This is a genomic window from Desulfomonile tiedjei (assembly GCA_016212925.1).
Classification (GTDB): domain Bacteria; phylum Desulfobacterota; class Desulfomonilia; order Desulfomonilales; family Desulfomonilaceae; genus JACRDF01.
The window spans coordinates 115,343-173,013 of the sequence record JACRDF010000006.1; the positions used below are offsets into that span (position 1 = coordinate 115,343).

A 57,671-nucleotide genomic window follows, 5' to 3' on the forward strand; every position below is an offset into this window, starting at 1 on the left:
TTCTTCTTGCCGTTCAGGTGGGCAAGAAGGCTCTGGTTGGCCTTTCTGTCATGACGTTAATCAGGATGTATGCAATAATACCAATTGGCCTTCATATGAGTAACATCCAGAAATTGGTTCAATGCTGGCCCTGGCCTATCTTCCCCGCTGCGAACGCCACGCAGCGAAGTGGCGGGCTACGCTTCTGAGGCCTGCCGGGGCCAGCTTCCCCCATTGTCACTTGTTAGAACGCGCATCGGAACAAGCGCGTCCACGCTGTTCATTGCGCTCCAAAGCTGCGAAGGTAACGCGACAATCTCCTGGAACCTTCGTAACACTGGCTGGCCAGAAAGACAAAGAGAACAGGTTCAATGAAAAACTTGAATCGCATGTTCTCCCACCTGTCGCAGAGTACTGACAACAGAGCTATGACAAAGGCTGGAAGAAAGAGTCCAACCCCGCCCCGGTAATCGCTCCTTTTGGCGCCCAGCATCCAGATTCCCACTGCAATAGCCAGGGCTACAGGGAGAACGGGAGCGGAAAAAACAAGATCATAAGCACGTCGCCACGGCAGCCGCTCGACTATGACGTTGCTCTCGCATGTGCTCGACGGTCTAAAGTATATCCTCAGGTTCTGGATATAGTTTCCAGCAAGCTCGCCTGGGGAAGAAGAAGCAACTCTTTCAAAATATTCACGCGTAAGCTCATTATTAATAGATAAGTAATTCTCGTTATTGTAGTTGACCGATCCCTCGATCTTCTTGATTCTGGTGAGCACCCTGGGTTTATCTAACACGGGTTCCTCGGTGGGGAATTGCTGGGCATATCCTCTATAACTTACGTTATATCCTATTGATTTTAGGAGACTAAGCCCAGTGAATGAGCTGGTGCTAGCCAAACCGAACTGATGAGTTTGTTTAGCCGTGTAAAGGCTGATCACCACCCCTGACACTATAAAGAATATCGCCAGAGAGCGAAGAGGGAGTTTGACCAGCAGCAGAGACAGAGTGAAGAGAATGAGCCAGGGCGCTTGAAAAAGGGAGCGGGTGAGAAACAGCAACAGGAAACATAGTACCAATGGGCCAGCCGAGTGTATTGTGCCTTCTTTCGCGCGCCAAAGAAAATAATAAAAGCACAGAATCAGGGTCGCTGTTAGGAAGGTAGTTTCAAGATAAGTGGCATAAAGAATGCAAGCAGGGTGGACCAGGAAGAGACAAGTTGCTGCAGCCGCAAACCATGTAGTCGATATCTCAGAAAGCCAGATGAACATGACAAAGCCCGCAATACCATACACCAGTGCCCAAAGGATGTACAAGGTGAAGTCGACATTTCGTACCAGGTCGCCGGAATCGTTTGTGTTCCAAATCCCGACCAAACCTGCTCTGATTGCGTCGAAAACCGGTGGGTCTATGTGAAGGTTCCATAGGGACCTCAGCGGTTCATCCCGCAAATCTTCAATCGAGACGGTCTGCATCATCCGCTCTGAAGACCATGCCTGAAAGTACATCCCCTTGATTGCCAACGGCCTAAACCAAGATTCGAGGCCAAGTAGAAACAGTGTTGCACAGCAACCGACTAGCACACCCACGACCAGGCGATGTTGCCGGGGCGACTCTTTTGTTGCAATAGGGAACCTCATTGAATTCCGTTCCGGCATGAACTGGAATTATGCAGCGTTCTTGCCATATTGGGGTTTTTCAGGTGGGTAAAGGGTCTTCCGAATGCTCCTCAGCCTCCACATGGGAATCGCGTTGTCTCGTACGATACTCCGGGAAGGCTCTCCTGCCACTATTACCTCAGGAAACACCTCGGTGTGGATTTCGCCTGTAAATAATCCGCACTATTTGAGGCAGACCACAGGCACGACCTACGGGGCCAACAATGAACAAAAAAACGCGAGGGATTGCGCAAAGAAGGAATCCCTCGCGTTCCCCTTTTCCGCGAATATCGCTATTCTGCAAGAAGCGTTTTGAGTTCCTTGTTGAACTCAGGCACCACCTTGAAAAGGTCCCCAACGATCCCGTAGTCCGCTTTGGTGAAAATGGGGGCTTCCGGGTCCTTATTCACGGCCACGATGACCTTGGAGGAGCCCATGCCCGCAAGATGCTGTATGGAACCGGAGATACCGCACGCGACGTACAGGTTGGGCGTAACTGTCTTGCCGGTTTGCCCCACTTGATCGGAATGAGGTCTCCATCCCGCGTCCACAGCGGCCCTTGAAGCCCCAACCGTCGCTGTTGGTCCGAAAATTCCAGCCATTTCTTCAAGCAGCGAGTAGTCCGTCCCACCCATTCCTCGGCCGCCTGAGACTATTATCTCGGCTTCCGTCAAGTCCACTTTGCCGCTGGTGTCGAGGCTGAGTTCCTTGGTCTTGTACGTCGGACGACTTGTGTCCGGGCTGAAAGCGACCTTTTCGACCGTTCCGGCCTTGGGATTCTCCGCGGTTTCAAGCACGTTGGGCCTTGCGGAAGCTAGTTGCGGCGAAACCGTCGAACTCCACTGCGCATAGCACTTGCCCGCGTACATGGGGCGTTTGCCCACTAGTGTGGTGCCATCCAGTTCAAAAGCGATACAGTCGGCAATATGCCCCACGCCGAGCTTGGCAGCGGTACGCGGGGCCAAATCCTTGCCCTGCATGGAATGACTAATAAGAAGGATTTCGGGCTTTTTTTCGCCGACCATATGGGCCAGGGCCTGGGCGTAAAACTCCGAATTGTAGGTCTCCAACTCGGGAGCTTCCAGCACATACACGGTGTCCACGCCGTAGCGTGCCAGGTCCGGGGCAAATTGCTCGCCTTGAGGACCCATCAACACTGCGGCCAGCTCACCGCCCATACTGTCCGCCAGCTTTCGTCCCTGGCTGGCCAGCTCGAAAGCCGATTTCTTGATCTTTCCTGCTTTGATCTCCCCATATATCATCACGTTTGACATGTTGTTACCCCTTCTACGATGTCACGTCTTCTCGTTCGTCAAAAATGCCGTCAGATTATCTTGGCTTCGTTGCGAAGCGCCTGTACAACCACCTTAGCCGCTTCCTCCGGTTCCAGCCCTTCGAACTTCTTCCCGGCCTGTCGTTCAGGCGGCATGGTGTAGTTCTTCGATTGCAATTTCGGGTCTGCACTCACGCCAAGGTCAGCTGCCGTTTTTTTGTCGATCGGCTTCTTTTTGGCCTTCATGATACCAGGCAGCGACGCATACCGCGGCTCATTGAGGCCTTTCTGGGATGTCACCACGCAGGGCAACGACACTTCGACGATTTCTTTTCCGCCTTCCACGTCTCTTTCCACGACCGCGCTTTTCTTGTCGTCAGACACCTCCACCTTCGTCACCAGGGTGACCTGGGGCAGCTTGAGCAATTCCGCAAGCATTGCACCGGTGGCGGCGAAGTCATCGTCAATCGCGCGGTGGCCGCAGAAAATAATGTCGTATTGCAGTTGGGCCGCTGCAGCGGCCAGAGCTTGAGCACTGACGAGAGGGTCAGCCTGGTTCAGGGCTTCGTCGCTAACATGAACACCTCGATCGGCCCCCATAGCCAGCGCAGTCCGTATCGCCTCGGTAGCGCGATCAGGGCCGATGGTCAAGATTACGACCTCTCCCTCTTTGAATTTCTCCTTGAGACGGAGCGCCTCTTCGACACTGAATTCATCGTAGGGATTGATGACGTACTTGATTCCATCAGTCACTATACCAGTCCCGTCCGCGTTGACCTTGATCTGCGTTTCCGTGTCAGGGACCTGTTTCAGGCATACCAGTGATTTCAAGGATAATCCTCCTTTCGACTATTTCTTAGCGTGTGGCCCAGCTTCTGTTAATGTTTCGCCCCTGCGCCCCTCCAGCCGTTCCTACATGCTTTCCCATTGGGGTGCAACCCGCGGACAAGACCGCTCAGAAGTGGGTAGGGAGTTCCAGGGTCAACTTGCTGCAAAACTTTTCGAGTTTAACGAGGGTTGATTCGTGAGTCAAGGAAAAAGTTAACAAAACCGCGGCGGTGATGGCCTCGGGACTCCGCCCTCGAAGAGAGGGAAGGTTCGACGACTAGCAATTTCAAAGGCGGGCATGTTTGATAACAGCCGGAGAGGCGCGTCCTTCATCCGCGCGACAAGCGTCGTCCTTCACCGGCTCTGTTTGGCTTTCCGCTCCAGATCCACGATCTCGGCGTTGAGACGATTCTTGTTGCTCTCGTCCTCTTCGACCTTTAACGCCATTCTGTACCATCTCGATGCATTGGCCGCTTCGCCCTTCTGTCTGTAGATAGATCCCAGATGCTTCATGGCCATGATATTATTAGGTTCCTGGGCCAGAATCTCCGTAAGGTCCTTGATGGCCTCACCATATCGTCCCAGTTGTTCCAGGATATAAGCTCGGTTTCCTAACGCGGTCATCATGAGCGGATTAAGTTCGATGAGTCGAGAGAGATCTTGCAGTGCATTCTCCGGTTCACCCGTATCGAAATACAGGGCCGCCCGATTAATCAACGCTTCGGTGTTCTCGGAATTTAGGCTTATGGCTTTGTTGAAGTCCTTGAAGGCCTTTGTGAAATCACCGCGCAACCTGTGGGCCATGCCGCGAGCCATGTAGGCCCCTTCGAGCTGAGGATCCAGTTTGATGGCTTTGTCGAGGTCGGCAAGAGCTTTTTCCACGCGGCCTTGAATCAGAGACACCTTCCCGCGGTTGTACAACGCTGTCACACTGTTGCTGGAAGCGCTCAAAGCCCGATTAAACAAATCCAGAGCTTCGTCAAGGTCCCCGGAGTTCGCTTTCGTGATCGCGAGGCCGATCAGGTCTGAACTATGACCGTTGTTTGCTTCCTGGGAATTGGCACCCCATGAGGGAGAGGTTGCGACGGCCGTGGCGACGGCGAGTACGAACACAGCCATTGGTAGCGTCTTAATCTTGTTCATAACCGCCTCACTGATTACGACGAACCGAGGTGTCGCTGCGATTCATGGCATGGCCGACGGGGCACACGGATTCTTTAAAGAAGAAAGCAAAGAAGTCCTTTGAATATGCGTCCTCATATCGTTCCAGAGTGTACTTGGACTGTTCAGGGGACAGTTTGAGCTTCCGGACCAGATTACCGTAGGAGTCCCTCAGGTACAGGTTTCCTACTATGTTGTGAGGGTTCGCGTCCGCGTGAATCCCGCGCTCGCATCCGGCAAGCACAAGGGCTTTGGCAAGGTCCTTGGTCCCAATGTGATGCCCGATGGCGAAGACCACATTGCCGTCCTTGCGGATCCCAAACGCGCTGCGGTGTGCGACATACCAGAAATGCTTCCCATCCTGATCCTTTCCGCCGCCTCCGAGCAGGAATCCCAAGCCTATTTCCGCGTCTTCCTTCCGGCCGTTGCGTACCACAGACTGAACTACCATCCCGTCCTTAACGATCAAATGCCGCAGCTGCCGCGCGTCACGCACCAGGCCGACGGGGATCTCCGAACTCCATTCACGAACGTCTACCGATCCATCCTTATACACTATCAGTGTGGCCATCCCGTCAACTAGGGGATAGACGACTTTGCCCCTGAACATGGCCCCCGCGCCGCTGGAATGACGCTGCATCCACATTGCATTGGTAACGGCCATTATCCTGGACCGCATGTCAGACTCAACCTCGGAGCTGGCTGCGGGAGCGCCCGGTTCCTGCGATCCCACATAGTACTGCATGAAGGCCTTGCTCATATCCACGACCATCATGTAAACCACAGCATTGGGGAAATCCACGCTCGGCCGGTAAAACGTCTTGTAAGCCATCGGCCTGCCGGCAGCGTCCCTGGGGGAACCTGAGGACTCCCACACACCTTCGCTGGGAAGGCGAGGAGACGTGTACAGCGGCTGGATATTGTCCAATTGAAGCTGGTCGAGGGGGTCTCGTGACAGGAGATTGAACTCGTTGCCCCTGGTCAGCCTGACAGTATCTTTGTACAAAGCGGAATCGCTCTCCGCAGGCGCGCGTTTGTCGGTTTTACCTGTTCCCTGCTTGCCTTTTGAGCGAGAAGCCTGGGCAAGATGTATGGCTTCAGTCGGTTTACGATCAAAGGACCTGAATGTCGAAGACGAAGCGCCGAGATTAGAGTCCGCCTGCACAGGCCCGATTTTTCCGCTGCCAGCGTAACCCTCCCCCAACCACCAGAACAGCACTGGAAGCGCTAAAATTGCAATTATTCTTCTACCCAACTCAAACCCTCTAAAAGTTTAATTTAAGCAGGAGCCCCCTGAAATTATGCCGGGGTATTCTACATCTATACTGCAAAACACGATAAATTTCAATAACAATAGTGCATTGGATGACTCCGACGCTAGAAGAACGCCCGTGGAAATTGAAATGACGCCATATTCCGCCAAGGGAAATGTGCCATGTTCAAACAATTGCAAGGCGCCCGGACTGAACTACGAAAAGGTCATCAAATCAATTAGATGCCGGATTGAGTTGCGCCGCCGAGGTGGCGTCGCAGGAAAACGGCGAGAGCACCATAGGCCTCTTCTTCCTGCGGGAACAAGTCAGGCCAAAAATAGAACCCGTGCGGCATGCCTTCGCGAACGAAGAGTTCGACCTGATTTGAAGCCGAAGTCCGGAGCTTGCGCGCGAATTCTAAGCAGCTATCCACTATCGGGTCATGCGTCCCGACAATGATCATGGCGTTGGGAAAGCCGCCCAGGTCCCCCCGCAAGGGACTCACGTGGGGATGCGTCCATTCGGAGTAGCGGCAATACGCCCCGCGCGCGAAGCCCATGAAGGGCGCATCATAAACCACTCCAGTGGGGGCCATCCTATTGAAGGACTCGTATTCTTCGAATAGAAAATCGAGCACGGGCGCGAACATTACCGATACATCGGGCGGGGCCAGATTTTGCGATCGAGCCAGCAACGGCAACACCGCCGCAAAGTTGCCCCCGGAGGAATCACCCGCGACGCCGACTCTTCCTGGGTCTCCTCCGATATCGGGACCGTGTTCGCGCATCCAGCAGTAGACCGCCAAACAGTCATCAAGTCCGGCAGGGAAGGGCCATTCCGGCGCCAGACGGTAGTTGACGCTGACGACGATGACGCCGTTTTCTGCGCAGATCCTGCGCGTTATGTAGTCGGTATCCTCCGAGCGGCCTAGCATGAAGCCGCCGCCGTGGACGTACAGCATCATCGGCCTGTTCTGCGCCGTCGCATCCGGGCGGTACACTTGGCAGCGGACCGGACCGTCAGGTGAGGGCACATACATCTCCTCGACGGTCACGTTCGGGAACATATGATCCCAGTGTGGTATGGCTTCCAGCCCGCCGGGAGGCATCTGGCCCGCGTATACGGCCCGCACCGGAAATATCATCATGTCGCGCAGGGTCACGGGGCTACGGACTTTGGCCAAGAGATCGTACATGGAGGCAGCGGGATCGGCCGAATCGATGCGTGTCACCCCAGGGCCGTCAGTCCGCTGGTCTACCGGGGTCCCATGAATCACCGAAGACGAAGGGTCTCCCATGTCTCGGTCTCCCTGTGGATATGGCGCTCCAGCGCCGGCAATTGGATTATGTTCGATGTTACGTTACGGTCGACGGCAGGCCCTAGTGCCTTCAAGGTTGGTTAAAACGAGCAAGAATAGCTTCCAGGACACTACCACCGATGGCTCGAGCCTTTTCCGAAATGGTGCTGCAATATTGTACGTTTTCCCGTGGGTCCACGTCTCCGATTTTAAGACCTTTATTGACTGGGGTGGAGGACCTTATCAAGCCCCGCAAGACGCCCCCCACGCCCGCAGTGACCCGTTTGCCAGAAACGTGGCCGATGGTCTGTCCTTTTTTGACAAAGGCCCCTATTTCCAGGTCCGACTCGAAGACCCCATCCGCGGGCGCTCGCAGAACTCTGGCCGTGGTGGCCCCCCCGATGTCACCGGGAATTCCTGTGTCCGGGTCGGCTTCGCCGTCCAATATCGGTCGCGCAAGATTGTGGCCTCGGTTGGTCTCTATTACGCAATGAACATCTCTGCCCGCGCAGAAACCGGGCCCCAAACCGATCACCAATGTGGCATCGCCGATACCGGTCCCGAGATTGCGCTTGGCCAGGATGGCGTCGACAATGATGTCAGGCTTGATAGCAGTTCTGGAGTTGTTCTTGGGATCCACCAGGACCGGGACGAGCCTCTCGTTCCACAGGCCCACTGCCTGATCGGGAGTAGAAATGGCTACGGCCTGCACACCTTCAACCGTGGTCGTGCCCTGGTAAACGGCATCGCAAAAACTGACCAAACGCCGTACCGCAAGAGGCTGCGCAACCTCGGTCATCAGGATCTTGTAGAACCCGGACCGATGGAGCCGGCACGCGGTCCCGGTGGCCATTTCACCCGCGCCCCGAATCATGATTTTTAGGTCAAAGAGGTTGTTTGGCATTCAATATTCGGCGTTCAGCCGCCGTAATCTTTTAACGCTTTGACAATGGTTTCCTTGGATACCACCCCAAAGAAACTGTCTTTTATTTCCCCGTCGCGGATTACGAATAATGCTGGTATCTTATTAACACCGAAGCGTCGGGCGATCAGGTTCTTGTCCGTGTCCAGTTTACCTATGACAGCGCGGCCGTTCAAATCGCGGGCTACTTCTTCGAGTACGGGATCGAGCATACGGCATGGAAAGCACCAGTCCGCGTAGAAATCCACCAGGATGGGCTGAGATTTGGATGCCTCCACCACATCTGCCTGAAAATTCTCGTCGGTAAAATTCTTAAGATTGCTTGATTGTGGCTGAACAGCGCCCTTCTTATACATTGACAAGCCGACAATGAGCCCACCGACGATAAAAAAGACTACTACAGTTACTATTATCGTGCCCGTTTTGTTCATTTAACCTCCGGGTGGGCAACTACTATTAAATAGTTTACTTCACTTCAGCCACGATGGGAATAGTAATCTCTCGGGTTCATCCGCCAGCTGTCCACTAACACAGTGGTGGGTCAGGCACGCGGGTGGATCTCATTCGGGAAGAGCTATGGAGACCAACTACAGCAGCTCCTTCTGTCATACGATGCCTTCTGTATTTGGTGGCAATCCGTGATACCCTTCGAGAACTGCTAAAGTGGTTTTACATCGGGGGGCACTGCTGGGCAAACCGGCAATGGCACTCGGAAATAATTTCTCTACTCACACGCGAAATGAAGAAAGACACAAGTCTTGACTGAGGCGTCGGACGCTAAAGCATGTCAATGGGGTCGACGTCAATGACCACCTTCAGCCCCTGGGCTTTCAAGTGACCTTCTTTGACGAGAGCCTTGACCAAATCACGAAGAGGGCCTCTGCGTGAGGCCTTGAAAAGGACCTGCCATCGAAACTTTCCTATCACCTTTTTTCGGGGAGAGGGAGCGGGCCCGAGGATCATCACTTCTTTGGAGGGTCCTTTGAGAAGCCTCGCGGCTCGGCCGATTTTGATGGCCCTGTTTTCCACCCGCTTCTCGATGTTCCCTTCCACTCGCACAAGAACCAGGTGACCGAACGGCGGATATAGAAGTTCTTTTCGAAGGGCGGAGTCGCTCTCGAAAAACCGCTCATACGCATGAAGAGCCGCGTGCCTGATGGCCTCGTGGTTGGGATCAAAGGTCTGGAGCAAGACGCGGCCCGAATCGCTTTCTCGTCCGGTACGACCTGCCACCTGGGTGAGCATCTGGAAGGTCCTTTCAGCTGCCCTGAAATCCGGGAAGTGCAAGGAAAGGTCGCCGCAGAGAACTCCCACCAGGGCGATGCCGGGAAAATCATGGCCTTTGACTATCATCTGGGTACCGGTGAGGATGTCTATCTCCTTTTTCCGGAAGCGATCCAAAAGCGACTCCAGTTTTCCCCGCCGCCTTGTCGAATCACGGTCGAGCCTTTCCACACGCGCCTCGGGGAACAGGGCGGCCAATTCTTCTTCTACTTTCTGGGTCCCGATTCCACCAAAGAACAGGTCGCCTCCGGAACACTCCGGACAAAGCGGTGGAGCGGCCTTTGAAAAACCGCAGATATGGCACCGGACATCTCTGGCTTTCTTGTGATGAGTCAGGCTGATGTCGCAGTTGGGACATTTGAAGACATGCCCGCAGGACCTGCATTGGACAAATGTGTCGAATCCCCTCCTGTTCAGAAACAGAACCACCTGTTCGCCGCGCTCGAGGGTTTCTCTTATGGCATGAACGAGCGGGCGCGTGAGGAGGGACTTCTTCACTTCCTTGTCCTTGAAAGCTTTCAAGTCGATCAGTTCGACCGCGGGAAGAGCGCCGCCGTGATACCGTTTAGGCAAATCAACACGCGTAACTTTGCCGCGTTGCGCGTTCACGAAGGTTTCAAACGAAGGGGTGGCGCTTCCCAGCACGACGCAAGCGTCGACTAATTTCGCTCTGGCCAGCGCCATGTCGCGGGCGTTGTACGGGCAACTGTCCTCCTGCTTGTACGAAGGGTCATGTTCCTCGTCCACAATGATAAGACCGAGGTGCTCCATAGGGGCGAAGATCCCGGATCGAGCCGCTATCAGAACATTTACCTGGCCGGACCGTATGCGGCGCCATTCATCCAGCCTTTGCGACGGCGTGAGACCGCTATGAAGCAGTCCGACCCCGCCGCCAAGCCGCCTCAGGAAACGACGGGCCAGTTGAGGAGTCAGGGCTATTTCGGGGACCAAAACCAGGACCCCTTTCCCTTCTTTAAGGGTTTTATCAATAAGCCTGAGGTAGACCTCGGTCTTGCCGGAGCCGGTTACCCCGAAGAGCAGATAGGGATGAAACCCTCCGGAGGATATGGCCGTTCCTATCTTCCCCACTGCTGAACTCTGATCCGATGTTAAATCGGGAATTTGTTCCGCGGGAATCACGCCGGCTCCGGCGGGGTCAAGTAGGCCCGGGAGATTTTTTTCTCGGAGCGTGGTCCTGGGACGGGCAATTCGCTCTTCAATACGAACCCAGCCTCGTTCAAGAGCTTGGTTCAATTCGGACGATGCTACAAGCGCATCAAATTCCTTTCGGGGCATGGCGCCGGTCTTGCGCAGCCTGCGGGGAACAGGAAAGCAAAGTTCGTCTTCCTTTTTCACGAGACTTTGTCGGCCTTCGGATGTTAAGATCACCCACGGCTGCGAGCGCGTATTCGATCCCGGGGGAAGAGCAGTTTTGAGTACAAGGCCTGAAGGGAGCAGATAATAGTCGGCCACCCAACGCATGAATTCCCACAATTCGGAAGTCAAATAGGGGGCCTCGTCCGGAATCTCTAAAGCGTCCTTGATATCCTCCGGGGAATAATCACCGGATCCAGGACCAACTATGAAACCGGTTCGGATCTTGTTCCGGAATGGCACCAGGATTCGCCGTCCCATCTGCGCCTGGGTGACAAGCTCCTCCGGCACCCTATAAGTGAAAGGGCCTTCAAGGGGAAGGGGAATCGCCACATCGACTAAATGTTCGGTCTCACCCATGCGCTTGGACCCGAGAAGGGGTTCTTTCCGCCGGCGCGCCCTTAAAGATTTCCAGGATAGGTCACCGGGCCAAAGAGAATTATCAAACCCCCCGGTCATTGACAAGGTGTCTTACGCGGAGCAGTGTGTGTGCGTCCGAGTTGAGTCGACAGTCCTTGAAACGGCTGCTGATCGAGTGATAGAGTTGCCTTTATGGACCATCCTTCCGGCATACCTCGCTGGGTATTGGCGATTGTAAGTTGCCTGTTCGTGGCAATCCCATTTGCCATTACGCAATTCCCCCCGATAACGGATTTGCCCCAGGAGTCTGCTCAGATAAGGCTCCTCGTCGAGACCCTAAAAGATCCGTCAGGAAGCCCATACACTATCCAGTGGTACACGCCTCGCATTCTGTCTTATCTGATTCTCGGCGCATCTTGGGGTCTATTCGGCGGTATGGATGCGGGCCGAGCGGCAATGGCGGCCATAGGCTTGCTCTGGATAGTAGCTATTCATGTCATAGCCCAGCGGAGGAATCGGTCTGCCGCCTCGGCTACTCTGGCGTCTCTGTTCTTTTTCAACCACATAATTTACTGGGGCTTTTATAGCTTTGCGGTGGGCTGGCCTGCGTTTCTGATCTGGTTCTCTCTGACCACCAAGAAACCGGCGAAGGGATTTTCTGCGTCAGAGGCCTTGATTTGGATAGGTACGGGGCTTCTATTATATATGAGCCACGTGCTGTGGTTGGTCGCCGGGATCGCGTGGTTATTGATCCACAATTTGGTTTTTCGCAGTCCCGCGCGAGTTGCCCTTACCCGTGCGGCTTATGTCATTCCGCTGGTTGTGGTCATCGCGATCTGGTACCCGATTCTGTCAGCCTCGACCATGGATACTCCTGCTCTATGGGGAACTAACCCGATTTCTCGCTTGTCGTTCGACTGGCTGACCGACGCGGCTTTGGGGGGAATTCGGGGCCCTCTGGAAAACGTGATTTTCGGTCTGGCTGTTGGATGGATTCTCTTGTCCGTATGGCAAAACCGGCGGGAAATCGGTGAAAGGATAGACTGGGAACTTCTTCTGGCAGCGGGCATGTTTTTCGTGTTCGTCCTGGCACTGCCTGATAAGTACATGAACACGATTAGGTTCGCGAACAGATGGATGCCCATAGCCGTAATTCTGCTCATTCTTGCGATGCCGGCGCCAACTGTCCGGCCTTTGCTCAGGCAGGGAGCTGCGATCCTTCTGCTCGCCGCGTTTTGCGTACCCGTCTCTTTTGCGTGGCTGACATTTGAAAAAAAGGAGCTGTCCGGGTTGCCGGAAGCTTTGCAGGCGCTCCCCAATTCCCCGCGGCTGCTTGGGTTGAACATGGTTCATCAGAGCGAAATAGTCAGAGGCTACCCCTTTATTCAGATGTTCGCGTATGGGCAGGTCATGAAAGGCGGAATCCTTAATTTCTCTTTTGCCGAGTTCGCCCCGTGTCTCGTCGTGTACAAAGAGCGCTTCATCAGACAGTGGACAGGGGGGCTGGAGTGGTTCCCCGACAGGGTCAAGGAGTCTGACCTGAATTATTTCGATTGGGTCTTGATCAACGGGACTCAACAGACCCATGCGATTGCCGGCGCTAACCCGAGGATGGTGCGGGTAACGCCGGAGGGGCGGTGGCGCCTCTATAAGGTCGTCCCTGCCAAGGAGTGATGCGAGTTGTCGTTGCATGGAGCGAATGGCCGTCAAATTGACATGGCCTCTTGGATCGCGTAAACGTAATAAAAAATTAAGAGAGGGATGCAATGAAAACAAGAACGCCCATTATTATTGCAGCATGTTTGATTTTCTGCGCAGGTATTCTGGTCCCGGCTTTCGGTCAAGAGATGAAGCCGATTCAGCTTCCCGAACCCAAACTGGATCAAAGCAAATCATTGGTACAAGCGCTGAAGGAGAGAAAGACTTCAAGGGAGTACAGCAGCGGGAACCTGCCGCAGCAGACCCTTTCGAACCTGCTTTGGGCAGCGTGGGGCATCAGCAGACCGGATTCCGGAAAACGCACCGCGCCCTCCGCTTACAACAAGCAGGAGACGGACTTGTATGTGACTATGGCTGATGGTGCCTACATCTACGACCCCAAGGGGAACGCCTTGCTTCCTGTAGTGCCGGGGGATTTACGTATGCTGACGGGCACGCAGTCGTATTTCAAAGACGCGGCCATCAACCTGGTCTATGTTGCGGACCTGGCACGAATGAATGAAGCGGACGAATCGGTAAAGACACTTCTTGCTGCGGCTGACGCGGCTTTTATCGCCCAGAATGTCTACCTGTATTGTGCCAGCGAAAACCTGGCCACAGTTTTTCGGGCAGGAATAGACAAGCCCAAATTGGGTGAAGCCCTGAAGTTGCGACCGGATCAAAGGATTACCTTCGCTCAAACGGTGGGCTTGCCCAAATCCGGAAAATAGCGAATTCCGACAAAACCGTCATTCAGGATTCCGAGCACAAGCGGCTTCTGCAATTTGATGGAGGCACCGTGTAAGGCTTTTGGTTAAGAACGCCTCTGAATTTAAATTCCAACGGAAGACCGTGCTGGATGCTCCGCGATGCCTAGCTGGCCGGAACAAATCCCAATGCGGATATACGCAGGATCGCTTCAGTGACAAATCCTCAGGCAAAGATAGTCTCATCACCAGGCACTGACGTCGAGAGCCGTGGACCCGGCATCTGGGCGACTCCTAATCCAATATTGCTTAAGAGCGCATTGTTGATAGCGCTTGCGGTAGTTCACGTCCTGATAACCTTGTATTTTACCGTTCCCGGTTATCTGAGTATCGATGAGGCCGTAAATCACTTTATGGCGAAAAACTTTTCCCAAACCTGGGGATTGGAAATCTGGAACGGATATGGCGAATTTCCTTCACCGGAGCTGTCATCCCGCTTCTTAACACCTCGCGATGGCAGGCTGGTTTCTCAGTATCCTTATTTGTTTCCTGTGTTGGCTTTTCCCCTGTACCGGATGTTGGGCTTTTTCGGCCTGTTTGTGCTTAATTCGATTTGCTTTGTTGGCGTGGTGGCCCTGTGTTTTGCCATAGGCAAGAAACTGTTTCATGATGTCGATCTTGCCTTGAACTCTTGCCTGATACTGGTTCTAGCCACCTTCTCTTGGGAATATTCCCAGGCTGGATGGCCGCATGCCACTGCGATGCTTTTCGTGATTGCTGCGTTCTACTTGGCAGTTAGTGCCTACCTCTCCGAAGGCACGAGAAAGGCGATTTACCTGGCTGGCGCTGCGGGGATTGTCGCGGGATTCGCCCCTGGTGTGCGGATGGACGCGTTCCTGGTTTTTCCTGCGCTGATCTTGCCGTTCCTCTTTGCGCGGCCGACGCGCTTCGCCGAAGCCTTCGCTGTTGCCGTGGGGGCCGTTCCGGGGCTCAGCGTGTTGGCCGTCACAAATCTGAAAAAATTCGGCCAGCTGACCCCCTTGTCTTACGGGGACGGCAGTCAGATTCCTGTTTACACGACCTTGGCTTTTTTGGCCGTCGTGACGGCAGCATGGGTGGTCACGCGTGGCCCATTCGTTAACCGGGTTCGCGTTCACAGGAACAAAATACTTGTTGCGGGTGTCGTGGCAGCCTGTTTGTTGGCCGTTCTACCGGAAACCGGGCCACACGTGAACCAGATGCTTAACAATCTTTACACGTCGCTGATAGATATCCGCGCTCTCGACCCGAATTACGCTATGCCGGCAGCCGGTAGGACTCCCGGGGGAGGGGTAATCTACCTCGGTGCCCACAAAAAGGCCCTTCTGCAAAGCCTGCCTTTCCTCGCGATACTCATGATTCCGGTGGTGAGAATTTTGCGCGGGGACAAAGACTTCATGCCCTTGAGTTTGCTCTTGCTTGTACCGATCTCAGTGACCGCGTTCTATTGTTACAATCCCCACGAGTACGGGGGGTTGTGCCTTAATTATCGTTATTTCACCACGTTATTGCCATTTGTCGCCATCCTGTCCGCGTACGCTATCAGGGAATTGGGCGTTCAATGGGGATGTCCTTTTCGCTGGAGCACATTTCTGCTGGTGTCGTTCGCGACGTTGGCGACTTATTTCCTGTTGACGGAGGAATTGACCACAGACTTACAGACCTTAGAGTTCACCCTTCTGTTGCTGCCGCTGTTGATGGCTGGGTGTCTCCTAGTGCTCTTGGCCGCAGGCTTTCTCCTGAAGTCTGAGGGAGCGAACGTCTTACGCAGTGCGGGGTGGGTTGTGCTGACGGCTGCAATGAGTTGGTCCGCGGCCGTAGCTTTCTTGTACGATTACCCCAGACACCGGGGGCAAAGAGCCATAAACTACTCAATAGGCGGGCAGGCGCTCCAAGTTGTTCCTGCTGATTCGATCCTTTTCACTGCTCCCTTCATAGATCCGTTCATGAGGTTGATCGAGCAGGACAGGGTCAGGATCGCGCTTCCCAGCCAAGACAACTTCGCGGACTTTCCCAAGATCGTGGAGTTCTATCTAACTAAGGGAAAGCGCGTATTTGCCGTCTTTCCGAACCGTTTCTGGACATCGCTTCATGACGGCGCCCTCGCATCGTACACCGTAACTCCGGTGCTCAAATTTCCGGGTTCCTACCTGGGCGAGATCTCTCGCGGACCGAATTCCGGAAAGTCCCCTGAAATCAGCGGCGCTCGTTAATGGCTGGGGCCGGCCATTGCGGTACCGTACCGGGCGCAGGGTGGTCTTGAAACCTTGAAGAACAGCCGCTATAGAATGAAGCAAAGGCTGGCGTCAATCGGATTGGACTTTTGAGATAGCCTCCCGATCGCATATTGCCGGCTTAGGACCTATCGCGTGGCAAACTCCTTGAAAAAATAGGGCGTTTTCCCCCATAATCAAAAGTTAATACCGTTTGCATGGAGATAATGTATGTCCGTTCCGGACCAGGACATCGAAGTTTCAGCTATTATGCCGTGTCTCGACGAGGAAGAGACCGTGGCGTCCTGTATTGGAAAGGCGATGAACTGCTTCGCAGCTCTTGGGATAAGGGGCGAAGTGGTGGTGGGAGACAACGGCTCCACGGATAGATCCGTTCAAATCGCCGAATCGTTGGGGGCACGGGTCGTAACTGAGCCTCGCAAGGGGTACGGTGCGGCGCTAAAAGCTGCGATCAAGTCAGCGCGCGGCCGCTACTGCATCATGGCCGACTGCGACGATTCTTATGACTGGAGCGGCATGGGGCCGTTCATCGAAAAGCTGCGGCAGGGTTACGATCTGGTCATGGGGACGAGGCTCAAGGGAACCATCCTCCCCGGCGCAATGCCTCCCTTGCACAGGTTTTTCGGGAACCCGTTCCTGTCAGGCACCATGAACCTATTTTTCCGAACCGGTGTCAGCGACGCCTACTGTGGCATGCGCGGGTTTTCCAAGGAGGCCTTTAGCAAGCTCAACGTGCAGGCGGTTGGTATGGAATTTGCCATCGAGATGATCATCAAGGCTTCCAACCAGAGGATGAAAATTACTGAGGTGCCGATTACTCTTCACGTAGACGGCCGATCCAGGCCACCTCATTTAAGATCTTTCCGGGACGGTTGGCGCACTCTGCGGCTTCTGCTCTTTTACGCCCCCGATTATCTTTATCTCATCCCCGGCGGTCTTTTCTTCATCGTAGGAGCTGTTTTGCAGATTATGCTCTTGAGAGGCCCGGTTTTCATCAAGGGGTTCTATATGGGCGTGCACTGGTTGGCCCTAGGATGCTTATTTTCGATGCTGGGGCTCCAGATACTCTCTTTAGGCGCATTTGCAAAGGCCTTCGCGATGAACGATTCCTTTGAGATGAGCGGGCGGTTTTTCGGCAGGTTACTCAGTTGGTTCACTTTGGAGGCCGGTATCGTGGTGGGCGGGTTGATGATATGGCTCGGCGTGATCGCAGATATAGCCATTCTGACCACGTGGTTGGCAAGGGACATGGGGTACCTGGGATCTACCCATGCAGTCTTCGTGGCCACCACTGTGATCGCAATCGGCTTTCAGGTGGTGTTTTCTTCCTTTTTCCTCGGAATGTTCAAGCTCCACAGTCCCGCTGAATCCGATGAAGCGATGGTTGGCGCGGATGATCCAAATGGCTTCAGAGGCTAAGGTGCATTCTTGAGCATTAAAGTCCTTGTTATAAACGAACCCTACGTGCCCGGATTCAACCGAACCCAGCGGTGGGCGGCGCGAACGCGTGGCCGTGTTCTCAGGGCGCCGGACTGGCTGGCATATGCCACGGCGGTACTGGAAGAAGCTCGGTTTAACGTAAAATTGTTCGATTTCCCGGCCATGAACTGGGGCAAAGAGGACCTGAAACCACTCTTAAAGGCAGAACGCCCTGACTACGTGGTGCTGGACTCGACCACGCCGTCGATATACTCGGACATTGAATGCGCTTCAATTTGCAAGGACGCAGGAGTGGCCGGAGTCATCATGGTGGGGCCCCACGCGTCCGCGGTCCCTGAAGAGACCCTAAAAATCGCGGCAGGCGCGGTAGACATTATCTGCATAGGCGAATATGACTACACGGTGCTTGATGCGATAAGGCATTTCGACAAACCCCAGGCGGTGGAGGGGATCTGTTTCCTGGAAGACGGAATCCCGAAGCGAAGCGAACCGAGGCCTTTGATACAAAACCTGGACGACCTGCCGTTTCCCGCCTGGCATCATCTCGACTTGATGCAGTATTTCGACGGGTCCAAGCTTTATCCTTACATTGATATTTTTTCAGGCCGGGGGTGTCCTCACGGGTGCGTTTTCTGCTTGTGGCCGCAAGTGATGCACGGACAAAAGATAAGGCTGCGGTCTCCCGAGCGCGTAGTCGATGAGATCGAACACGACATCAAGGTCTGCCCGCAGGTGGTTCGAGGCGGTGAATTCTTTTTCGAGGATGACACATTCACTCTGATCAAATCCAATGCGATGGCGATTTGCGAGGAGATATTGCGGAGAGGGCTCAAAATTACGTTTTCTGTCAACGCTCGGACAGATACGGCAGATGAAGAGTTGTTCCGGTTGCTCAAGCGCGCGGGTTGTCGCGAATTGTTGGTGGGATTCGAATCAGGCGATGACGACGTGTTGACTCGTATGCACAAAAGAGAAACAGTGGATCATGCCAGGCGTTTCATGGAGTTGGCGAACAAGACAAGGATAGACGTGCACGGGTGCTTTGTCCTCGGATTTCCGGGAGAGACGGAGCAGACCATGGACCGTACCATAAGGTTCGCTCTCAGTCTGGGACTGCACACGGTCCAGTTTTCCGGCGCGGTGCCGTTTCCGGGCACGCACTATTTTGATTATTGCCGGGAGCAAGGCTGGCTGACCACTGAACAATGGGACGCATGGTTAGACGATGGCGAACAAGCCGCTGTGCTCAACTGTCCCGGTTTGAGCAGAGAAAGCATAAAGGAAGCTGTAGACCGCGGGCTGAGGAGTTTCTATTTTCGGCCGTCTTACATGCTGAAATTCCTCCTTCAGACGCGCAGCCGGTCCGACTTGTACCGCAAGCTTCGGGGCGCGAAGAACTTTCTGTCGTACCTGTGGAACGAAAGGCGTAGCAGGATAAGGGCAGCATAAGCAATGGAACCCCCCAGGCCGAGAATATCGGTCGTCATACCTGCCCGTAATTCCAAGGAAACCATTGGAAAATGCCTCGATTCCCTCGCGGCCCTGGACCGCAACGACTTTGAAGTAATTATCATCGACGACGGCTCCACTGACGAAACCGCAAAGATCTGTGAATCCCGGGCAGAAGATTCTGGGGAGGCCCTTTTTGTAAAAAGGGCCTCCCCAGACCCCTCCCCAAAAACTTCTATATCATGTCCGCTGGAAAGCTTCCGCAATGAGCGGAAACCTTCCAGCGGTCGAGATATGGAGTTTTTTGAAGGGGCTCCGGAGGCAACTTCTTTTCACAAGGAACTTCCCGCCGGATTTTCGTTGAAAGTAATGCGGGTATCGCAAGGCGGACCTTCGAGGGCGAGGAATGTGGGTGTTGGGGCGGCTAGTGGTAAGTTGGTGGCTTTCACGGACGCGGACTGCATCGTGGACAAGAATTGGTTGACCGAATTGGAGAAAGGGTTCACCGGACCCGATGTTGCCGGGGTTGGGGGAGATCAGAAAAGCCCGGAAGATGAAACCGAGACAGGGCGGCTCATCCAGGATTTCCTGAAGAGCATCGGCTTCATGACGGGGTACATAAAGACCGGCAGTCGATTGAAAGAAACCGAACACAACCCCACCTGCAATTCAATGTACCGCAAAAAGGTCCTGGAAGAGGTCGGTGGATTCGATGAATCGCTGTGGCCGGGAGAAGACGTGGACCTTGATCTTAAGATTCGGCGCCGCGGGTACAAATTGATCTTCAATCCGGAAGCCTGCGTCGGCCACTACCGGCCCAAAACTTACCGAGATTTTGGGAGGATGATGCGCCGTTACGGCGCGTCCCAATGGTACCTTGTCAAAAAATACGGCTTCTTCCGCAAGTTACATTTCGTGCCGGTTGCTCTCCTAATCGGACTGGCTGCTTTCATAGGGCTTTTGTCGTGGGACCCTCGCTTCTGGCCCATAATCTTCTTGCCGTGGCCACTCATGTTCCTATGGTTCTATCTGAAGTCTCGACGGATCGGTAAAAGCCTGCGCTTCCTGTATCTGTTCATCATTACAATGGTAAATTGGAATTGGGGTTTTTTTCAGGCGGACAGCAGTACGGACAGAAAAGGGCGGCCCAGGATCAAGTGCAGGGGCTAAAATGCCTTGCGCGCGACATGAGGTCCATCGGATAGAATTTCTCCACAGCCAAGAAGGCGGAGCACGACCGATCCCCTATTTCTTCCGAAACATGTAATTGGGATTCCGCATTACGAGTTCGTAATCCGGACTGAACTTCACCTCGTGAACAACCTTTCGCACGCCTTGAAATGGAGAAAACATCGAGGAGTCGTCAAAGAGTATGAAACCGCCTTTGTCGAGTAATTTATGAACATTATCAAAGTCTTGCTTGACAACCGGGTAGTCGTGCCCGCCGTCCACAAAACAAAAACTGATTCCACCACCTAATTGAACAGGGCGTCCGGTAACATCGTTGAGGACCTTTCGCTCTTGCCAGGCCTCAAAAAAAGGACCAGAAAACATCTCGACGCCGTAAGGCAAGTCCTCCTTGCTGAACGCGCGTGTACTGTTCATGTAAGCTTCTCTCATAAAGGCGGCCAGGTCGCGCTCTGTCAACCGGGACCCGGCTATGGTCGAGTCTCCGGAATGTGTGGTCCATTTATCGCAGCAAATCAGCGGATTGACGACCTTGTGTCTGGCTTTGTAGTAATTGATGAGGTTAGTTGAAAGACCGCAGAATGAACCGATTTCGACAATCGGGGACTCTGAGGGCAAATTGCCAATGGCATAATCAAAACAGAACAGGTTCCCGGGATTGAACCATCCTCCGATAACCGAAGACAAAGTTCTGGTGTAGTCATCGGAGATGTCCCTCCATAGAAGTTTGGAGAAAATCGTTGATCGGGTCAACGAACCCAAACGTTCATGCACAAGCCGCCTAATCATTGACGTTGCCCCGACAGGAAGAGATTCGAGCCATAGCGCAAGTTCGCCTTCATTTCGCCCCGAGCGGCCAGCCGCTTTCGGCCATTTTCCATTCTTCGGGTGAATTGACGTTAATGTACTGGTCGCAGACCTCAAAGAGCTTTACCCTCTCGCCGTCGTCTATCGCGCACTGGATCAGATCGGGTAATTCTTTTTCCCCGCGACTGGGATTAATGGGCGTCAGATCCAAATAGTCGAAGATCGCGTTTCTGAAAAGGATATTTCCCGTTCCCATGAGTGGATTGAACGGCTTGCGCGGTTTCTCGATGAGCCTGTATATTCGATTGTCAGGGCCGTAAATCAGGGAATAGGTTCGCTTGATGAGGTTCAAGTCCGACTGGGGATGAACACCGCATACGCAGAAAAGGTCTTCCTCCTTGAAGAGTTCTAGCATATGTGCATGACGGCCGCCCAGGATGACCTCATCAGCGAGGAAAAGGAAGAAGTCGGTTCCATCAAGATAATTCCGGGCGCTTTCCATTGCGCTCACCAAACCCCGCAAGTCCTTTTGGATAACGTACGAAATCCTCTTGCCCCTATAACCGGTGCCGAATGAGTTGATAATGCTCTCGGCCCGATAACCGACCACGATGACGATCTCGGATACGTCTTCAATAGCGGCTGCATTTTCCAGGCTGTATTCTATGAGGCGCTTGCCGTGAAGGCTCAGCATACACTTGTTCTCCGTCTCGGAGAGTTCTTCCATACGGCTGCCCCGCCCACCTGCTAAAATCAATGCCTTCAAGTTTCCACCGCCTTGTGAGGACATAGGGGAAACCCCTTTCTCACACAAAAGAATTCGCCTCGTAATTAGCTCTCGTACATACGCCGGGTCTTTTCCCAGATATTCTCGTCATCGCATTTCGCGAGGATTCTTTGACGAGCCCTCTCGCCCATCGCTTTTGCGCCATCGGGATCACGGAAGACGCAAATGATTCTATCAGCAAAATCCTTAGGGTCCAGCGGATCCGCGAGCCAGCCGTTCACTCCATTTTCAATGAATTCCGGAATGCCGCCGGCTCGGCTTATAACAACGGGTTTTGCCATTGACATGGCCTCGATCATCAAAAGAGGCGACATGTTTTCGTATTGTTCCGGTATGACCACCATTGTTGAGTTCCGAATATATTCCTTTATCACTGCGGGTTGCAAATGTCCCGTGAAGGTCACCCGATCTCTGAATCCATTGCTGTCAATGATTTCATTCAACCTCTTCTCGTACGCGTCGCCAAAACGAACCTTCCCTCCGATTGCGATCAGCTTGGCTTGAGGAAACTCTTTCAGCACAGGGGGCATTGCCTGAAGAAGTCTGTGGAGGCCCTTTCGCTCATTCAGCCACCCGGCAAACAGTATCGTGTAAGGTTCGGGGTTGCTATCAGATTCCGGGATCGATCTGAATTCCATTGGCAAAGTAAGCGGCACTACGTGAATCTTGTCTTTCGCTATGCCGTAGCCTTCGAGCACGGCCCCGGAATGTTCGGACAGAACGTGAAATCCGTCTACCATGTACAGGTAATGATCGACAACTCTCCTGCGAAAGGACAGTAGAAAGCGTTGAAAAGCACGAAGTTTTTTCGGCAAGCACTCAACGCACCACGAGCCGTGGCCTCGAGCACAAAACTGCTTATCAGGGTCTACCAGCATGACAGTGGGACAGAAAAGCCAATAGTCGTAAATGGACACGAAGATCTTCTTACCGGCTTCCCTGGCTGCGGAAATGAGGCTCAACGTCATAAACTGGAAATTGTGGAAATGCACTATTTCCGCGTCATTTCTTCGTAGGATTCTCCGGAAAGCGTTTCGCGCGATGGGGTCGTACTGAAATGAATACCATTTGGCCGCTTCCACGTATTGCTTGAGGAAGGAGGGGACGAAGTCCTCGATTATAGGGACGGATTGGAAATCGAATTCGCAGCGGTCCGCTCTGTCGGGTTTTGTGGCCACGATCGACGAGGAATAACCGTGACTGCGCGCCAGCATTGCCGACCGAAAACATGCCTGCTCGGCTCCACCTACGTGCGAATGGGTGTCACGGAAATAGTTGGTGACGTGAATGATCCTCAAGTCAAATGCTCGTACGAAAGGAGGCAAATGAGAAAACTTCTACACGGACAAAGGTTTTGCTCCGCTCCTTTAAAGGAATGCCATATCTTGTCCGCTGGACAGGCACCGCTGCAAGCGGAAGCTGCCCAGCGGACAGGCTATGAAAGTTTTTGGGGAGGGGTGCGGGGAGAGACCTTTTTACAAAAAGGTCCTCCCCGCCATTCCTTTCTCGCCTTCATCCTTTCTCTCCGGAGCGAGCCTTCCGACGTTCATAGTCTCGTATGGAAACGCTTTCCTCCGCGTCCGGATGTTTGAAAATATGGCAGTTCTTGCACACGGGATTGACTTTGCCTTGCTTCAGGTTTGCGATGAATTCCCACTTCGCATCGGAATGCCACCACCGTTTGAAATCAACCTCCAGAATGTTCAGGAATGCGTGCTCTTCTTGATACCGCCGATCATTCGCTTCGTTCAGGGCGCAACATGGTTGAAGATGGCCGGTGACCAATACAAACGGTTCATTCCACTTGGTGCAGGAACTCATGGGCTTGTCGCAGGCAACGTTCTCATTTACCACTGAGAATATTCCTCTGTCTCTACAAAGCCTTTCAATCTCCAGCATGCGCGATCGCTCGGGACGCGCAACAAGAGCTTCCACCTCCTCAAAAGGCAGCAGGTTGGTCCAATATATGATAGGAACGCTCAAACCGCGCTCTTCTTTGGCAAGGTCCGCTACGAGATCCACGTAGTCTTCCATTTCGTCTACGTTGTGCTTGTTAATGATGAAATGGAACCAGAGTTCGGGTATGGGGGACTTCATGACCCTTTTGGCTCGCATCATGGATTGCAAGTTGCGGATGACCGTGTCGAAGTCGGAACCTACCCTTATCTTGTTGTACGACTCCTTGTGCGCGGATTCCAAGGATACCCATATTTTGTTGATTCCCATGCGAATCAGTTCCGTGGATGTGGCCTCGTCCAAAAGATAGAAATGGTCGAAAAACTCGACAAAGCTCCGCTTCTCTTCCTTCAGAAAGCGCAGCATCCGCATGTATTCAGGATTGAGGAAGCCGGAGCCTATGCCTGTCATCCCGACCCATCGCAGCCCCGGAAATTGGTCTATGATCCTTTTGAATTCGTCGAAGCTCATATGGCTGGGCTTTTCGGTCCAATAGGTGTGCTCGCATATTGTGCATTTGAGATTGCACGCTGTGGTGACTTCTATTTCCAGTTGCCGCGGATACGGACCGAGCAAAGGAAAGAGCCTGTAAAGAGTGTCCTGGAGAGCTAGTCCCGCATCCCTGGAAAAGAGCGTGGCCCAGATGTAAGAACGAGCGTTGCGCCAGTCCTTGCGGTCCAGCAGCCAATGGGCCAAATACCTGAGCTTGTATTTGGCCAGGGGTAGTAGTTTTAATCGTCTTGTGTCCATGTGGGCCGCTAAACCGATGATTTATTGAGATTCAGACAATCCCGGCGCTGAGATAGGCGGTAGAGGCACGGCATGCCGTGCCCCTACGCGGGGAGGATCCGTTGCTGCAAAAGATGCACGCGATTGCCCAAAACGTTGTCCGTTGTCAGCCTGTCGCGAAGAGGTTTCTATTTTGGTTTATCCACTGGATCAGTCTTTCAACGCCCTGTCGTGGACGCACCTTGGGTTCCCAGTTCAGAGCGTCCTTTGCTTTGCCAATGTCGCAGACAAAGTACCTAAGATCGCCGTATCTTTCCTGTTCGTGTCTCACTGAGACTTCTCGACCACAGCATTCCTTGATGGTCTCGATGCACTCCAACAAGGATATGGCGCAGGGTTCTCCTCCGCCTATGTTGTAGAACCCCGGTTCCTGGGATTCATAGAAGGCCTGGAACGCTTCTGCAGCGTCATCCGCGTAAAGTATGTCACGGAGCTGTTTGCCTGTTCCAAAAATGGTGAGCGGCCACCCCAGAACAGCTCGGATAGAGAAATTCGCCACCCATCCGTGATCTTCTCCCCCGAACTGCCGCGGTCCATAGATTCCGGTGAGCCGAAAGCTGGCTGCCTTGAGCCCGTAGACCTTGGCATAGGTGCGTACGTAAACGTCTCCTGCCATCTTGGAGGCATGGAGCGGGGACAGATTCCCCTCCATAGTGGGGTGATTCTCGTCGATGGCGGCTGGTGACCTCACATATCGGGTCTCGCTTTCCGTCAGAGTGTGGTTTATCGCATTGCCGTATATGTGGATAGTGGCGCAAGACGCTATCGGAATCTGGTGTCTTCGCGCGGCTTCCAGCACATTGAATGTTCCGTAGACGTTTGTGGAGAAATCCAGCCTTGGATCCTCCCAACTGATGGTCATTGCCGGCTGAGCCGCGGTATGAACGATGTAGTCACAGCCTGTAGAATAGTCCAGAACGGCCTCGGGGTTGCGGATATCTTCCCGCACCATCCGAACTCCCAGGGCCGCGAGCGCATTCCAATTGTAGTCTCTTGCCGTATCTGCCGCATAACCGGTGCGCTCCAATTCGTACTTGGTCATGCTGTCCAGACTGACGACCTCAGCGCCTCTTTTGACGTAGTATTCGCATACGTTTGAGCCCAAGAAGCCACATCCGCCGGTCACAAGTATCTTCATGCTTTTTCCTGCACGAACCTACGGGAAATTCGATTACTGCTCATAATAGTGAAGATTAACGGTCCAACGCTCTTTTGTAAAGCAAGTGTTCACTAGAACGATTGCGACCCGAGAGAATTACGATAGGAGAGAGGCAAAGAGGGATCCAGGCGTCTCCCCTGCAGCCTCAAAGCACGCACCTCGTAAAACGCGGGAACCCGGTGGACGCGTACAAAGTTGTTCTTGCCAACTGACCATCGGTCATGATATGACCGTAGGTCATCACTCAAAGGGCCCGCCTAAACCTAGCAGGGCTTGGTTTCGGAGAAAGCTCATCATATGAACAGGCCAAACACGCAACTTAGGCGAAAAAAGGAGGCTGAGGCCAGGAGGACCTCAATCCTCGAGGCTGCCCGGAAATCTTTCCTTCTAAAGGGAATCGCCGGAACGACCATGAACGATATTGCCCGCATGTGCAATTTGGCCAAAGGAACGCTCTATCTTTATTTCGCCAGCAAAGAGGAAGTCGCCTTCGCACTCCTGCTCAGGGCCACCGAGAATTTACTCGCCGCTCTCCAGGACGCGCTGGAACCCCGGATGCGAGCGATCGATCAGCTTCATAACCTGGCACTGGCATACTATCGGTTCTTTGAGGCTCAGCCCGAGTCCTTCCGTTTCATGTTCGTCATTCCCCATGAGAGCTATACCGGCAAGATCTCGCAGGACCTCATCGATCGCTGGGGGAATACGGGGCAAGCGGCGCTGACAATCGTGGACAGGCTTCTGCGCCAAGCGGCGTCGGAAGGAGACATTGAAGTAGATGACACCAGGTCGACAGCCACGGCACTTTGGTCGGCAATAACCGGCGTCATCGTCATACCGTCGCAGGAGGTGAGACTACCTTTTCTGGGAGAGATAAACGTAGAAAGAATGGTGAGAACTACGGTTGACCTCTTTCTGGCAGGGATGCGTCCCACTCGTGGGAGCGGCGACGATATTCGGTGATAAGCGAACCGCGACTCGCACAGCGCAAGGAGAGCGGGACAAATGAACATTCAGCACATCCCAACGAAGCAGGCTGAAGCCCCGACCAATTTTTTTCAAGGGAGCCGCGATCCGCAGGAGATTGCCAAGCTGACGGGCGCTTGAAGTGTCCAAACGGCTTCTGGACAGCATCCTTCGTAAGTTTACGAAGTAGGGGACTGGGTCATGATATTGAACAGGTTCGAATTCCTCGCTATGAACAACCCCCTCCGCTCCCTGATCCAAAGGCGCTTCGAGGCGCGGCGCTTCCTGAGAATGGGTGGCTCGGCGGCCGCGGGACATGCGCTCGAAATCGGGTGCGGCCGCGGGGTGGGGGCTGAAATCATATTCGATGAATTTTCCGCCACAACGGTCGATGCATTCGACCTCGATCCGAAAATGGTCGAGCTGGCAGGCAAACGGCTGAAGAGCCGCGGCGACAAACTGAGACTGTGGGTTGGCGACGCGAGTGCCATCGAGGCCCCGGATTCGGCCTACGACACGGTCTTCGACTTCGGTATCATCCACCATATTCCTGACTGGCGGAAGGCTATAGCCGAGGTGTTCCGCGTTCTGAAGCCCGGCGGCCGGTTCTACGCGGAGGAAGTCCTTCGGGCGTTCATCTTCCATCCTCTGTGGCGGAGGCTGCTCGATCATCCTACGTCCGACCGGTTTGACCACATAGAGTTCATGTCAAGTCTTCGCCAGGCCGGATTTGCTGTGACCGCAGACAAGTCTCTTTGGAACGCTTTTGGGTGGTACATTGCCGATAAGCCGACATTGTCCGCCGTACACAGACAACCGGACGCCTGAATTTAGGCCTCAGAATCCGACGCTATCCCACGGCAGCGAGAATGACGTGTGCCCGCACGTCCGTCATCGTCGATTTGCTCAAGGCGGTTGCGGGGATTTGCCCGGTACGATATCCCAACCAACATAACAGCGGTTTGTTAACCCATTACAAATGAGGAAAGAAGATAGACGGTTGCAGCCGATGGCTCCGTAGACTATACTTTGGAGTTGTACTAGGTCAACAATTGTTGCCCCCACTGAACTGGAGAGTCGTTGCATGGAAACTCTGGGAATTTGTTTGGGAGCGTCTACCCTGAGCATGGTCCGCCTGCGAAGGGAAGGTCAGGCGATTACCGTACTGGACACAGCGACCATAACCCACGAAGGCAATCCTCGAAAAATCCTGCTTGAGACCCTGAAAGAGGTCCCCCAAGTCCGTGACCTCCGCATAGCCGTCACCGGCCGGAAGTTCATCAACTTCGTTAAGCTCACCACCATTTCGGAGCCCGAGGCCATGGAAAGAGCCGTGGCCCACGTTCTGGATAATGACGAGTTCAGAGTGGTAGTGAGCGCTGGTGGGGAAACCTTTCTTGTCTATCATTTGGATGAGGACGGCAGGATTCAAGGAATACAAACCGGCAATAAATGCGCATCCGGCACCGGCGAGTTCTTTCTTCAGCAAATCGGAAGAATGAACATCACCCTGGACGAGGTGGCGGCTTTGGGCATCTCGGAGCACCCCCACAAGGTTTCAGGCAGGTGCTCTGTGTTCTGCAAGAGCGATTGCACCCACGCTTTGAACAAAGGAGTTCCAAAAGACCAGGTGGTGGCCGGCCTGGCCAAGATGATGGCCGGCAAGATCGTTGAATTGCTGAAGAAACTGCCAAAGAAGAGCGTCGCTCTGGTCGGCGGTTCGTCTCGCAACCAAACAATGATCCATTACCTCGGTCATGAGATCGAGAACCTGCTCATTCCTGAAGAGGCCCCCTATTTCGAAGCACTTGGAGCGGCCCTATGGGCGCTTGACAACCCAACAATCCCTTACACTGCTTCAGAAGACGTGTTCCAAAGAAAAAGCTCAGCCTTCGGATACCTTAAGCCGCTGGCCGATTTCAAGCATCTGGTGCACTTCAAAGACCGGCCCCGGGGCAAGGCTCATTCGGGCGATCGCACTATTCTAGGCCTGGATGTGGGTTCTACAACCACAAAAGGCGTGATCATGAGATGCAGCGACAAGGCCATTCTGGCTGCTGATTACCTCCGCACTGATGGCGACCCGGTGGGCGCTTCACGAAAGGTTTATCGGAGTCTGGCGGATCAGATCGAAGTGCCGATCGAGATCGTGGGGCTTGGCGTTACGGGTTCAGGGCGCCAGATAGCCGGACTTCATGCAATGACGGACGGCGTGATAAATGAAATCATAGCTCACGCGGCCGCGGCGGTACACTTCGACCCCGAGGTGGACACGATATTTGAAATCGGCGGCCAGGATGCGAAATACACCTATATTACCAACGGCGTACCCAGCGACTATGCCATGAACGAGGCGTGCAGCGCGGGGACCGGGTCGTTTCTGGAGGAGTCCGCCAAAGAGAGCCTGGGGCTTAAAGTCACGGACATCGGGAAGGTCGCGTACACCGGCGCCAATCCGCCCAATTTCAACGATCAATGCGCTGCATTCATCGGGTCCGACATTAAGAGCGCGGCCCAGGAGGGCATACCTGTAAATGACATCGTGGCAGGGCTCGTCTACTCGATTTGCATGAACTACTCCAACCGGGTCAAAGGAAACAGACCGGTCGGGAAGAAAGTCTTCATGCAGGGCGGGGTCTGCTACAATGAAGCGATTCCAGCTGCCATGGCTGCTTTGACGGGTAAAGAGATCGTTGTCCCTCCGGAACCCGGACTGATGGGCGCGTTCGGGGTGGCTTTGGAGGTTGAACGAAGAATAGAGAGAGGCCTTCTGCAGGAGTCTCCCTTCGATCTGGAACGGCTGGCCGCGCGGGCGGTGATTCACAAGAAGCCCTTTGTCTGCGGTGGCGGTAAGGAAAAATGCGACCGCCGCTGTGAAATTGCCAGAATCGAAATCGAGGACAAGACCTATCCCTTCGGGGGAGCCTGCAACCGGTACGTTAATCTCATACGGCACGTGGACTTCGACAAGACCACGTTGGACATGGTGGACTACCGCCAAAAGCTGGTTTTTCGAGACCTGGCGGCAGCGAGCCCTGACGACAATAGGCCCACAATCGGAATGAACCGCTCATTCCTAATGAATACGTACTTTCCTTTCTTCAATGCGTTTTTCAAGGAATTGGGCTACAGAGTGGTCCTCCCCGACGAGGTCGATCCCGCGGGCGTGGATCAGCAGGGAGCGGCTTTTTGCTTTCCTGTCGAGATTGCTCACGGATTCATGTCCGATCTTCTCCAGAAGAATCCGGATGTCCTGTTTCTGCCGCACATAAGGGGCGTCCCTACGGACCAGGACAATCACAACACTTGTACTTGCGTGTTCGTGCAAGGTGAGACCTATTACCTTTCCACGACCTTTGACCTCAGCCAGTCGAAAAAGGTAATCAGGCCCTATCTTGACCTGAGTCGAGGATTCGACGGCAAGAAATCGGAGTTCTTCAAGATTGGATCGGAACTGGGAGGTAAGGAACAGGACGGAGCGCGCGCCTTTACCGCGGGCATGGCGGCTCAACGCGCCTATCAAGAAGAGCTTCGCTCGAAGGGTGCGGAAATATTGCTTGAAATTGATAAAGACCCGGACGCGGTCGCTGTGGTGCTCTTCGGCCGCCCGTACAACGCGTTCGCTTCAGAGGCCCACAAGGGAATACCGGGCAAATTCGCTTCAAGAGGCTATCGCGTTATCCCCTTTGACATGCTCCCCTTCGAAGATCAGGAGCTGGATGATGCGGCAACCATGTACTGGTCCATGGGGCGCATGATTCTCAAAGCCGCGAGGTTAGTCCGGAACCATCCTCGGCTGTTCGGAACGTACATCAGCAATTTCTCGTGTGGTCCGGACTCATTTGTTGTGGGCTATTTCCGGGATGAAATGGGACGCAAGCCGTCCTTGACCCTGGAGCTAGACAGTCACACCGCGGACGCAGGCCTTGAAACCCGCATAGAGGCGTTCCTCGACATAGTGAGGCATTATCGAGAGCTTGAGAGCAGGAAACAAATCCAGGCGGTCAAGAAAGACTTCCGAGCCGCTGTAACCGCTATAGTCGAGGGCAAACCTGTCATTGCAACAGCAGACGGTCGAAACCTGCCGCTGTCGGACCCCAATGTGAGGATCGTGCTGCCGGCAATGGGTCGTTTCGCCCATCAGGCCCTTACACACGCGTTTCAGAAAGTCGGAATACGCGCGCATGGGCTGCCTCCGGCTGACGAAGAGGTCTTGAAGATAGGCCGCGGGAATTCCACCTGTAAGGAGTGCCTGCCCCTGCAAACTACTGTCGGTTCCATGTTGAACTACTTTTGGAACGACAGGCCCGAAGGGGAGGTCACCGCTTATTTCATGCCCGGAGCCGGCGGCCCATGCCGCTTCGGACAATACAATGTTTTCAGCAGGAGATTGATAGAGCGCCACCGCATTCCGGACGCCGCAGTGCTCACGCTTAATGCAGCTAACGGCTACATGGGGCTGGGGGATCGCTTCACGCTGCCCGCGTGGCGAGCCATCATCATAGGCGACGTCATGTACGAAACATGGTCAACCCTACGGGCGGCTGCGAAGGATCGGGAATCAGCCATGGAGACCTTCTACAAGGAGTGGGAAGCCCTCGTCGGCGTGATCCATAAGTCCTGGAGGCAAATACGCAAACAAATCCAATCCTCTGCCGAAATACTGGGCCGGATTCCTCTGAAAATGCCGTATGCCGAGATACCCAAAATATCTCTTATCGGTGAGATCTATGTTCGCAACGACCCAATTTCACTGCAAAAACTAGTGGAGAAAATGGCCGACCGCGGATTCATCGTCCGGACGTCTCAGACCAGCGAGTGGATAAAATACGTGGATTGGCTCATCAAACACGGGATCGAAGGAAACCCCGATATCCCATTCTGGATTCGCTATCACGTCAAACGATACTTTGATCGCAAAATCCGCAACCTTTTCGCTCCGTCAGGCCTCTTCTTCCCCGAGGTCCTCCAGGTGGAAGACCTGATCCAAGCCGGGGAGAAGTTTGTGTCTCCGATGCTGACGGGCGAAGCCATTCTGACTGTAGGTGCGGCTCTGCACGAAATCCTTCATCCGGCCTGCGGAATCATATCCATCGGACCGTTTGGCTGTATGCCGACCAGAGTGGCCGAATCAATCCTCTCTGAGAAGTTCACGAAGGGTGAAAAGCTGGAACTGGTGCTTAGCAGAAACGGGCACGACCCGTCAGCCGCTGCTTCTCTACTGAAGAGGACCGATCAAAAGCTGCCTTTCCTGGCCATAGAAACAGACGGGAACGCGTTCCCCCAGATTATCGAGGCGCGGCTGGAAGCGTTTACTCTTCAGGCGCGGCGCCTCCATGAGAAAATGCTGGAAGTCGGGCATTAAGAATTGTGGGGAGGCCCTTTTTGTAAAAATGGCCTCCCCACACCCCTCTCCAAAAACTTCCATATCATGGCTGGCTGGGCAGCTTTCCTTGCACGACGAAGTTTGTAGGGAGAGTCGTACGCGCCATTTTCCTCGATCTCCCCCGAGGTATCCATTGAAAGAGCAGAACGAAATCTCCACTAGAGAGCGAGGGCAAAAGGCGGAACAAATTGCCGTCGATCACCTGCTCGGGCAGGGGTATCGTGTGGTGGAGAGAAATTTCCGGTGTAAGTTGGGTGAGATAGACATCATTGCCACCCAAGCCGGTGAGTTGGTTTTCGTGGAAGTTCGATCGCGAAAGTCAGCTTTGTCTCTAGATCCCATACATTCCGTTAATCGCCGAAAGCAGCAGCAGATTATCAAAGCGGCCCAGTTCTACCTGGCCAGGCGTTTTCGCACTCCGCCGCTTTCGAGGTTTGACGTGGTCTTAGTGACCCTCGGGTCCGCACCACAGGTAGAAGTCATTCCCAATGCCTTTCAGGTTGATTCCGACTTGTACTATCGTACTTCATGAAGAAGCCTGCCCGTCCATTCACTGCCGAAACTCGTCTCCCGGATCTTCGCCTGAAAAAGATCTCTCTTCCGTCACCTGCCTCACAGCCTCCGCGAGCGCATCCAGTATTTCCTGCCGAAAGCTCTTGAGTTCTTGGCCGATGATTGTCCCGGCTATTTCAGAGAGATTGCTTCTCAGGGCATCTTCGACGGCTTCTCTATACGCGGTCAACATTTCGTCCCGGAAAGCTTGGAACTGTCCCTTGAGTTCACGTTCGACTATCTCGACAATATCTTCTCTGGTTAGCAGTTGAACCTCTTGCATTGTCCGCGGGCCCCTTTTTCTTGCATATGATGCCACATAGTCGCTTCCCTGAGCACGAACTGTCAACGAAAATCACATGACGCGATAGCGGTGACGGTCTCGCTCTTACCACATCCCTAACCTGGTGAACGCAACGTGCTGTAAATTTGTGTTGACACAGCGCTTCCAACAGGTAGAAAATGCATAATATGTTTGGGGTGTTGGATATGATCGGTGCTTCAGCGACTGTACTGTTGTGGTTCTATTAGCGTTAAGGGGGGAAGGTGATGTCACGAGATTTTGAAGACAAAGAAAAGAACCTGGCGGCCAACAAGGAAGACGTCTCTCCCGCGGAGTCTGCGTCCGACGAGACCCACGACAAGGCGAGAAGGGATTTTCTGAAGGACCTGGGCAAGTGGTCCGGAATCGCGATCGGCATCGCGCTTGTGGGAAGTGCGATAGGTTCAACGGATGCGGACGCGGATGACCGTAGCAAGCCCCAGGAATCCTGGCGATGTGCAAGGTGCAGGTGCCGCTGTAGATGCAAGTGCATCCTATAGTGATTGCCCAAGGCGCGATTGAACCTCACCGGGGCAAGAAAAGCGGATTCTTCCGAGTGACCGCGAGCTGCCGTCACTGGGGGCGCTGAATTTCCGGAGAATAGTTCGGAAAGTCGGACTACACGAGCCGCGCAGTCATGCCGCGCGGCACGCGGGATTCTTTTCTCAAGAAAAGGTGTCGTGCAGGGGCATGGTTTGTGCGCGGTGCAGATTTGTGTTGACACGAGACTTCTCAAAGATGGAAAATATATAGTATGATCATTGTTTTGGGCACGCTGACCGCTTGAGAAGTTGAATTGCTGAGATTCTCTCAATCGAGGGGAGGGAAGGTGATGTCAAAGGATTTTGAAGACAAAGAACCGAATGTCCCGGCCGAAAATGAAAACGCATCTTCTCCCGAGTCTGTGACCGCAGGCGAACACGACGAGGCCAGACGAAATTTTCTCAAAGACCTTGGCAAGTGGTCCGGGGCCGTAATCGGCATCGCTCTTCTAGGCAGTGCGATAAGCTCAACCGATGCGGATGCCGCCAACACTGAAAAGCCTGAGGAATCGTGGCGCTGTTGGCGGTGCTGGCGCTGCAGATGCAGATGCCGCTGCAGATGTAGATGCATATGTCTCTAATAATGATTGCTTGACGGCCGCGTATCCGCCGGCAGGTGAAAGAATCAAATAGTTTCGAGTGAGAGTGGTCTGTCGGAACCCGGGCCGTCCACAACGGTGGAGAAGAGTGTCGGATTGCGTGCCGACATCGGCGGCTTTTCACCCTAGACAACGTATGGCTGGCCGTCGTAGACAAGCCCTATTGCCACATGTTTGTGTGACTGATACCCGACCCGTACGGGCGAAGGAGAAACCCTCAAGATGGGAGCAAGCTTGGAGCCATCCCTGAAAAGCATTGATCTTCTCATCAAACCCACCCTCGATTGCAATGCCAAATGCATATATTGCCACTCATTAAAACCTCTCAATCGCATGTCCCTTGAGCTTGTCGAGACGATTTTTCAGAAGTGGGCTTCCTATGCTTCCAAGGAGGGGATCGAACAACTTTCCATCAACTGGCACGGTGGAGAGCCCATGATTATGGGGGCATCGTTTTACAGGGGGGTCCTCGACCTGGAGCGAAAGTATTTTCCCAATACGAAGATCTCGCATGCCATGCAATCGAATGCGTGCTTGTACAAGGGTGAAGTTAGAGATGTCGTTCTCGATCTTGTCTCGGATAGGTCCATAGGCGCGTGTCTAGACCCTTGTCATCCCACTCGATTGCTACCCACCGGTAAGGACTATTACGAGCAGTCGGTCCAGGGCTGTTTAAGTTTGATAGATGACGGCTTTGGCGTGAACATGATTTATGTGGTTCACAAGAGGTCGCTTGAAGTAGTGGAAAAGGTCTACTATTTCTTCAAAAATTTGGGGGTTCGTAATGTCCTGTTTCACCCCCTGGAAGACTTCCAAGGCCCCGACTATCGCCTGACTTCGGAGGATTGGGGAGAATTCCTTAGAAAGTTGTGGACGGTGTGGGAGGATGACGATTTCGCCTTAACCATCTTCCCTCTCAGCGACTGGAGGGGCAGGATTGTGTTCGGCGAGCCGGTTGAATCGTGCGAGCATGGTTTGCCCAGGGAGAATCAGCTCCATCTGGTGATCTCTCCCGTGGGAGACCTTTACCCTTGCCATAGATTTCAAGACAAGGACCTTTGCCGCATAGGGAACATCGAAAGCATGACTTTCGATGAAGTCGTCCAACATCCGTGGGCGAATCTTCTGAGTGAGAGCAAAAAGAACTTGGGTGAAATCTGTTCCGCCTGCGAGTTCGTGGGCCTGTGCAGAGCCGGGTGCGTGGCCACACGTCAGCCCAATGCTCCGACTTTGTGGTGTCCGGGCTTGAAGGACTTCTTCGGATTCCTAAAGGACCGAGGACTTCTCGACAACATGCCGGCCGAGCTAACCGAATGCGACGAGAAACGGTGCCCACACCACGGGTGCCAGTGCGAATAGGCTAGACTGTCGCTCAAGTGCTCTCCCGGAGCACCGTAAATTCCTTCTTCCATAGCCTGAAACGCGACGACAACGCAGGAAAATAGCTCAACAATTTGGCGCCGGCGCCGTACGCCGCGCTTCGCGGGGTTAATGGCACCTAATAGGCAGATTCCGGGGAGGTAGACGCGGTGAAGAAGCAAGAGAGCAGTCGTGGGGGAAGAAACCTGAGGAGCACGATTTCTGTTTTCTGCATTGCCGTGGCCATGATGTTGTCGGCCACGGTTCCAGGTTTTTGCCAAGGCCAGAAAACCGGCATCACCCTTACCGCGACGGACAAGGCTGCTATGCGAGGCCTCTGCGCTATTGCAGAGGGCGTATCCAACGCGTTGAACGTGTACATGGACGCCAGAGTCACCGAATTGCTAGTCGGCTCCAGCTTAAGCGAGACTCTCAGAGAGGCCCTTGCCACGCCCGGTACGCGAGTGAATGCAAGCAAAACGTTGGAGGCATGGCGGAAGGCGTCCGGAGCATACGAAGCAATTCTGCTGCTGGATATAACAGGCCTCTGTTTGGCATCAGCGCCGACAGGCCTTGTTGATCGCGATTTCGCCAGTGACCCGGCTTTCCAGACCGCGATCGGCGGAAAACCGGCCTTTTCAGATTTTCACAAATCCGACGTCCTCACTTCTCTTGACCCCAAGTCCAAAGGCTGGACAATCACCATCGCGGTCCCCATGAAAGCGGATAATAAGGTGGAAGGGGTGCTCATGTCCTTCCTCCAATGGTCGCGGCTATCCGAATTGATCATGCGTGTACCGGTCGGCAAGACCGGCTAGGTGTGGGTGGTAAACGGTCAGAACCAGGTCATCGTGCACCCGGCCGGTGAGGCCCTTTACGGTGAAAGTGTCCGGGGCCCTATAATCAAGCTTCCGTTACTTGACGAGTCCATAAAGAAAAGGGTGCCGTACTTGACCTATGAGTTCAAGAACTTCAGGACCGGCAAGATGGATGACAAATTCGTGGGGTTTGCCTATCCAACAGGCTATGGAAACTTTCCCGGTCTGGGTTGGACAGTAGGCGCGGGAGCTGACCGATACGAACTGCCAAGGGACCAATCGATCTTGGAGAAGTTTTTGAGACCATTATTGGAGGAATGGCTCCGTTAGAGACTCACCCTGGACGAATCAGGCGCTTGCGCCAGGTCGGCCCTCAGTTCTGCGGAACTCTCCAGAATCTGATTCAGGAAGTCCTTAATCGCGGAACATGAATATCCGTCCTTCGGCAATTTGAAGTAACCTTCACAATGGCTGAAAAACCGGCAGGAACAGCATTCTTCCTTACGAACGAAAAGATTCAATTTATGATCGGCCATGAACGTTTCCAGGTTCGCCCCTTGCGTAGCGTTCGCCAGGCGTTCCGATAGGGTCACTTCTCCGGTATCCGTTACGTAACGGTACGAAGCCGGGTGTTCTTCCTGGATTTGCCATAACGACTCCACTTTTTTGGTCAGGAACGAGCGAAACAGACCGTAAAAAAGGTCCACAGGTTCTTTGACGTCCGCCTCTCGAATGAAGAAGACAAAGCAGTCCTGAAGCTCCTTTACCAAACCGGTCTGTGGTTGATCGATTTCGAGCCCAACCCTTAGACCTGCCTGTAATGCCTCCTTGACCACGTCGCTGAAGCCCGCGACCACAGGCACCACCAACCGCACAGCTTGTCCTTCTAAGACCTTCCTCCAAGGCAGCAGTGTTCCTTTGTCTGGACTGGCCTCCGTCAAACAAAGATCTACTTGTACAGAAGGAGGCAGGTCGCGCAGTTCTTCTATTCCGCGGCCCGGCGCCAGGAGCTGCACGGATTTGATTCGGCCGCTGCCATCGTCCAGCGCGGCCTTTACCAGGGCTGCGGAATCCGAGCTTCTGACCGCAAGGTTTTCAGTAGGATAAGAAGGCAGGAGAGGTAAAGGAACTTTGTAGATCATGACCGGCTCTCTTCCTTGGAAAGCGATTAGGAGGAAATCCAGTGTGCCGCGTGGCGAGGAGCCTCGGCGTGGGCTGCACTCTTACAATGTACCACTTGGGACAGTCTTTGCCAAAGATTTTGTCTGACTCTTCGTAACTGTTCAGACTTGCGGAGGAGACAACCCGCGCGAAACATGGCAGTTCGGGGATGACCTCTTTTCTGCCCGCAGATGAATGGTAGCAACCCCTGCAAGCTTGCTATTGAAAAAAAGGTTCCCTCTTGCTAAGATAACATCCTCAGAAACGATGCGCCCGTAGCTCAGTTGGATAGAGCGTCTGACTACGGATCAGAAGGTCGTACGTTCGAATCGTATCGGGCGCACCAGCACAACTAAGAATCCGGCCTTGGCTTCGGACCTTTCTTCGCCCGCGACGAACCGGGGATTATGCCTCTCCGACACTAAGTGCGGCCTCAGCTCGTGAACGGCACACTGTTTCGCAGTTGCCGGTTTTGTCGGGCTCCCAGTTCTCACCACTCATGCACTCGTTGAAGCATCTCTCATAGATGCCGGTCTTGATGCCCTGGCGGGCATCGGCTTCCTCGTGACCCCTCGATCCGACTCTCCAATTGCTCAGCACGGCACGTGCCGCCACGAAGAATCCCCCCAGTCCCGCCACTACCAATATCAGAATGATCCAAATGGCGTAGTCCATGGCCTTCTCCTTTTCTGTTTCTTCCCCTTTGGAGATTAGATGCAAGACCGAGCATATGGAGTCTTCGAGATCGAGCGAAAACTCGGATAACGGATTACCCTGACCTGAGTTCCGCATTGTTTGGCGTGTAGGAGAAGATGGGGAAGGGGCGATCAAGCCATGAAAACAGGCACGTATCGAAGGCCGCCGATGGGGAGCTTGGGCGATGGCGTCCGCACGGGGACTCTCTGTGAGGGGCGCCGATCGAGGCCCCGCACCTCCGGGAAGCACCTCCCTGTTGCTACGGGACGCGCAATATCCAGGAAATGAAATATGTGCACGAGGCACCGCCGTTTTTCCTGCATCCCTCGGATTCGACGCTTCGCACAAAAACATCAGTGCAATTGGTGGGCTTGAGACGTTGAACAAAGCCTTCGATCATGCCCCGTTCAAAGGAGCAGGAATACGGCGTCTTGCAGACCATTTTTGCCTTTGCCAAGTAGCCGTCAATCACTTCGCAGGAGTACTCATAAGAACCGATTTCTTTCCCTTTGTGGTCACGGCGGTAAGCTTCGTCCAGCGAAGCCAAACACGCTTCCAATGACGCTATGTTCGAAGAGAGCTTGGCGTTCATCGCGAACTGCTCCCCTATGCAGAACAGCATACTGGAGCCGAATGTTTCGGACACGTCCTGCATAGTGCTGAGAACAGACTGCAAAGGGTAAAACTTGGCGGCCAGAACGTCTCGAATTCCGTTCCATTCCAGGAGTTTCAGAGCAACATCCCTAGCCTGTGGCGGAAATGCATCTACAAAGCCGAGGATCAAGTCTCCCACCACGGCGGCGTCAGGGTCAACCGATTGGAACTCAGGCATTCACCCTCCCGCGCTTTCTAAAAACCGTTCAGCGGTGGCCGTCGAGTAGGGCCGCACGGCCACCGTACGCCACTACCAGCCTTAAAGGTTCCCGTCCATCATGCCCTTGTAGAAGCCGCATAGACTCCGACATTTCTCTATCTTTTCGTCGTAGCTTCCCTGTAGTTCTCCTCTACACATGGTCGCTGTCACCGCAAAGCAATCTCTGCCGTGATTAGGATGGGCGGGACACCCAACCTGCTTTCCACACTTGAGAAGATCCCAACAATTCTGAGCCTGCATTTCTTGCCTCCTGAAACTGAATTTTGTCAGATCCGACATTAATGCTCCTTAACCAGCGGTCCTATGAAACCCCGTCGAAGAGGGTTCGTTGACCTCGTCAGGCGCTGTGCCGGGACAGACAGCGAATCCTGCTGTCTGCCCCTTAAGGGAGCGTATGCCGTCAACCCGACATCGCCTTTGGGGGAACCTCTTATCAAGTTCAGTGCCAAATTGGCTCAGCCTGGAGGAATGGCAAAAACATGCCGTCGAATCAAGAAGTTACCAAAGAAGGGGTGGGGTCATGGAATTCTCAAAGAACCTTGAGAGGAGAGCGAGGGTGAGTGCAAAACACTCACATCGAATGGTGCCTGAATAAAGGGTAGTAATATCAAGAGGTCTGAGGAGCGTAAACCGCTCGCGCCGCGGAGTCAATCCGACTCATCCTCCTCCTCATCAAATGCCAGTGTTTTCATTTGCCTTTTGAGAGCGTGTCGGCTAATGCCAAGGAGGCGGGCCGCTTCATGCCTCTTGCCGCCAGACCGCTTGAGCGCATCCTCAATGAGCCGCCGCTTCAACTTGAATACGGTGTCCTTGAACGATCCCTCGTCGAAATCGGTAATCTCGGTCGGTCGCCGTCCTTGCTCCAACCTATAAAAGCCCGTTTCGGTAACATCAAACTGCCCGGTGCGCGATACTATCAGAGTTTTTTCTAAGAAGTTGCGCAGCTCTCTTACATTTCCCGGCCACGCGTAATCCATCATCTTATCCATAGTGGACGAATCCACCGCGGGCACCTCGGATATTTGCATTTCCTTAGCAATTTCAGATAGGAGCTGCTGCACAAGGACAGGGATGTCTTCGCGCCTCCGGCGCAGGGCAGGAATCCGTATGGAAAAGACATCCAAACGGAAGAAGAGGTCTTGCCGAAACCGACCGCCTTCAACCTCTGCCTCCAAGTCTTTGTTGGTAGCCGCTATTATCCTGACGTTTGCCGAGAGGTTCTTGTCGCCGCCAACCCTTCTGAACGACTTCGTGTCCAAAAAGGCTAACAGTTTCGTCTGGAGTGGCAGGGTCAACTCAGCTATTTCATTGAGAAAAAGAGTTCCACCTTCCGCCAATTCGACCAGTCCTCGCTTGCGTCTCGCAGCGCCGGTGAAGGATCCGCTCTCATGCCCAAAGAGTTCCGATTCCGCCAACGTTGGGGGCAGGGCAGCGGAATTGATCGAAAAAAACGGACCAGCCGAGCGGCTGGAATGATCGTGGATGTACCTTGCCAGGTAATCCTTACCGCTGCCACTGGGGCCCAGCAACAAGACCGTACTATTAGTCTCGGCAACACGGCGGGCGATAGCCAATGTTGTGCGCATGGCCTGCGATGGATATTCGGATTCACCGTGTTCAGTGGCTGCAAAAGATCTCCTGCGGTCGGTGACGTCGCGAGATATGCCGCAAATGCCAACCACCTCGTCGTCGCTGTCGCGCAAAGGGACCTTGATATCCAGGAATGTGAGCTTGGCCCCTGCCACCGGCCTAGTATGTTCTTCCTCGATGATCTCGCCTCGAAGCACACGGGAATCAACTTGCTTCAAATGATCTCCCGCGGTCTTCCCGAAAAGCTCCTTATCTGTTTTGCCGATTATCTCCGAACCGGGAAGCCCCAAGAGATTCTCCATGCGGGAATTGACCAGAGTGTACCTGCCGGAGTGGTCCTTTATATAAATGCAGTCCTGAGCACATTCAAAAATGGCTCTAAAACGCAGCTCGCTCGCGCGTGCTTCCTCTTCGGCCTTGCGTCGCTGCTGGATCTCCATTTGGAGTCTCTTGTTTGCAGCCACCAGTTCTGCTGTACGCTCGGCTACGCGTTGTTCAAGCTGATCGCGCGCCTCCTGGAGGCTCTTCTGCATTTCCTTGAATTCAGTGGTGTCAATGGCAACACCTCTGAAGCCTGTCACCTCGTTGTCATGAACAATCGGACCGGCGTATGCAATTACCGGGAAAGTTGTGCCGTCCTTTCGCACGACCGTGTACTCATTGCTAAGAATTCTTCCGCCTCCCCGCACTTCGCTCATATGCTGGATCAGCTTCGGATGATCCTCAGGAGGCACTACTTCGAAGAAACTCACACCACGCTCAAAATCCTCCCACGTGTAACCCGCGGCTAGAATGCCACTGTTATTGATAAATGTGATCTTGCCGCCGAGGTCGGCCTCAAAAAGCATTTGCGGCATTAGTTCGGCCATGTCCCTGAATTTCGCTTCACTTAGCCTCAACTGTTTTTCGGCTCTTTGTTTGTACAGGGCAAATTCTATCGTCCACTGAAGTTGTTTGATGTTAAAGGGCTTGGTAACGAATCCGTAGGGGCCCGGTTCGGTAGAGCGGCGGAATGTGGATTCGTCCGTGTGGGCAGTCATATATACCACCGGGATATTGAATTTCGAGGTAATTTGCTCGGCCGCTTCTATGCCGTCCATTTCTCCTTCCAACTCGATATCCATAAGAACCAGATCAGGATTCAATTCCTCGGCATTAACGATCGCGGCTTCCCCGGTCGTGACTTTGACGAGAACTTCATATCCCAGTGAGGCCAGGCTGTTGGCTAAAACTTCTGCAAGGGTCTTTTGGTCTTCCACTATCATGATGGTGGCATGTGCCATTCCGCACGCTCCTTCGAATCCACCGGCGTAGTGCAACTCCCCTACAGGTTTCCTGAGGCAAGAGTGGCGATGATCCCGGATTTTCTCATGCTTTTCCCTCTTAGCCAATAGGCCCGGCTGCCGTTTTAATCCGGCTTGCCGGTGAGGTACTTGCTGTCGTCAGGCCAGATGTCCAGAATTTGGCGCATAATGGCGATTTCGGCTACATGGTACGCGTTGTGGTCGGCTGCCAGGACTATTTCACGGAAAATGGTGTAATTCGGAGCGTGAGGGATCGGGGCGAACAGGTCAGTTTTTCTGTCCCTGACTATATCTTTCAGCGCCTTCAGATCGCCTTGCATTTGGTCGATGCTCTTCCGCCACCCCTTCTCGTCCGTCGTTTCGTCGGGATGCGGACGGTAACCTTCCGGATATTCAGGTGAAACGTGATGCGTGTTCCTTATGAATTCCAGGATATCCCACTGGGCGATACGGATGTGTTCCACGAAATGCCAGAAGGAATACGGAGTATTGGGGGCCTTGGTGTTGATGTGCTCCAAAGGGAAATTAGCAATCACGTCGTCGAAGCCCATGTGCGCGTTACCACCCGCTAACAACGCGAGAAGTTCTTCTCTCACCACGTCGTCCGCTTTCATAACATAGCCTCCCCCGTGCAAATTTGCCGCCTCCTCGCAAGTCTAGCACTTGCTTCCGAGGACGGAAACCAACACACTTGCCCCACCACAGAAGACCTTTCGTACGGCAAGGCCGTTCCGACGGTCTCCCACTAGCCTCCCTGGCCGTCATCAGGCCAACATTTTTTTCTTGAATTCTCGGACTACGAAATTAAGGTGCTCTCTCATGGCGGCTTCAGCGGCTTCGGCATCCTGGTCTTGAATGGCCTTGAAGACCTTGAGGTGATGCTTGAAGATCGTCTCTTGGGATTCCCGGGTAAGGAAGACCTGCTCCCGGTGCACCTTGACCGAATAGCTTATAAGCTCGTGGATGTTTTCAATGAGGTGGACAAAGATCGTGTTGTGAGTGGCCGCCGCTATCTCGGCGTGAAATTTGAAGTCGATTTCAGGTCTGATCTGCCCTTTCTCGAGGTCCCTCTCCATTTCCTCCAAGAACCCGCGTATTAGTCGCAGTTCCTCATCAGTCCTGTTTTTTGCTGCCTGCCTGGCAGCCCACGCTTCCATGAACGCCCTGACTTCGGTCAGTTCCAGAACCCGTTGTCGGTCGTCCCTCAGGACTATCTCCATGGGCTTGCTGATTTCCTGTTCAGTCAGGTTCTTGACAACAGACCCACCGCCGTGAACCGTCTCGACAATGCCAAGCAATTCGAGCTGTTGAATCGCTTCTCGAATCGAAGGCCGGCTTACTCCCATCTGTTCGGCAAGTTCCCTTTCCGAGGGAAGACGCTCCCCGACCCGGAGGACTCCGTCACTGATCGCTTTTTTCAATTGGCCCGCGACCTTCTCGGAGATGCGCTCCAGGCGGATTGGTCGGAAGACACCTTCGGAGGGGGTATCACGTTTTCCGTTCATACCTTGATTTTTAGGCCATGTCAGCGGGTATGTCAAGTTGTTTTGCCACATGTCTTACAAATTACTTGACAACTGATATAGAGGTTGTATGGTAATACCACTAGTCCACCGAGAAGACCGGCCGCAATGATTCCATTCGTCTCAAAGTTGGAAGACCTGCTCGGCAGGGAAAAAGTGCTCTCCTCCGAGACAGAACTGTTCTGTTACTCCTATGACGCGACCCCCCTCGTCTCCCACAAACCCGACGCGGTCGTGCGAGTCACGACAGAAGAAGATATCCAAGTGACCCTGGAATTTGCCGCGAAGGAAGGTCTTCCGGTCACCACACGGGGGAGCGGCACAGGGTTGAGTGGAGGATCTGTCCCTCTTAAGGGGGGGATACTGATAGCCACCACGGCCATGAACCGGATCGTCGAAATAGACGAAAACGACCTATGGGTTGCGGTAGAGCCCGGAGTAATTACAGCCAATCTCCACGCACTCGTCGAATCCAAAGGTCTTTTCTATCCCCCTGACCCGGGAAGTATGAATATCTCGACCATCGGCGGGAACGTGGCTGAGAACGCGGGTGGCTTGCGAGGTTTGAAATACGGAGTGACCGGCGACTACGTCCTTTCTCTGGACACCTACCTTATCGACGGCGACAAGGTCCGGTACGGAACCAAGTGCGCCAAGGATGTGGCCGGATACAACCTGACCAAGTTTTTGGTCGGGACCGAGGGAACGATTGGGATTTTTTCCAAGATCGTCCTTGGCCTGATCCCTAAACCTCAAACCAAGAAGACTTTCCTCGCTCTATACGACAACATTCTTGACGCGGCCCGTACGGTTTCGGCCATCATATCCCGCAAGGTTATTCCCGCCACTCTCGAACTGATGGATTCAGTCACCATTAACTGTGTGGAAGATCACGTGGGGATCGGCTTGCCTCGCGAGGTGGAAGCGCTTCTCTTGATTGAAACGGATGGCCATCCCGCGGTGGTTGCGGAGGAGGCGGCCGTAATCGAGGAAGCTTGCAAGGCCAACCACGTCCGTACGTTGCGCGTGGCCGCGGACGCAAAAGAAACCGAAGAGCTTTTTATGGCCCGGCGCAACGCTCTGACCTCACTTGCCAGGGTAAGGCCTACTACAATTCTTGAAGACGTCACGGTTCCACGGCCCGCGATTCCGGACATGATGGCAACGATCAGACAGGCGGCCCAGGATTTCAGCGTAACGATCGGGACGTTCGGACACGCGGGAGACGGCAATCTCCACCCTACCTGTCTCACCGACGAACGTGACAAGGAAGAAATCCGTCGAGTCGAACAGGCGTACTCTGTGATTTTCGACAAGGCGATCAGCCTCGGGGGTACGATCTCGGGGGAGCACGGTACAGGAATCAGCAAAGCGAAGTACTTGCCTAAGATGGTCGGGCCCAAGGCCATCGAGGTGATGAAAAGAATCAAACATGCCTTCGACCCGGACGGGCGCCTGAACCCTGGAAAAATCTTCTTAGAGAAAACGGAATAGCTAATGGTAAGTCGCGGAGATCCGAAACAGATCGCCGAAGCTATGGCCTCGCTGGACATTCATGATTACGGTGATGTGCTCCAGTGCATGCGTTGCGGAACATGCCTTCCTACATGTCCCACGTATAGGACTGACGGGATAGAGACTCAGTCGCCCCGTGGCCGCGTGGCCATGATAAAGGGCGTGATTGACGGTCGCTTGCCGGCGTCCGACGAATTCGTGGAACACATGTACCATTGCCTCGACTGCCGAAACTGCCAGACGGTTTGTCCCGCGGGAGTCAAGGTAGGCGAACTGGTGCTGGAAGCAAGGCATCGGATCGAAGAGCATCGGCTACAACCCATTCTGAAGCGATTCATGCTTAACCACGCCATCCAGGACCAAAAGAGACTGTCCCGCTACATGGTCCCTCTCAAATTGTACCAGTCAACGGGGCTCCAATCCGTGATCCGAAAATCCTCCGTTCTGAAATGGATTTCCGAGGACCTTGAGTTCATGGAAGCTCTTCTACCCCTCCTTCCTTCTCGTCCTCTCATCGAGACAATCCCCGAAGAGATCCCTGCGAGGAGCCAACCAAAGGGCCGAGTGGGGTTTTTCCTGGGATGTGCGATGAACCTTATTTTCTCGAGCACTAGTCGCGACTCGATCCATTTGCTTACCCAAGCCGGCTACACGGTTGTAGTGCCCAAAGACCAACAGTGCTGCGGCACACCCAACATCGCGGAAGGAGAGCGCAAGGTGTATCGGGAAATGGCCGAGCACAACATCGCCCTGTTCGAGGACCGGGACGTGGAAGCGATCGTGACTGATTGCGCTGCTTGCGGCATGGAACTCAAGGCATATCGGGAGACCGTGTCCCCGCTGCCCCGCGCCGCAAAAAGAGCCGAGGCCTTTTCGCTAAAGATCAAGGACATATCGGAGTTTCTCGTTTCCGCTTTCGGCCCTGAGACCAATTTCGGTCCGATCCCGGAGAAGGTGTGTTTTCACGATCCGTGTCATTTGCGCCACGGCCAGAAACTTGTTTCACCGCAGCGAGATCTCTTGCGGCGCATTCCCGGCCTTGTCTTGAGTGACGTTCCGGATGAAGGACAATGCTGCGGGTCTGCCGGAATATACAACGTCACTCATCGGGAACGCTCCATGAAGATACTGGAGGCAAAGATCGCGGCAATCGACAAGACCACGGCGGATCGCGTGGTCACATCCAATCCCGGCTGTTTCATGCAGCTTGAGTATGGCAGGAAGCGATGGAACAAGGCCTGGTCCTTGTCTCACATATCTCAGGTCCTTCGGCTCTCGTTGGAGAGTAGTGAAGCCTAAACAGGGGTTCAGTCGGTTCGCGCTTCGGGACCGCTCACAATAATCGGTCGCAAGTTCATCATTTTCCGTTCCTTGTTTTGACAGAGACTCAGTACGATTTCGGGTTCCCGGTACGGGGGGAGGTGATTCCTCACAACAAGCTGGTTTTGCAAGCAAACTCGATTGAGCATCTCAACACATCCATTGGAGGAAAACGGCATGAAAAGATTTGCATTGGCACTGGTTGTACTGTTGACAGCGTTGGCGTTTGGCGTAACGGCAACCAATTCGTTTGCCCAGGAAAAAAAACCGGAAAAAAAGATCGAGAAATTCGGCGAAGACCAGAGATTTAAAGAGTGGAAGGGCAAGAAATGGACCACATCCGACAAAAAATTCACGTGGCGAGCGAGCGACCCCTGGGGTGGCCTGCTCTTCCATGATTTCCTGGTCCATTTCGCGGACAGCGTGAGGGCTGCGAGCGGTGGGCGATTGGACATCAAGGTTTTCCAGACCGGCGCGATTGTCCCGGCCATGGAAACGTTTGACGCTGTGTCAAAAGGCACCCTGGATTGCGGCCATGCCTGGTCAGGTTACTGGAAAGGGAAAAACGAGGCCTTCGTGGCCTTTGCTTCAGTTCCATTCGGCCTGGATGTAGAGGGCTTTAACATTTGGTACTACGAGCGTGGCGGAGCCAAGATGTTGAACGACCTGTACGCCCCTTACAATATGGTCTCCTTCTTCTGTGGCAATTCCGGTCAAGAACTCGGCATTCATTCGAACAAAAAGGCCATGAAGATGGAAGACTTCAAGGGGATGAAACTCAGGACGGTGGGCTGGTACCAGGACATCCTGAACCTGCTTGGCGCCAATGTCACCCCGCTTCCCGGGCCTGAAATCTACCTGGCTCTGGAAAGAGGCGTGATTGACGGCTGCGAATTCAGCAGTCCTGCAATCAACCTTCCGCAGGGGTTCCACGATATCACGAAATTCGTGATCGAGCCGGGTGTGCACCAGCCGAGTTGCCAGACCGACATCTTCATTAACAAGAAGAAATGGGATGAACTTCCGGACGATCTAAAAGCGATCGTTGAGATCTGTGCAAAAGAAACCCAACTCTGGTCCACACCCTGGATCGAAAACCTGAACGTCGAGGCCATTGAGAAGATGGGCAAGAAGGTGGAATACGTTCAGATGGACGATGCCACCATCATCGAATTCGCCAAAACGAGCAAGAAGTACCTGGATGACCTGTCCGCCAAGAATGCTGATGTGAAAAAAGTCTTGGATTCGCAAGAGAAGTTCAAGAAGGACTTCGCTCAGTGGCGCAAAATGCGCGGCGGCGTTGCTCCCTGGCCTATTGATGATGTGATCAAGGGAAAGCTTTATCAATAGCAGGGCAAGCCTTTGGTAGTGGAATAGCGCGCCCCGGAGAGCCTGTCGGCCCCGGGGCTTGCACCGCAATAGTATTTTTAAGAGGGGAAACGGCGATGAAAAAGTTCGTCCGCGCTGTGGACGCATTCAACGAGTTCTTCGGCAAATACGTGGCCTTGCTGATCGTACCTCTTGTCCTCGTTGTCACGTACGAGGTCATCCTCCGTAAGATATTTCATTCACCGACGGTTTGGGCTTTTGAGATGACGGTGTATCTGTACGGCGCACATTTCCTACTCGGCGCGGCATATACCTACCTCCACGATCGGCACGTTCGAGTCGACATTCTGTCTTCGAGGTTGCCCGTCAAGGCCCAGCTATGGCTGTCTATCCTGACATTCTTCGTCATCTTTGTGCCTTTTGTGGGCGGCCTGAGTTGGTCGACGTTGCTGTATGCCAGTCACTCCGTTGCCATGAACGAACATAGCTGGAGCGCATGGAAGCCGCCTCTGTACATTTACAAATGCGTAATGCCTCTGGGCTTTATCATGCTGTTCATGCAAGGCGTGGCCCACTTTATCCGCGACGTCTACAGGCTGAAAGGGGAAGAAATATGAGTCCCGAATTCGTAGCTCTTGCAATGTTCGGCGCCCTCTTTCTGGCCCTGTTTTCGGGTCATCCCCTGGCCTTTTCCTTGGGTGGGGTGGCCGTTTTCTTCGGCCTCATAGGCTGGGGCGGCTCACCGGATCAGGTTTTTTCGCTGTTCACAAACAAAACGTATGGCGTCATGGATGAATACGTCCTGGTCGCTGTTCCGTTGTTCATTTTTATGGCCCAGATGCTCGATGTCGCGGGGATTGCCGAGGCGCTGTTCAATACCATGCACGTGTTATGGGGGCCTGTGCGAGGAGGCCTCGCGATAGCCGTCCTCATGGTCTGCGTGGTGTTCGCGGCGTCCACTGGGGTGGTCGGAGCGACCGAAGTGGCCATCGGCCTCATCGCCGTGCCTAATCTGCTGAAACGTGGATACGACATACCCATGACAGCGGGAGCCATTTGCGCAGGGGGAACGCTAGGCATTCTCATCCCGCCTTCCATCATGCTCGTGATCTACGGCAGTTTGACCAACCTATCAGTTGGGAAGCTGTTTGCCGCGGCCTATTTCCCGGGATTTCTCCTGGCAACTTTGTACATCGCCTACGTCGCTATCCGGTGCGGACTCAACCCCGAGATGGGGCCTCCTCTGCCGCCTGAAGAACGCATGCACACCATCAGGCAGAAATCATGGATGGTCCTCACTACGCTTCTCCCTCCCGTGTTTCTCATTGCGATGGTGCTTGGGAGCCTCGTGATCGGCGTTGCCACCACCACGGAAGCCGCGGGGCTCGGCGCGGTGGGAGCCACGATTCTTGCCATAGCCTACCGGAAATTGACTTGGGCGGCGATCGTGGACGCGTCTGTGGCCACTTTGAAGATCACCTCCATGGTCATGATCCTTTTCGTGGGAGGAAACGCTTTCCAATCCGTGTTCATGGGGTTGGGCGGCGGTGACGCGGTTGCAGAGGTGCTCCTGGGTTTCCAGGCCAGTCCGTACGTGGTCCTATTCCTGATGATGGGCATTATTTTCTTCCTCGGATGCGTCATCGACTGGCTGGGCATCCTGCTCATCGTAACGCCTATCTTCGGACCTGTGGCTCAGGAATTGGGTTTTGATCCGTTGTGGTTCGGCACTCTGATCTGTGTTAATCTTCAGATGGCGTTCCTGACGCCTCCGTTCGGCTATTCTCTCTTCTACCTTCGAGGGATAGCGCCGCCGGAAATGACCATAGAGAAGATATACAAGGGCGTCGTCCCCTTTATATGTTTGCAGTGGGTAGGGCTTCTTGCCTGCATCTTCTACCCCCCTCTCATCATGTGGCTGCCCAAGGTCGTATTCGGTGAATAACATCTCCTGATACGTTGGATGACAGGGAGCAGAGCGAGGATATACAATGAACATACTGACCGTATCGAGGCTCGTCGGCTCGTATGGAGACGAAGTCGCCGCGAAAGTGGCGGAAAAGATGAGCCTGGAATTTGTCGGCCGCAACGGTTTGCACGAGCTGGCCATGACCTGCGACCCGGAATACAGCGACGCGTGCGGACTGTATGAGACGGAACACGGGCCGGGTTTCTTTGAACGGCTCTTCTTTGATAGACCCTCTTACAAGAGTCTTTTCGAGGCGTTGACCTTCGAGCAGGCCGGCCGCGGCAACGTGGTGATCGTAGGTCGCGGGGCCCAAGTAGTGTTGCATGACCTGCCAGGGGTTTTCTGCGTCCATGTCGTGGCCCCGCGAGAGATCAGAATCGAGCGGGTCGAGCAAAGGCTCGCCTGTTCCAGAGAAGAGGCCGAGCACTACCTGGACAAGTACGACCGAGAGCGGGCCAATATTATCAAAGCTGTCTTTGGAAGAGACCCCGATGATTGGTCTCTCTACGATTTGGTCCTCAACACGGCCCACTTCACGCCTGATTCTGCTACGGATGTGGTACTTCAGGCAATGAGCGGGATGAACAAAGTCTCCGATCAGGAAGCAGTCAGAGAGCAATTCAAGAGGCTCGGTGTGGCCAAAAGGATCGAGGCGCTCGTCCGCAAAAAGCTCACTTCCGCTGTGGCACACAATGTTGAGATTGTTCCCGAGCCCGGTGGCGTCATGCGACTTACAGGCCGAATTCGAGAAAAAGCTGACAAAGCGAAGGTCGAAAAGATCGCAGCGGAATACCCTGGTGTCATTAAAGTGGAAAACGAGCTGAAGGTGACTGAACTCAGCTTCGGAGTTTGAACTGGGAGAAATAGGCCGGAGGATCATGTCGGAACCTGTTCAGATTATTCTCAGCTTCTTTTTTCTCGTCGGGATCTTTGTGCTGACGCGTTACATCATTGCCTCGAAGATGAAGCGAGCAACCGGTCTTATCATCCGGGACCTGGAGAAACAGGATGCTCGCGATCCGGTGACTGCGGTCGATTTACCGTACGCCAAGAGGGATGTTCTGCGAATTGGCATGAGAAACTACCATGCCAAAGCCGTCGAGGACATGGTGAGCGCAGGCGTGGTAGGCAAAACCGGGGGCGGCAAGTACTATCTGCGGGTGAGCAGTTCGAGCGAACAAAGCTAAAGGCTCTGCAGATATGGAATCGCGGCGTGCCTTTCCCATAGAATCGATTCTGGGCATATAAGGCTATTGTTGGTCCCTCGGCGTGCCCAGATCATACAGTACACTTCCCCAATAGGTTGCAGACACGCGAAGTGTTGTTGTTATGGGGCTGGTTCTCCTCCTACCTCCTTGCTGCCGGCCCCAATATCTGTTAATTGAGCGCAGACTATCATCAATGGTGAGGTGTCTCGTGCGGATTCAACTGTTTGGCACATGCCTGATAGACACGATGTTTCCGGAAACAGGAGAGGCCACGGTCCGCCTACTCCGGCACTTCGGAGTCGAAATAGGCTACCCCGACGGACAGACTTGCTGCGGCAAACCCGCGGATAGCGGCGGGTATAGCCGTGAGTCCAAAAAAGCCGCGGAGCACTTCATTTCCGTTTTCGACCGAACTGAAGGCCCTATCATTATTCCATCCGGCTCCTGCGCTTCCATGGTGAAAAACCATTATCCGGAACTGTTCAAAGACGACGAACGAATGCGGCAAAAGGCCGAAGCCATAGCCGGCCGCACTCATGAATTGAGTCAATTCCTCGTCCATGTTCTCAAGGTCCATGAAGCAGGCCTGTCCGGAACAGGCAGGATCACATACCACGCATCCTGTCAGCTCACGCGGGAGCTTGGAGTCCTAGAAGAGCCGATGCTACTCTTGCAGTCCCTCAACGGCGCGGAGTTTGTTGATCTCCCACACTCGGATCGTTGTTGCGGTTTTGGAGGGATTTTCATGGCTAAGCTACCCGAGGTATCAATGGCCCTGGCCGACGAAAAGGTGGACACAATACTTAGCACTGGAGCCGACACAGTGACCGGCTGCGACCACGGTTGTCTCATGAACATCGCCGATGCCGTCAAGCGCCGTGGCAGTGCGGTTCGTGTCAAACATATTGCCGCGGTGCTTGCGGAGGGTTTGAAATGAACCATTCCACATCGAGCATCCCTTTTCGAGAAAACGCGGTGAAGGCGCTGAGCAATTCGGCCCTACGGGGTGCGATGCGCAACGCTACCGAAACCTTTGCAATAAAGAGGGCTGACGCTGTTGCCGCTCTGCCACTTGAGGAATTGCGTGAAGAGGCTTCTGAACTGCGCCTGCATGTCCTGAACAATCTCTCCGAATATGTTGATCGCTTCGAAATGAATGCCGTTCGAGCCGGAGCCAAAGTCCACAGGGCCAAGGATTCCGAAGCGGCTAGGGGCATCATAGCCTCCATACTTCAAGACCATGGGATCGGACGAGTCGTCAAATCAAAGTCCATGGTCAGCGAAGAGATCCACCTTAACGACTATCTTCAAGAGGTAGGAATCACGGTGGTGGAAACGGACCTCGGCGAGTACATAATTCAGATCGCAGGGGAGGGGCCTTCGCATATCATTGTTCCCGCGATCCACAAGGATCGCCGACAAGTGGGGCAGCTTTTTGCCGAAAAGTTGGGATGCGAGTATTCCGATGACCCAGCTGTTCTCACCGGAGTAGCCAAGAAGATCCTCAGAGAGGAATTCCTCTCGGCAAAGGCCGGAATTTCAGGCGCCAATTTCGCTGTGGCGGAATCAGGCAGCATCGTTCTTTTTACAAATGAAGGGAACGGCCGAATGTGCACCTCGTTGCCTCCTCTTCATATAGCCGTTCTGTCCATCGAAAAGATTATCCCGTCACTCGCGGATCTGCCTAAATTCATCCGCTTGCTGCCTCGATCAGCCACCGGTCAAACAATCACCAGCTACCTTTCCGTGCTGACCGGATCGAGGAAACCCGGCGAATCCACCGGCGCTCAAGAGATGCACATTGTCTTGCTTGACAATGGCCGCTCGGAGCTTGTCTCGGGCGAATATCGCGAGATGTTCAAGTGCATCAGATGCGGGGCGTGTTTGAATGCCTGCCCGGTCTATCGCGTGGTGGGCGGACATGCGTACGGCTCCACTTACCCCGGACCCATGGGGATCGTATTGACGGCCTTGCTCGAAGGCATGGAACGAGCCAAGAGCCTCTTGGATGCTACTACCCTCTGCGGCGCGTGCGGCGATGTTTGCCCGGTTAAGGTGCCGTTACCTCGACTCCTGCGCCTTTTGAGAGAGCGCAGAGTGGAACAGGGCCTGACCCCGAGGCTTGAACAAAACGCAATGGCCGGCTTCGGAAGGGTGGTCGAAAAGCCTTTCCTTTTCCACCTGGGACAGATTGCCGGACACGTGTTTTGGCCCGCTGTGAAGAAGTTCGGACCCGGTGATGCTGTCGGCCGTATGCCTCGGCCCGTTTCAAGGACCTTCAGGGAGAGATTTGCATGAATCGCGAAGAAATTGTGGCCCTTTTCATGGAGAATGCCGCCAAGATTGCAGCCCAGCCGATTCGGGTGGGCGACAACGACGAGTTTCACGACGCCTTGGCTGAAGCCCTGGGCGAAGGCGACTCGGTGTTTTGTCCCGGCCTCACCGAAAAAGAAAAAGCCATTCAGATTCCATCGGAAAAACGCACTGAGGACTATGCTTCAGCTTCCGTCTGCGTCGATGAGGCAGACGCCGGGATAGCGGAAACGGGAAGCCTGGTCTTCTCCAGTAAAACGGGGAGGCCGGTTCAAGCCGGCTTGCTGCCTGTGCATCACGTAGCGATTGTTTCCGCGGAGAATATCTACGAAACCCTAGAGGACTACTTTTCTGCCGTCGGCAATTCTCCTCCAACCAATATCACATTGGAAACAGGTCCGAGCAGAACAGCGGACATCGAGCTGACCCTCACCATAGGAGTCCACGGCCCCGGCCGACTCACGGTGATCGTTTTTTGAAGAAAGCGAAGAAGGTCTGGATGTTGGTTCAAGAAGTAAATAAACTTGGACGCGGCCCGACTCAATGACCACTTCCGCGGCTTTCGGCATTCAGAATTGCCATCTCGCCGCCAATCGGACATTGATTTTGGCAACCGCCACAATTCCGGCGAACCGGCAAACCATTTCAGGTTACATTATCGTCTGGGCGAAGATTTTCTCTGTCATGATGAAAAATCTAATGACAAAGGGAGGTGGTCGGGATGTCTGTACCGAGGATCATATCGGTTGCGCTGGTTATGATGTCAATCGCTTCAATGTGCAGCGTATCGATCTGCCTGGCGCAGGGCGCGGCGCAGTGTGAGGCGATTAAAAAATACCTGGGCCAGGTGGAAGAACTCTCGACCTTCAATTTCGGCGAGGATCGGGAAAAAAGACTCACAGAAGCACAAAAGGCATTGCACGAGCAGTTTACCAAACTCGGCTACGTGGTTCCCGAGGAGTTGGCCGAGCTGCTCAAGCGATACGTAGGCCTCACCTCCCTGGGCCATGATCGAATGAGGAAGGGAGACGCTCGGCTTCTGGTGGAGGGACGGGCCGTCCACGAAAAGATCAAGAAGTTGTGTCCGTGGGAATAATTGGAGAGGACCCCCGCCGGCTAAGACGCTTGCTGACTGATCCTCGGAGCGCCCTCAACGAGGCTGGTCATGATTCTCATGGTAGTATTCAGAATGGCTGGGAATCGTTCCGGATTGTGGTCGGTCCATACCAAGATAAGGTCGTTGCCTGTTACGAAAAAGAAATCCATTTCGTAGTGATGTTTTACACAGATTTGACGCAGGTCCGGCGTAAAAATCCAAGGCGGCGAACCTGGTTGGCCAAAGCTGACGTACAATCGCGTGAAATCCGCGTCATGGGAAAAGGTGTACTCGCGTAGGGGACGGCTCCACCGGAATCCGTGCAAGAAAATGCTGGAAGCCTTTACCAGCGCTGTCTGGTCAGGCAAATCCACCCCTGCTGCTCTGACCACACACACAACCCCTCGAAATACCAGGGGGCCTCGTACGTGATAGTTCCAGACAGCGAAATCCGCAATGGTGACCTCAAAACCTTGAACCGCTCCCCTCAAGGTGTTCAGGGACTCGCCGTATAAGAAGGGTGATTCGCCCTGCATGAACGGGAAGAGTTTGGGCACCAAAAACTGGGACAGCGCCGGCCATCTTGTTCGACGGCCATAGAAATCCATCCCCATTTTCTCCGCAGCACCGCGCCAATGCCGAGTCGTCCTGGCTTCAATCATCAGCCCTGCAATGTCGCCTGCCAGAAAAGTCGCCAGGAATACCACGGCGTACGCGATCCCCAGCATAGCGCCACTTGATTCCTCAACGCCCATCTTCGTGTGCCTTTCTTGCGACCCGACCGGAATCTTACTTATCATTCACGTCAGCAGCAACTGTCTTGACGATTCGCGGCCACATCGAGACAATAATTACTATCGGCGTCGGTCATCGTTCTAGGAGAACAATTACTCACTGTACCGGAATTGTCCAACACCACTGGGGCGCCGCCCGCCATAGGCCTTAATTAGAAGCCGACGGCGTGAATCATATTGGAGCAGGAATCAGGGGAGGGAACCATGAAGGCGATCAGAGTTCACGAATTCGGAGATCCCGAGGTCATGCGATTGGAGGAGATTCCCGATTTGACACCGGGGCGAGGGCAGGTGGTTGTGTCCGTTAAGGCGGCCGGAGTTAACCCGGTGGACACGTACATCAGGTCGGGCCTGTACGCCAGACGGCCCGAGTTGCCCTACACTCCCGGCACTGACGCTGCCGGGACGGTGGAATCGGTGGGTGAAGGCGTCAACCGAGTATCTGTGGGAGACAGGGTCTATACCGCCGGAACGCTTAGCGGGGTTTATGCGGCGGCGGCTCTTTGCGAGGAATCCCAGGTACATCCTCTGCCGGACCACGTGACCTTTCAGCAAGGGGCAGCAATGGGCGTCCCGTACGGCGTCGCTTTCCGCGCTTTGTTTCATAGGGCCGTGGCCAGGCCTGGCGAAACGGTCTTAGTCCACGGCGCCACTGGCGGAGTGGGAATCGCGGCTGTTCAGTTGGCGAGGGCGGCAGGGATGACGGTTATAGGTTCCGGGGGGACAACCGAGGGTCTGGAACTGGCTTTGCAGCAAGGGGCGCATCATGTGGTCAATCACCGTGACGCTGACCATCTGGAACAGGTCAGTCATCTGAACCGCGGCCGCGGGGTGGATGTAATTATCGAGCTGCTTGCCAATGTGAACCTCGGCCAGGATTTGAAATTCCTTGACATGGGCGGTCGTGTAGTTGTCATCGGCAGCCGCGGCACCGTGGAAATCGACCCACGCGATGCAATGAGCCGCGACGCTTCCATTCTGGGCCTGGTCCTTTTCAATGCCTCGGAACGTGAGCTGGCTACGATTCACGCGGGGCTGGTCGCTGGTTTGGAAAACCGCACCCTCCGGCCGGTGATAAGCCAAGAAATGCCTCTAGCCGATGCGCCCCGGGCACACAAAGCTGTGATGGAATCACATACGTACGGAAAGATAGTCTTGTTCCCATAATGAATGTTAGCAGGTCTCGCACATGGCAATGAACTTCTCCCGGCTTATCTTCAGGTAATCTCTGTCGCGGGAGAAGATCTCAAAGGTCACGGTCCGGTCATAGCCTATGCCTTGTAATGCTTTGATAATCCTTGGAAAATCTACGGTGCCCGCGCCCACAGGGAGATGGTTGTCGTCTTTGCCGAAATTGTCGCTGACATGAACATGTTCGATACGATCCGGGAATTTGCCGACAAACGAAACGCACCTGTTCCCGCGGTTGCTCCCGATATTCGCGTGGCCCGTATCCAGAGTCATTTTCAACGTAGGGAACATCGGCAGGATACCGGCGAAGTCATTGGGCTGCACGAGAGAGTTGGTTCGCGGGAACATGTTCTCCAGGCATAGGCATAGTCCCAGTTCGTCGGCCCTGGCGACCAGAGCGGCAAGACTGTTCAAGCCATATTGCCTTACCTGATCCACTACAAACACGCCCAGTCCCATGACATAGCTGGGATGAACCACTACTTTGAGCGGATTGAGCGTCGCTGCCACGTCCAGCGAATCGAGCATCTCTTGCAGGGCCGTGTTTCTGACCTGTTCAGAGAGGTCCGCGGTCGAAAGGAAAGTGGGGAGGTGGCAAACCAAACTCATTTTGTTTCGCTGGAGTGCTTCGGCTATCTCGTCTCGTTGCTGCGCAATGACGGTATGGTGAGCTTGTGGGGGATCCATAGTCAGTTCGAGGTAATCGAAACCCAGAGAAGCAATCACCTCCAGTTCTTCCATAACCGGCCGCACCGGGAAATTCATTGCGCCGTACAGCATTCTTCCATCCCTCCTGATTGGTTGTCCGTCCAGATTACCACAGTAAAAGTTGCCGGGATCATCGAAAAGTGCGGCACAACCGGTCAACCATTTTGAGCAATGTCGGGATCCGATGCGATCCGTGCATGGCCTCGACCTTTCTTGCCGCTTCCGTGGGGTCAATCTCCGCGGAGGTAACGTACAGCGGCCGGGTGCTTCTTCCACGCAGGACCTTGTGGGCATTCGGCGCACCCTTGAAAGGACTCTTTGCCACTCCGATCACCGCGACTTTTCCCTCCAGTGCCCAATAAAGATGCGCACCGAGGCCCGGGCTGTATTCAGGGCCCAGCCAAACGTACCCATCGACAATAACCGCTTCCAGTCTCACTTCAACATGGCGCAGCAGCTCCAACAAACATGGCAGCTCCCGTTTGTAGAAGCTTCCCGGTTCGTATGGCTTCACTTCGGCCATTGGTTCCTTAATGGACCGGACAGTCCTCTCCGAATCCCATTCCTCGAAAATGACGCACGCGGCCACCGCGAATTCCTTATGGTAGCAAACATCCAGAGCGGCAATCATGGGATTTTCAAGCGGAATCTGTCGGGAGGTTTTCTATAATTGCGACCAGGGAAGAGACCAACGAGTCTCGGGTGCCCTCAGAGACTACAAAAAGCCGAACGTCTCCCCGGCGTTTGATCTCTTCAATGAAAGCGCTGCCTTTCATCGCTATGGAACCGATGACCATGTTGGAAGAATCAAGCGTTTCGATCAGTGTCCTGCGGAACAGCGGCGAATAGCACTCCATCTTGCCTATTTCGTCTATCACCACAATTTCATCCGGTG

Annotated in this window: 53 protein-coding genes and 1 tRNA gene (1 of these 54 cut by a window edge); 28 read left to right on the forward strand and 26 right to left on the reverse strand. The window is 54.0% G+C overall.

Features of this window, described 5'->3' with window-relative positions:
* Positions 1–259: 259 nt before the first annotated feature.
* Positions 260–1,618, reverse strand: a complete 1,359-nt coding sequence (locus tag HY913_03065; protein MBI4962233.1) for a hypothetical protein — start codon at positions 1,616–1,618, stop codon at positions 260–262.
* An 82-nt stretch (positions 1,619–1,700) separates the two neighbouring features.
* On the opposite strand from HY913_03065, the gene HY913_03070 reads away from it, so the two are divergent.
* On the forward strand, positions 1,701–1,952 hold the full coding sequence (locus HY913_03070) for a hypothetical protein (GenBank protein MBI4962234.1): 252 nt from the start codon (positions 1,701–1,703) through the stop codon (positions 1,950–1,952).
* On the opposite strand, the gene HY913_03075 is transcribed toward HY913_03070, so the two are convergent.
* The 8 genes from HY913_03075 to priA form a co-directional block, all read right to left on the reverse strand.
* On the reverse strand, positions 1,930–2,910 hold the full coding sequence (locus HY913_03075) for an electron transfer flavoprotein subunit alpha/FixB family protein (GenBank protein MBI4962235.1): 981 nt from the start codon (positions 2,908–2,910) through the stop codon (positions 1,930–1,932). The genes HY913_03070 and HY913_03075 overlap by 23 nt on opposite strands.
* Positions 2,911–2,960: 50 nt before the next feature.
* A complete protein-coding gene (locus HY913_03080; GenBank protein ID MBI4962236.1) occupies positions 2,961–3,740 on the reverse strand; it encodes an electron transfer flavoprotein subunit beta/FixA family protein in 780 nt (259 codons plus the stop codon).
* Positions 3,741–4,091: 351 nt separating this feature from the next.
* Positions 4,092–4,880 carry a tetratricopeptide repeat protein gene (locus HY913_03085; protein MBI4962237.1) on the reverse strand — a complete coding sequence of 263 codons (789 nt, stop codon included), beginning with the start codon at positions 4,878–4,880 and terminating at the stop codon, positions 4,092–4,094.
* A 7-nt stretch (positions 4,881–4,887) separates the two neighbouring features.
* Positions 4,888–6,153 (reverse strand): hypothetical protein, encoded by a 1,266-nt coding sequence (locus tag HY913_03090; GenBank protein ID MBI4962238.1) that lies wholly within the window; start codon positions 6,151–6,153, stop codon positions 4,888–4,890.
* A gap of 236 nt (positions 6,154–6,389) precedes the next feature.
* Positions 6,390–7,448 (reverse strand): alpha/beta hydrolase, encoded by a 1,059-nt coding sequence (locus HY913_03095; protein MBI4962239.1) that lies wholly within the window; start codon positions 7,446–7,448, stop codon positions 6,390–6,392.
* Positions 7,449–7,539: 91 nt separating this feature from the next.
* Positions 7,540–8,352 carry an EF2563 family selenium-dependent molybdenum hydroxylase system protein gene (locus tag HY913_03100; GenBank protein ID MBI4962240.1) on the reverse strand — a complete coding sequence of 271 codons (813 nt, stop codon included), beginning with the start codon at positions 8,350–8,352 and terminating at the stop codon, positions 7,540–7,542.
* 14 nt (positions 8,353–8,366) lie between these two features.
* Positions 8,367–8,726 carry a thiol reductase thioredoxin gene (locus HY913_03105; GenBank protein MBI4962241.1) on the reverse strand — a complete coding sequence of 120 codons (360 nt, stop codon included), beginning with the start codon at positions 8,724–8,726 and terminating at the stop codon, positions 8,367–8,369.
* A 421-nt stretch (positions 8,727–9,147) separates the two neighbouring features.
* A complete protein-coding gene (gene priA / locus HY913_03110; GenBank protein ID MBI4962242.1) occupies positions 9,148–11,388 on the reverse strand; it encodes a primosomal protein N' in 2,241 nt (746 codons plus the stop codon).
* 192 nt (positions 11,389–11,580) lie between these two features.
* Between priA and HY913_03115 the strand changes: the two genes are divergently transcribed.
* The 6 genes from HY913_03115 to HY913_03140 all read left to right on the forward strand — a co-directional run bounded on the left by HY913_03115 (position 11,581) and on the right by HY913_03140 (position 20,125).
* On the forward strand, positions 11,581–13,062 hold the full coding sequence (locus HY913_03115) for a hypothetical protein (protein ID MBI4962243.1): 1,482 nt from the start codon (positions 11,581–11,583) through the stop codon (positions 13,060–13,062).
* A 92-nt stretch (positions 13,063–13,154) separates the two neighbouring features.
* A complete protein-coding gene (locus tag HY913_03120) occupies positions 13,155–13,817 on the forward strand; it encodes a nitroreductase family protein (GenBank protein ID MBI4962244.1) in 663 nt (220 codons plus the stop codon).
* A gap of 191 nt (positions 13,818–14,008) precedes the next feature.
* On the forward strand, positions 14,009–16,045 hold the full coding sequence (locus HY913_03125) for a hypothetical protein (protein MBI4962245.1): 2,037 nt from the start codon (positions 14,009–14,011) through the stop codon (positions 16,043–16,045).
* A gap of 231 nt (positions 16,046–16,276) precedes the next feature.
* A complete protein-coding gene (locus tag HY913_03130; GenBank protein MBI4962246.1) occupies positions 16,277–17,485 on the forward strand; it encodes a glycosyltransferase family 2 protein in 1,209 nt (402 codons plus the stop codon).
* Between the two features lie 15 nt (positions 17,486–17,500).
* The gene (locus HY913_03135; GenBank protein ID MBI4962247.1) at positions 17,501–18,955 is read left to right on the forward strand and encodes a radical SAM protein; all 1,455 of its coding nucleotides are present in this window, start codon (positions 17,501–17,503) and stop codon (positions 18,953–18,955) included.
* A 3-nt stretch (positions 18,956–18,958) separates the two neighbouring features.
* Complete coding sequence (locus HY913_03140) at positions 18,959–20,125, forward strand: glycosyltransferase (protein ID MBI4962248.1); 1,167 nt, start codon at positions 18,959–18,961, stop codon at positions 20,123–20,125.
* Between the two features lie 75 nt (positions 20,126–20,200).
* Here HY913_03140 and HY913_03145 read toward each other — a convergent pair whose 3' ends face one another.
* The 5 genes from HY913_03145 to HY913_03165 form a co-directional block, all read right to left on the reverse strand.
* Positions 20,201–20,932 carry a class I SAM-dependent methyltransferase gene (locus HY913_03145; GenBank protein ID MBI4962249.1) on the reverse strand — a complete coding sequence of 244 codons (732 nt, stop codon included), beginning with the start codon at positions 20,930–20,932 and terminating at the stop codon, positions 20,201–20,203.
* A 49-nt stretch (positions 20,933–20,981) separates the two neighbouring features.
* A complete protein-coding gene (locus HY913_03150) occupies positions 20,982–21,716 on the reverse strand; it encodes an NTP transferase domain-containing protein (GenBank protein MBI4962250.1) in 735 nt (244 codons plus the stop codon).
* A 65-nt stretch (positions 21,717–21,781) separates the two neighbouring features.
* Positions 21,782–23,062, reverse strand: coding sequence for a glycosyltransferase family 4 protein (locus HY913_03155; protein MBI4962251.1), 1,281 nt, complete (start codon positions 23,060–23,062; stop codon positions 21,782–21,784).
* A 187-nt stretch (positions 23,063–23,249) separates the two neighbouring features.
* Positions 23,250–24,443 carry a radical SAM protein gene (locus HY913_03160; GenBank protein ID MBI4962252.1) on the reverse strand — a complete coding sequence of 398 codons (1,194 nt, stop codon included), beginning with the start codon at positions 24,441–24,443 and terminating at the stop codon, positions 23,250–23,252.
* A gap of 145 nt (positions 24,444–24,588) precedes the next feature.
* Positions 24,589–25,620: an NAD-dependent epimerase/dehydratase family protein gene (locus tag HY913_03165; GenBank protein MBI4962253.1), complete on the reverse strand. Its 1,032-nt coding sequence runs from the start codon at positions 25,618–25,620 to the stop codon at positions 24,589–24,591.
* Between the two features lie 318 nt (positions 25,621–25,938).
* On the opposite strand from HY913_03165, the gene HY913_03170 reads away from it, so the two are divergent.
* The 4 genes from HY913_03170 (at position 25,939) to HY913_03185 (ending at position 32,525) form a co-directional block, all read left to right on the forward strand.
* Positions 25,939–26,604 (forward strand): TetR/AcrR family transcriptional regulator, encoded by a 666-nt coding sequence (locus tag HY913_03170; protein MBI4962254.1) that lies wholly within the window; start codon positions 25,939–25,941, stop codon positions 26,602–26,604.
* Positions 26,605–26,808: 204 nt separating this feature from the next.
* Positions 26,809–27,435: a class I SAM-dependent methyltransferase gene (locus HY913_03175; protein ID MBI4962255.1), complete on the forward strand. Its 627-nt coding sequence runs from the start codon at positions 26,809–26,811 to the stop codon at positions 27,433–27,435.
* A 256-nt stretch (positions 27,436–27,691) separates the two neighbouring features.
* Complete coding sequence (locus HY913_03180; protein MBI4962256.1) at positions 27,692–31,972, forward strand: activase; 4,281 nt, start codon at positions 27,692–27,694, stop codon at positions 31,970–31,972.
* Positions 31,973–32,000: 28 nt separating this feature from the next.
* The gene (locus HY913_03185; GenBank protein MBI4962257.1) at positions 32,001–32,525 is read left to right on the forward strand and encodes a YraN family protein; all 525 of its coding nucleotides are present in this window, start codon (positions 32,001–32,003) and stop codon (positions 32,523–32,525) included.
* Between the two features lie 18 nt (positions 32,526–32,543).
* On the opposite strand, the gene HY913_03190 is transcribed toward HY913_03185, so the two are convergent.
* Positions 32,544–32,828, reverse strand: a complete 285-nt coding sequence (locus tag HY913_03190) for a hypothetical protein (GenBank protein ID MBI4962258.1) — start codon at positions 32,826–32,828, stop codon at positions 32,544–32,546.
* Between the two features lie 266 nt (positions 32,829–33,094).
* Between HY913_03190 and HY913_03195 the strand changes: the two genes are divergently transcribed.
* The 4 genes from HY913_03195 (at position 33,095) to HY913_03210 (ending at position 36,515) form a co-directional block, all read left to right on the forward strand.
* Positions 33,095–33,367 (forward strand): hypothetical protein, encoded by a 273-nt coding sequence (locus tag HY913_03195; GenBank protein ID MBI4962259.1) that lies wholly within the window; start codon positions 33,095–33,097, stop codon positions 33,365–33,367.
* Between the two features lie 863 nt (positions 33,368–34,230).
* Positions 34,231–35,367: a radical SAM protein gene (locus HY913_03200; GenBank protein ID MBI4962260.1), complete on the forward strand. Its 1,137-nt coding sequence runs from the start codon at positions 34,231–34,233 to the stop codon at positions 35,365–35,367.
* A 170-nt stretch (positions 35,368–35,537) separates the two neighbouring features.
* Positions 35,538–36,185: a cache domain-containing protein gene (locus tag HY913_03205; GenBank protein ID MBI4962261.1), complete on the forward strand. Its 648-nt coding sequence runs from the start codon at positions 35,538–35,540 to the stop codon at positions 36,183–36,185.
* Complete coding sequence (locus tag HY913_03210) at positions 36,186–36,515, forward strand: hypothetical protein (protein MBI4962262.1); 330 nt, start codon at positions 36,186–36,188, stop codon at positions 36,513–36,515.
* Here the strand turns inward: HY913_03210 and HY913_03215 are convergent.
* Positions 36,512–37,327, reverse strand: coding sequence for a hypothetical protein (locus tag HY913_03215; GenBank protein MBI4962263.1), 816 nt, complete (start codon positions 37,325–37,327; stop codon positions 36,512–36,514). The two genes, HY913_03210 and HY913_03215, sit on opposite strands and share 4 nt — an antisense overlap.
* Before the next feature lie 288 nt (positions 37,328–37,615).
* On the opposite strand from HY913_03215, the gene HY913_03220 reads away from it, so the two are divergent.
* Positions 37,616–37,692 (forward strand) — tRNA-Arg (locus HY913_03220).
* A gap of 59 nt (positions 37,693–37,751) precedes the next feature.
* Here the strand turns inward: HY913_03220 and HY913_03225 are convergent.
* From HY913_03225 to HY913_03250, 6 genes are all read right to left on the reverse strand, one after another.
* The gene (locus tag HY913_03225; GenBank protein ID MBI4962264.1) at positions 37,752–38,021 is read right to left on the reverse strand and encodes a hypothetical protein; all 270 of its coding nucleotides are present in this window, start codon (positions 38,019–38,021) and stop codon (positions 37,752–37,754) included.
* Between the two features lie 280 nt (positions 38,022–38,301).
* Complete coding sequence (locus tag HY913_03230) at positions 38,302–38,874, reverse strand: hypothetical protein (GenBank protein ID MBI4962265.1); 573 nt, start codon at positions 38,872–38,874, stop codon at positions 38,302–38,304.
* A gap of 81 nt (positions 38,875–38,955) precedes the next feature.
* Positions 38,956–39,156 carry a hypothetical protein gene (locus tag HY913_03235; GenBank protein ID MBI4962266.1) on the reverse strand — a complete coding sequence of 67 codons (201 nt, stop codon included), beginning with the start codon at positions 39,154–39,156 and terminating at the stop codon, positions 38,956–38,958.
* A 407-nt stretch (positions 39,157–39,563) separates the two neighbouring features.
* Positions 39,564–41,789 carry a sigma 54-interacting transcriptional regulator gene (locus tag HY913_03240; protein MBI4962267.1) on the reverse strand — a complete coding sequence of 742 codons (2,226 nt, stop codon included), beginning with the start codon at positions 41,787–41,789 and terminating at the stop codon, positions 39,564–39,566.
* A gap of 125 nt (positions 41,790–41,914) precedes the next feature.
* Positions 41,915–42,424, reverse strand: a complete 510-nt coding sequence (locus tag HY913_03245; protein ID MBI4962268.1) for a DinB family protein — start codon at positions 42,422–42,424, stop codon at positions 41,915–41,917.
* Between the two features lie 150 nt (positions 42,425–42,574).
* Positions 42,575–43,315 carry a FadR family transcriptional regulator gene (locus HY913_03250; GenBank protein ID MBI4962269.1) on the reverse strand — a complete coding sequence of 247 codons (741 nt, stop codon included), beginning with the start codon at positions 43,313–43,315 and terminating at the stop codon, positions 42,575–42,577.
* Between the two features lie 126 nt (positions 43,316–43,441).
* Between HY913_03250 and HY913_03255 the strand changes: the two genes are divergently transcribed.
* From HY913_03255 to HY913_03305, 11 genes are all read left to right on the forward strand, one after another.
* The gene (locus tag HY913_03255) at positions 43,442–44,827 is read left to right on the forward strand and encodes an FAD-binding protein (GenBank protein MBI4962270.1); all 1,386 of its coding nucleotides are present in this window, start codon (positions 43,442–43,444) and stop codon (positions 44,825–44,827) included.
* A 3-nt stretch (positions 44,828–44,830) separates the two neighbouring features.
* On the forward strand, positions 44,831–46,147 hold the full coding sequence (locus HY913_03260) for a (Fe-S)-binding protein (protein ID MBI4962271.1): 1,317 nt from the start codon (positions 44,831–44,833) through the stop codon (positions 46,145–46,147).
* Positions 46,148–46,345: 198 nt separating this feature from the next.
* Entirely contained in the window at positions 46,346–47,518 is a 1,173-nt protein-coding gene (gene dctP / locus HY913_03265) for a TRAP transporter substrate-binding protein DctP (GenBank protein ID MBI4962272.1), read from the forward strand.
* Between the two features lie 95 nt (positions 47,519–47,613).
* Positions 47,614–48,114 (forward strand): TRAP transporter small permease subunit, encoded by a 501-nt coding sequence (locus HY913_03270; GenBank protein ID MBI4962273.1) that lies wholly within the window; start codon positions 47,614–47,616, stop codon positions 48,112–48,114.
* Positions 48,111–49,442, forward strand: coding sequence for a TRAP transporter large permease subunit (locus HY913_03275; GenBank protein MBI4962274.1), 1,332 nt, complete (start codon positions 48,111–48,113; stop codon positions 49,440–49,442). The genes HY913_03270 and HY913_03275 overlap by 4 nt, the downstream gene beginning before the upstream one ends.
* Before the next feature lie 46 nt (positions 49,443–49,488).
* The gene (locus HY913_03280) at positions 49,489–50,319 is read left to right on the forward strand and encodes a cytidylate kinase family protein (protein ID MBI4962275.1); all 831 of its coding nucleotides are present in this window, start codon (positions 49,489–49,491) and stop codon (positions 50,317–50,319) included.
* A gap of 25 nt (positions 50,320–50,344) precedes the next feature.
* Positions 50,345–50,653: a hypothetical protein gene (locus HY913_03285; protein ID MBI4962276.1), complete on the forward strand. Its 309-nt coding sequence runs from the start codon at positions 50,345–50,347 to the stop codon at positions 50,651–50,653.
* 229 nt (positions 50,654–50,882) lie between these two features.
* Positions 50,883–51,611 (forward strand): (Fe-S)-binding protein, encoded by a 729-nt coding sequence (locus HY913_03290; protein ID MBI4962277.1) that lies wholly within the window; start codon positions 50,883–50,885, stop codon positions 51,609–51,611.
* Positions 51,608–52,972 (forward strand): iron-sulfur cluster-binding protein, encoded by a 1,365-nt coding sequence (locus HY913_03295; protein MBI4962278.1) that lies wholly within the window; start codon positions 51,608–51,610, stop codon positions 52,970–52,972. Before HY913_03290 ends, HY913_03295 begins: the two co-directional genes overlap by 4 nt.
* Positions 52,969–53,466, forward strand: coding sequence for a lactate utilization protein (locus HY913_03300; GenBank protein MBI4962279.1), 498 nt, complete (start codon positions 52,969–52,971; stop codon positions 53,464–53,466). The genes HY913_03295 and HY913_03300 overlap by 4 nt, the downstream gene beginning before the upstream one ends.
* Positions 53,467–53,708: 242 nt before the next feature.
* Positions 53,709–54,083, forward strand: coding sequence for a hypothetical protein (locus HY913_03305; protein MBI4962280.1), 375 nt, complete (start codon positions 53,709–53,711; stop codon positions 54,081–54,083).
* 20 nt (positions 54,084–54,103) lie between these two features.
* Here HY913_03305 and HY913_03310 read toward each other — a convergent pair whose 3' ends face one another.
* On the reverse strand, positions 54,104–54,883 hold the full coding sequence (locus HY913_03310; protein MBI4962281.1) for a hypothetical protein: 780 nt from the start codon (positions 54,881–54,883) through the stop codon (positions 54,104–54,106).
* A 198-nt stretch (positions 54,884–55,081) separates the two neighbouring features.
* Between HY913_03310 and HY913_03315 the strand changes: the two genes are divergently transcribed.
* Entirely contained in the window at positions 55,082–56,044 is a 963-nt protein-coding gene (locus HY913_03315; protein MBI4962282.1) for an NADPH:quinone reductase, read from the forward strand.
* 6 nt (positions 56,045–56,050) lie between these two features.
* Here the strand turns inward: HY913_03315 and HY913_03320 are convergent, their stop codons facing one another.
* The 3 genes in view from HY913_03320 to HY913_03330 are tightly spaced (at most 58 nt apart) and all read right to left on the reverse strand, a layout consistent with a single transcriptional unit that may run on beyond the window.
* Complete coding sequence (locus tag HY913_03320; protein ID MBI4962283.1) at positions 56,051–56,848, reverse strand: sugar phosphate isomerase/epimerase; 798 nt, start codon at positions 56,846–56,848, stop codon at positions 56,051–56,053.
* Between the two features lie 58 nt (positions 56,849–56,906).
* Positions 56,907–57,407 (reverse strand): endonuclease V, encoded by a 501-nt coding sequence (locus tag HY913_03325; GenBank protein MBI4962284.1) that lies wholly within the window; start codon positions 57,405–57,407, stop codon positions 56,907–56,909.
* Between the two features lie 7 nt (positions 57,408–57,414).
* Positions 57,415–57,671, reverse strand: the end of a protein-coding gene (locus HY913_03330; protein MBI4962285.1) for an AAA family ATPase. The gene runs 277 nt beyond the window's last position; the window shows 257 of its 534 coding nt (coding positions 278–534); its start codon lies off the right edge, out of view; its stop codon occupies positions 57,415–57,417.

Bases quoted from the DNA above. Each gene is read 5' to 3' on its own strand.
- HY913_03065 (MBI4962233.1), bottom strand. From the start codon at position 1,618: ATGAGGTTCCCTATTGCAACAAAAGAGTCGCCCCGGCAACATCGCCTG.
- HY913_03070 (MBI4962234.1), top strand. From the start codon at position 1,701: ATGCTCCTCAGCCTCCACATGGGAATCGCGTTGTCTCGTACGATACTC.
- HY913_03075 (MBI4962235.1), bottom strand. From the start codon at position 2,910: ATGTCAAACGTGATGATATATGGGGAGATCAAAGCAGGAAAGATCAAG.
- HY913_03085 (MBI4962237.1), bottom strand. From the start codon at position 4,880: ATGAACAAGATTAAGACGCTACCAATGGCTGTGTTCGTACTCGCCGTC.
- HY913_03095 (MBI4962239.1), bottom strand. From the start codon at position 7,448: ATGGGAGACCCTTCGTCTTCGGTGATTCATGGGACCCCGGTAGACCAG.
- HY913_03100 (MBI4962240.1), bottom strand. From the start codon at position 8,352: ATGCCAAACAACCTCTTTGACCTAAAAATCATGATTCGGGGCGCGGGT.
- HY913_03105 (MBI4962241.1), bottom strand. From the start codon at position 8,726: ATGTATAAGAAGGGCGCTGTTCAGCCACAATCAAGCAATCTTAAGAAT.
- priA (MBI4962242.1), bottom strand. From the start codon at position 11,388: ATGGGTGAGACCGAACATTTAGTCGATGTGGCGATTCCCCTTCCCCTT.
- HY913_03115 (MBI4962243.1), top strand. From the start codon at position 11,581: ATGGACCATCCTTCCGGCATACCTCGCTGGGTATTGGCGATTGTAAGT.
- HY913_03120 (MBI4962244.1), top strand. From the start codon at position 13,155: ATGAAAACAAGAACGCCCATTATTATTGCAGCATGTTTGATTTTCTGC.
- HY913_03130 (MBI4962246.1), top strand. From the start codon at position 16,277: ATGTCCGTTCCGGACCAGGACATCGAAGTTTCAGCTATTATGCCGTGT.
- HY913_03140 (MBI4962248.1), top strand. From the start codon at position 18,959: ATGGAACCCCCCAGGCCGAGAATATCGGTCGTCATACCTGCCCGTAAT.
- HY913_03145 (MBI4962249.1), bottom strand. From the start codon at position 20,932: ATGATTAGGCGGCTTGTGCATGAACGTTTGGGTTCGTTGACCCGATCA.
- HY913_03160 (MBI4962252.1), bottom strand. From the start codon at position 24,443: ATGGACACAAGACGATTAAAACTACTACCCCTGGCCAAATACAAGCTC.
- HY913_03165 (MBI4962253.1), bottom strand. From the start codon at position 25,620: ATGAAGATACTTGTGACCGGCGGATGTGGCTTCTTGGGCTCAAACGTA.
- HY913_03170 (MBI4962254.1), top strand. From the start codon at position 25,939: ATGAACAGGCCAAACACGCAACTTAGGCGAAAAAAGGAGGCTGAGGCC.
- HY913_03175 (MBI4962255.1), top strand. From the start codon at position 26,809: ATGATATTGAACAGGTTCGAATTCCTCGCTATGAACAACCCCCTCCGC.
- HY913_03180 (MBI4962256.1), top strand. From the start codon at position 27,692: ATGGAAACTCTGGGAATTTGTTTGGGAGCGTCTACCCTGAGCATGGTC.
- HY913_03185 (MBI4962257.1), top strand. From the start codon at position 32,001: ATGGCCTCCCCACACCCCTCTCCAAAAACTTCCATATCATGGCTGGCT.
- HY913_03190 (MBI4962258.1), bottom strand. From the start codon at position 32,828: ATGCAAGAGGTTCAACTGCTAACCAGAGAAGATATTGTCGAGATAGTC.
- HY913_03195 (MBI4962259.1), top strand. From the start codon at position 33,095: ATGTCACGAGATTTTGAAGACAAAGAAAAGAACCTGGCGGCCAACAAG.
- HY913_03200 (MBI4962260.1), top strand. From the start codon at position 34,231: ATGGGAGCAAGCTTGGAGCCATCCCTGAAAAGCATTGATCTTCTCATC.
- HY913_03215 (MBI4962263.1), bottom strand. From the start codon at position 37,327: ATGATCTACAAAGTTCCTTTACCTCTCCTGCCTTCTTATCCTACTGAA.
- HY913_03225 (MBI4962264.1), bottom strand. From the start codon at position 38,021: ATGGACTACGCCATTTGGATCATTCTGATATTGGTAGTGGCGGGACTG.
- HY913_03230 (MBI4962265.1), bottom strand. From the start codon at position 38,874: ATGCCTGAGTTCCAATCGGTTGACCCTGACGCCGCCGTGGTGGGAGAC.
- HY913_03235 (MBI4962266.1), bottom strand. From the start codon at position 39,156: ATGCAGGCTCAGAATTGTTGGGATCTTCTCAAGTGTGGAAAGCAGGTT.
- HY913_03240 (MBI4962267.1), bottom strand. From the start codon at position 41,789: ATGGCACATGCCACCATCATGATAGTGGAAGACCAAAAGACCCTTGCA.
- HY913_03245 (MBI4962268.1), bottom strand. From the start codon at position 42,424: ATGAAAGCGGACGACGTGGTGAGAGAAGAACTTCTCGCGTTGTTAGCG.
- HY913_03250 (MBI4962269.1), bottom strand. From the start codon at position 43,315: ATGAACGGAAAACGTGATACCCCCTCCGAAGGTGTCTTCCGACCAATC.
- HY913_03255 (MBI4962270.1), top strand. From the start codon at position 43,442: ATGATTCCATTCGTCTCAAAGTTGGAAGACCTGCTCGGCAGGGAAAAA.
- HY913_03260 (MBI4962271.1), top strand. From the start codon at position 44,831: ATGGTAAGTCGCGGAGATCCGAAACAGATCGCCGAAGCTATGGCCTCG.
- dctP (MBI4962272.1), top strand. From the start codon at position 46,346: ATGAAAAGATTTGCATTGGCACTGGTTGTACTGTTGACAGCGTTGGCG.
- HY913_03270 (MBI4962273.1), top strand. From the start codon at position 47,614: ATGAAAAAGTTCGTCCGCGCTGTGGACGCATTCAACGAGTTCTTCGGC.
- HY913_03275 (MBI4962274.1), top strand. From the start codon at position 48,111: ATGAGTCCCGAATTCGTAGCTCTTGCAATGTTCGGCGCCCTCTTTCTG.
- HY913_03280 (MBI4962275.1), top strand. From the start codon at position 49,489: ATGAACATACTGACCGTATCGAGGCTCGTCGGCTCGTATGGAGACGAA.
- HY913_03285 (MBI4962276.1), top strand. From the start codon at position 50,345: ATGTCGGAACCTGTTCAGATTATTCTCAGCTTCTTTTTTCTCGTCGGG.
- HY913_03295 (MBI4962278.1), top strand. From the start codon at position 51,608: ATGAACCATTCCACATCGAGCATCCCTTTTCGAGAAAACGCGGTGAAG.
- HY913_03300 (MBI4962279.1), top strand. From the start codon at position 52,969: ATGAATCGCGAAGAAATTGTGGCCCTTTTCATGGAGAATGCCGCCAAG.
- HY913_03305 (MBI4962280.1), top strand. From the start codon at position 53,709: ATGTCTGTACCGAGGATCATATCGGTTGCGCTGGTTATGATGTCAATC.
- HY913_03310 (MBI4962281.1), bottom strand. From the start codon at position 54,883: ATGATAAGTAAGATTCCGGTCGGGTCGCAAGAAAGGCACACGAAGATG.
- HY913_03315 (MBI4962282.1), top strand. From the start codon at position 55,082: ATGAAGGCGATCAGAGTTCACGAATTCGGAGATCCCGAGGTCATGCGA.
- HY913_03320 (MBI4962283.1), bottom strand. From the start codon at position 56,848: ATGCTGTACGGCGCAATGAATTTCCCGGTGCGGCCGGTTATGGAAGAA.
- HY913_03325 (MBI4962284.1), bottom strand. From the start codon at position 57,407: ATGATTGCCGCTCTGGATGTTTGCTACCATAAGGAATTCGCGGTGGCC.